General features: G+C 71.9%; 53 protein-coding genes, 1 pseudogene and 1 riboswitch (1 of these 55 only partly in view). Of the genes and pseudogenes, 46 read left to right on the top strand and 8 right to left on the bottom strand.

What is annotated here, in order from left to right:
- Nucleotides 1-159 precede the first annotated feature (159 nt).
- Nucleotides 160-1122: a thiamine-phosphate kinase gene (locus tag ACGF5U_RS06520; protein ID WP_392710844.1), complete on the top strand. Its 963-nt coding sequence runs from the start codon at nt 160-162 to the stop codon at nt 1120-1122.
- A complete protein-coding gene (gene thiD, locus ACGF5U_RS06515; protein WP_392710843.1) occupies nt 1119-1919 on the top strand; it encodes a bifunctional hydroxymethylpyrimidine kinase/phosphomethylpyrimidine kinase in 801 nt (266 codons plus the stop codon). The genes ACGF5U_RS06520 and thiD overlap by 4 nt, the downstream gene beginning before the upstream one ends.
- 179 nt (nt 1920-2098) lie before the next feature.
- Here the strand turns inward: thiD and rpmB are convergent, their stop codons facing one another.
- Complete coding sequence (gene rpmB, locus ACGF5U_RS06510) at nt 2099-2284, bottom strand: 50S ribosomal protein L28 (RefSeq protein WP_003957616.1); 186 nt, start codon at nt 2282-2284, stop codon at nt 2099-2101.
- A 240-nt stretch (nt 2285-2524) separates the two neighbouring features.
- On the opposite strand from rpmB, the gene ACGF5U_RS06505 reads away from it, so the two are divergent.
- From ACGF5U_RS06505 to mutM, 9 genes are all read left to right on the top strand, one after another.
- On the top strand, nt 2525-4285 hold the full coding sequence (locus ACGF5U_RS06505; protein WP_392710841.1) for a DAK2 domain-containing protein: 1761 nt from the start codon (nt 2525-2527) through the stop codon (nt 4283-4285).
- 27 nt (nt 4286-4312) lie between these two features.
- The gene (gene recG, locus ACGF5U_RS06500) at nt 4313-6619 is read left to right on the top strand and encodes an ATP-dependent DNA helicase RecG (protein WP_392710840.1); all 2307 of its coding nucleotides are present in this window, start codon (nt 4313-4315) and stop codon (nt 6617-6619) included.
- A 71-nt stretch (nt 6620-6690) separates the two neighbouring features.
- Complete coding sequence (gene rsmD / locus ACGF5U_RS06495; RefSeq protein ID WP_392710839.1) at nt 6691-7275, top strand: 16S rRNA (guanine(966)-N(2))-methyltransferase RsmD; 585 nt, start codon at nt 6691-6693, stop codon at nt 7273-7275.
- On the top strand, nt 7272-7781 hold the full coding sequence (gene coaD / locus ACGF5U_RS06490) for a pantetheine-phosphate adenylyltransferase (protein WP_392710838.1): 510 nt from the start codon (nt 7272-7274) through the stop codon (nt 7779-7781). Before rsmD ends, coaD begins: the two co-directional genes overlap by 4 nt.
- Before the next feature lie 125 nt (nt 7782-7906).
- The gene (locus ACGF5U_RS06485) at nt 7907-8995 is read left to right on the top strand and encodes an ATP synthase F0 subunit B (protein ID WP_392710837.1); all 1089 of its coding nucleotides are present in this window, start codon (nt 7907-7909) and stop codon (nt 8993-8995) included.
- A gap of 193 nt (nt 8996-9188) precedes the next feature.
- Nucleotides 9189-9803 carry a YceD family protein gene (locus ACGF5U_RS06480; protein WP_392710836.1) on the top strand — a complete coding sequence of 205 codons (615 nt, stop codon included), beginning with the start codon at nt 9189-9191 and terminating at the stop codon, nt 9801-9803.
- 2 nt (nt 9804-9805) lie between these two features.
- Complete coding sequence (gene rpmF, locus ACGF5U_RS06475) at nt 9806-9979, top strand: 50S ribosomal protein L32 (RefSeq protein ID WP_026165248.1); 174 nt, start codon at nt 9806-9808, stop codon at nt 9977-9979.
- A gap of 7 nt (nt 9980-9986) precedes the next feature.
- The gene (gene rnc / locus ACGF5U_RS06470) at nt 9987-10850 is read left to right on the top strand and encodes a ribonuclease III (RefSeq protein ID WP_392710834.1); all 864 of its coding nucleotides are present in this window, start codon (nt 9987-9989) and stop codon (nt 10848-10850) included.
- Between the two features lie 75 nt (nt 10851-10925).
- Nucleotides 10926-11807: a bifunctional DNA-formamidopyrimidine glycosylase/DNA-(apurinic or apyrimidinic site) lyase gene (gene mutM / locus ACGF5U_RS06465; protein WP_392710833.1), complete on the top strand. Its 882-nt coding sequence runs from the start codon at nt 10926-10928 to the stop codon at nt 11805-11807.
- Here the strand turns inward: mutM and ACGF5U_RS06460 are convergent.
- Nucleotides 11759-12187: a winged helix-turn-helix transcriptional regulator gene (locus tag ACGF5U_RS06460; RefSeq protein ID WP_392710832.1), complete on the bottom strand. Its 429-nt coding sequence runs from the start codon at nt 12185-12187 to the stop codon at nt 11759-11761. The genes mutM and ACGF5U_RS06460 overlap by 49 nt on opposite strands.
- Before the next feature lie 188 nt (nt 12188-12375).
- On the opposite strand from ACGF5U_RS06460, the gene ACGF5U_RS06455 reads away from it, so the two are divergent.
- Entirely contained in the window at nt 12376-12960 is a 585-nt protein-coding gene (locus ACGF5U_RS06455) for a flavodoxin family protein (protein WP_392710831.1), read from the top strand.
- Between the two features lie 170 nt (nt 12961-13130).
- Here the strand turns inward: ACGF5U_RS06455 and ACGF5U_RS06450 are convergent, their stop codons facing one another.
- Entirely contained in the window at nt 13131-14024 is an 894-nt protein-coding gene (locus ACGF5U_RS06450) for a CAP domain-containing protein (protein ID WP_392710830.1), read from the bottom strand.
- Nucleotides 14025-14224: 200 nt separating this feature from the next.
- On the opposite strand from ACGF5U_RS06450, the gene ACGF5U_RS06445 reads away from it, so the two are divergent.
- The 4 genes from ACGF5U_RS06445 (at nt 14225) to ACGF5U_RS06430 (ending at nt 21178) form a co-directional block, all read left to right on the top strand.
- Nucleotides 14225-14506 (top strand): acylphosphatase, encoded by a 282-nt coding sequence (locus ACGF5U_RS06445; RefSeq protein WP_392710829.1) that lies wholly within the window; start codon nt 14225-14227, stop codon nt 14504-14506.
- Nucleotides 14507-14909: 403 nt separating this feature from the next.
- A complete protein-coding gene (locus tag ACGF5U_RS06440; protein WP_392710828.1) occupies nt 14910-15122 on the top strand; it encodes a hypothetical protein in 213 nt (70 codons plus the stop codon).
- Between the two features lie 235 nt (nt 15123-15357).
- On the top strand, nt 15358-19446 hold the full coding sequence (locus ACGF5U_RS06435) for an AAA family ATPase (protein WP_392710827.1): 4089 nt from the start codon (nt 15358-15360) through the stop codon (nt 19444-19446).
- Between the two features lie 313 nt (nt 19447-19759).
- Nucleotides 19760-21178: a sugar porter family MFS transporter gene (locus tag ACGF5U_RS06430; RefSeq protein WP_392710826.1), complete on the top strand. Its 1419-nt coding sequence runs from the start codon at nt 19760-19762 to the stop codon at nt 21176-21178.
- Between the two features lie 40 nt (nt 21179-21218).
- Here ACGF5U_RS06430 and ACGF5U_RS06425 read toward each other — a convergent pair whose 3' ends face one another.
- Together ACGF5U_RS06425 and ACGF5U_RS06420 are read right to left on the bottom strand one after the other, a co-directional pair.
- Nucleotides 21219-22268 (bottom strand): LLM class flavin-dependent oxidoreductase, encoded by a 1050-nt coding sequence (locus ACGF5U_RS06425; RefSeq protein WP_392710825.1) that lies wholly within the window; start codon nt 22266-22268, stop codon nt 21219-21221.
- A 60-nt stretch (nt 22269-22328) separates the two neighbouring features.
- Nucleotides 22329-23936 carry a cytosine permease gene (locus ACGF5U_RS06420; protein WP_392710824.1) on the bottom strand — a complete coding sequence of 536 codons (1608 nt, stop codon included), beginning with the start codon at nt 23934-23936 and terminating at the stop codon, nt 22329-22331.
- A 137-nt stretch (nt 23937-24073) separates the two neighbouring features.
- Here ACGF5U_RS06420 and ftsY point away from each other — a divergent pair, with 137 nt between their 5' ends.
- Complete coding sequence (gene ftsY, locus ACGF5U_RS06415) at nt 24074-25306, top strand: signal recognition particle-docking protein FtsY (RefSeq protein ID WP_392710822.1); 1233 nt, start codon at nt 24074-24076, stop codon at nt 25304-25306.
- A gap of 112 nt (nt 25307-25418) precedes the next feature.
- Here ftsY and ACGF5U_RS06410 read toward each other — a convergent pair whose 3' ends face one another.
- Entirely contained in the window at nt 25419-26126 is a 708-nt protein-coding gene (locus ACGF5U_RS06410) for a bifunctional DNA primase/polymerase (protein WP_392710821.1), read from the bottom strand.
- Between the two features lie 430 nt (nt 26127-26556).
- Here ACGF5U_RS06410 and ACGF5U_RS06405 point away from each other — a divergent pair, with 430 nt between their 5' ends.
- The 5 genes from ACGF5U_RS06405 to ffh all read left to right on the top strand — a co-directional run bounded on the left by ACGF5U_RS06405 (nt 26557) and on the right by ffh (nt 34245).
- Nucleotides 26557-28032, top strand: coding sequence for a hypothetical protein (locus ACGF5U_RS06405; protein ID WP_392710820.1), 1476 nt, complete (start codon nt 26557-26559; stop codon nt 28030-28032).
- Between the two features lie 367 nt (nt 28033-28399).
- On the top strand, nt 28400-29755 hold the full coding sequence (locus ACGF5U_RS06400; RefSeq protein ID WP_392710819.1) for an ammonium transporter: 1356 nt from the start codon (nt 28400-28402) through the stop codon (nt 29753-29755).
- Nucleotides 29752-30090 (top strand): P-II family nitrogen regulator, encoded by a 339-nt coding sequence (locus ACGF5U_RS06395; RefSeq protein ID WP_392710818.1) that lies wholly within the window; start codon nt 29752-29754, stop codon nt 30088-30090. The genes ACGF5U_RS06400 and ACGF5U_RS06395 overlap by 4 nt, the downstream gene beginning before the upstream one ends.
- Nucleotides 30091-30101: 11 nt before the next feature.
- Nucleotides 30102-32552 (top strand): [protein-PII] uridylyltransferase, encoded by a 2451-nt coding sequence (locus ACGF5U_RS06390; RefSeq protein WP_392710817.1) that lies wholly within the window; start codon nt 30102-30104, stop codon nt 32550-32552.
- 139 nt (nt 32553-32691) lie between these two features.
- On the top strand, nt 32692-34245 hold the full coding sequence (ffh, locus tag ACGF5U_RS06385) for a signal recognition particle protein (RefSeq protein ID WP_392710816.1): 1554 nt from the start codon (nt 32692-32694) through the stop codon (nt 34243-34245).
- Between the two features lie 299 nt (nt 34246-34544).
- On the opposite strand, the gene ACGF5U_RS06380 is transcribed toward ffh, so the two are convergent.
- Nucleotides 34545-35444 carry a methyltransferase domain-containing protein gene (locus ACGF5U_RS06380; protein WP_392710815.1) on the bottom strand — a complete coding sequence of 300 codons (900 nt, stop codon included), beginning with the start codon at nt 35442-35444 and terminating at the stop codon, nt 34545-34547.
- Nucleotides 35445-35937: 493 nt separating this feature from the next.
- Here ACGF5U_RS06380 and ACGF5U_RS06375 point away from each other — a divergent pair, with 493 nt between their 5' ends.
- The 17 genes and pseudogenes from ACGF5U_RS06375 to ACGF5U_RS06295 all read left to right on the top strand — a co-directional run bounded on the left by ACGF5U_RS06375 (nt 35938) and on the right by ACGF5U_RS06295 (nt 49353).
- Nucleotides 35938-36531, top strand: a complete 594-nt coding sequence (locus tag ACGF5U_RS06375; protein WP_392710814.1) for a hypothetical protein — start codon at nt 35938-35940, stop codon at nt 36529-36531.
- 155 nt (nt 36532-36686) lie between these two features.
- A complete protein-coding gene (gene rpsP, locus ACGF5U_RS06370) occupies nt 36687-37142 on the top strand; it encodes a 30S ribosomal protein S16 (protein WP_392710813.1) in 456 nt (151 codons plus the stop codon).
- Between the two features lie 2 nt (nt 37143-37144).
- Complete coding sequence (locus tag ACGF5U_RS06365) at nt 37145-37384, top strand: RNA-binding protein (protein WP_005311361.1); 240 nt, start codon at nt 37145-37147, stop codon at nt 37382-37384.
- A gap of 95 nt (nt 37385-37479) precedes the next feature.
- A complete protein-coding gene (rimM, locus tag ACGF5U_RS06360) occupies nt 37480-38142 on the top strand; it encodes a ribosome maturation factor RimM (protein WP_392710812.1) in 663 nt (220 codons plus the stop codon).
- Entirely contained in the window at nt 38142-38963 is an 822-nt protein-coding gene (trmD, locus tag ACGF5U_RS06355) for a tRNA (guanosine(37)-N1)-methyltransferase TrmD (RefSeq protein WP_392710811.1), read from the top strand. The genes rimM and trmD overlap by 1 nt, the downstream gene beginning before the upstream one ends.
- 130 nt (nt 38964-39093) lie before the next feature.
- The gene (rplS, locus tag ACGF5U_RS06350; protein ID WP_149178920.1) at nt 39094-39444 is read left to right on the top strand and encodes a 50S ribosomal protein L19; all 351 of its coding nucleotides are present in this window, start codon (nt 39094-39096) and stop codon (nt 39442-39444) included.
- A 71-nt stretch (nt 39445-39515) separates the two neighbouring features.
- Nucleotides 39516-40280, top strand: a pseudogene (lepB, locus tag ACGF5U_RS06345) (signal peptidase I); the annotation flags it as partial.
- A 148-nt stretch (nt 40281-40428) separates the two neighbouring features.
- Entirely contained in the window at nt 40429-41529 is a 1101-nt protein-coding gene (gene lepB, locus ACGF5U_RS06340) for a signal peptidase I (RefSeq protein ID WP_392710810.1), read from the top strand.
- Nucleotides 41414-42415 carry a signal peptidase I gene (gene lepB / locus ACGF5U_RS06335; RefSeq protein ID WP_392710809.1) on the top strand — a complete coding sequence of 334 codons (1002 nt, stop codon included), beginning with the start codon at nt 41414-41416 and terminating at the stop codon, nt 42413-42415. Before lepB (ACGF5U_RS06340) ends, lepB (ACGF5U_RS06335) begins: the two co-directional genes overlap by 116 nt.
- Before the next feature lie 57 nt (nt 42416-42472).
- Nucleotides 42473-43213, top strand: coding sequence for a signal peptidase I (lepB, locus tag ACGF5U_RS06330; RefSeq protein ID WP_392710808.1), 741 nt, complete (start codon nt 42473-42475; stop codon nt 43211-43213).
- Between the two features lie 196 nt (nt 43214-43409).
- On the top strand, nt 43410-43886 hold the full coding sequence (locus ACGF5U_RS06325; RefSeq protein ID WP_392711277.1) for an NUDIX hydrolase: 477 nt from the start codon (nt 43410-43412) through the stop codon (nt 43884-43886).
- A 55-nt stretch (nt 43887-43941) separates the two neighbouring features.
- Nucleotides 43942-44250 carry a DUF2469 domain-containing protein gene (locus ACGF5U_RS06320; protein WP_055510545.1) on the top strand — a complete coding sequence of 103 codons (309 nt, stop codon included), beginning with the start codon at nt 43942-43944 and terminating at the stop codon, nt 44248-44250.
- Between the two features lie 125 nt (nt 44251-44375).
- Nucleotides 44376-44738, top strand: a complete 363-nt coding sequence (locus tag ACGF5U_RS06315; protein WP_392710807.1) for a YraN family protein — start codon at nt 44376-44378, stop codon at nt 44736-44738.
- A complete protein-coding gene (locus ACGF5U_RS06310) occupies nt 44738-46348 on the top strand; it encodes a YifB family Mg chelatase-like AAA ATPase (protein WP_392710806.1) in 1611 nt (536 codons plus the stop codon). The genes ACGF5U_RS06315 and ACGF5U_RS06310 overlap by 1 nt, the downstream gene beginning before the upstream one ends.
- Nucleotides 46349-46490: 142 nt before the next feature.
- Nucleotides 46491-47660: a DNA-processing protein DprA gene (gene dprA, locus ACGF5U_RS06305; RefSeq protein WP_392710805.1), complete on the top strand. Its 1170-nt coding sequence runs from the start codon at nt 46491-46493 to the stop codon at nt 47658-47660.
- Nucleotides 47661-47902: 242 nt separating this feature from the next.
- Entirely contained in the window at nt 47903-48739 is an 837-nt protein-coding gene (gene whiG, locus ACGF5U_RS06300; RefSeq protein WP_392710804.1) for an RNA polymerase sigma factor WhiG, read from the top strand.
- A 53-nt stretch (nt 48740-48792) separates the two neighbouring features.
- Nucleotides 48793-49353 (top strand): TetR/AcrR family transcriptional regulator, encoded by a 561-nt coding sequence (locus ACGF5U_RS06295; RefSeq protein ID WP_392711276.1) that lies wholly within the window; start codon nt 48793-48795, stop codon nt 49351-49353.
- A 155-nt stretch (nt 49354-49508) separates the two neighbouring features.
- Here ACGF5U_RS06295 and ACGF5U_RS06290 read toward each other — a convergent pair whose 3' ends face one another.
- Nucleotides 49509-50012, bottom strand: a complete 504-nt coding sequence (locus tag ACGF5U_RS06290) for a peptidoglycan DD-metalloendopeptidase family protein (protein ID WP_392710803.1) — start codon at nt 50010-50012, stop codon at nt 49509-49511.
- 255 nt (nt 50013-50267) lie between these two features.
- On the opposite strand from ACGF5U_RS06290, the gene rpsB reads away from it, so the two are divergent.
- The 7 genes from rpsB to ACGF5U_RS06255 all read left to right on the top strand — a co-directional run.
- On the top strand, nt 50268-51170 hold the full coding sequence (rpsB, locus tag ACGF5U_RS06285; RefSeq protein WP_392710802.1) for a 30S ribosomal protein S2: 903 nt from the start codon (nt 50268-50270) through the stop codon (nt 51168-51170).
- A 150-nt stretch (nt 51171-51320) separates the two neighbouring features.
- Nucleotides 51321-52157 (top strand): translation elongation factor Ts, encoded by an 837-nt coding sequence (tsf, locus tag ACGF5U_RS06280; protein WP_392710800.1) that lies wholly within the window; start codon nt 51321-51323, stop codon nt 52155-52157.
- 160 nt (nt 52158-52317) lie between these two features.
- Nucleotides 52318-53082, top strand: coding sequence for a UMP kinase (gene pyrH, locus ACGF5U_RS06275; RefSeq protein ID WP_392710799.1), 765 nt, complete (start codon nt 52318-52320; stop codon nt 53080-53082).
- 166 nt (nt 53083-53248) lie between these two features.
- On the top strand, nt 53249-53806 hold the full coding sequence (gene frr / locus ACGF5U_RS06270; RefSeq protein ID WP_392710798.1) for a ribosome recycling factor: 558 nt from the start codon (nt 53249-53251) through the stop codon (nt 53804-53806).
- On the top strand, nt 53806-54948 hold the full coding sequence (locus tag ACGF5U_RS06265; RefSeq protein WP_392710797.1) for a phosphatidate cytidylyltransferase: 1143 nt from the start codon (nt 53806-53808) through the stop codon (nt 54946-54948). Before frr ends, ACGF5U_RS06265 begins: the two co-directional genes overlap by 1 nt.
- A gap of 129 nt (nt 54949-55077) precedes the next feature.
- Nucleotides 55078-56184, top strand: coding sequence for a 23S rRNA (adenine(2503)-C(2))-methyltransferase RlmN (gene rlmN / locus ACGF5U_RS06260; protein WP_392710795.1), 1107 nt, complete (start codon nt 55078-55080; stop codon nt 56182-56184).
- Between the two features lie 231 nt (nt 56185-56415).
- Nucleotides 56416-56525, top strand: a riboswitch (TPP riboswitch).
- A gap of 76 nt (nt 56526-56601) precedes the next feature.
- On the top strand, nt 56602-57175 hold the 5' portion of the coding sequence (locus ACGF5U_RS06255; RefSeq protein ID WP_392710794.1) for a thiamine ABC transporter substrate binding subunit. 518 nt of this gene lie beyond the right edge of the window; the window shows 574 of its 1092 coding nt (coding positions 1-574); the start codon lies at nt 56602-56604; the stop codon falls past the right edge of the window.

Here is a 57175-nt window from a genome sequence, read left to right as displayed (position 1 = left end):
CTCGACGGTACCCACAGCAGTGACCGCTCGCGACCGCAACCACACGGGGGCAGAAGGGGCACGGACCGGCCCCGGCCAGCTGACGCGCACCCCAGGGGTGTCCGCCGGCGGGCGCGGGCCGTACGGTGCCTCCACGACGACATGGAGAGGTGAACCTCGGTGAAGGGCACTGTCGGCGAGCTGGGGGAGTTCGGGCTCATCAGGGAGCTCACCTCCCGGCTGACCACGACCCCGGCGGTACGGATCGGGCCGGGCGACGACGCGGCGGTCGTGGCCGCGCCCGACCGGCGCGTGGTCGCCAGCACGGACATCCTGCTGGAGGGCCGCCACTTCCGCCGCGACTGGTCCACCGCGTACGACGTCGGCCGCAAGGCCGCCGCGCAGAACCTCGCGGACATCGCCGCCATGGGCGCCGTCCCCACCGCGCTGCTGCTCGGCCTGGTCGTCCCCGCCGAACTGCCCGCGACCTGGCCCAGCGAACTCATGGACGGCCTGCGCGACGAGTGCCAGGTCGCCGGCGCGGCCGTCGTCGGCGGTGACGTCGTACGCGGCGAGACCATCACCGTCGCGATCACCGCGCTCGGCGACCTGCGCAACCACGAGCCCGTCACCCGGGGCGGCGCCCAGCCGGGCGACGTCGTCGCCTACACCGGCTGGCTCGGCTGGTCCGCCGCCGGATACGCCGTACTGTCCCGTGGCTTCCGCTCGCCGCGCGCCTTCGTGGAGGCGCACCGCCGGCCCGAACCGCCGTACCACGCGGGCCCCGCGGCGGCCGGGCTCGGCGCCACCGCCATGTGCGACGTCAGCGACGGCCTGATCGCCGACCTCCGCCACATCGCCGAGGCCAGCAAGGTCCGTATCGACCTGCGCTCCGGGCTGATCGACATCCCCACGCAGATGAACGACATCGGCCAGGCCGTCGGCGTCGACCCGCTGCAGTGGGTGCTCACCGGGGGAGAGGACCACGCGATCGTGGCGACCTTCCCGCCCGATGTGAAGCTGCCCGCCCGCTGGAAGGTCATCGGCGAGGTCCTCAACCCCTCGGCGCTGCCCCAGGTGACCGTCGACGGCGCCCCCTGGACCAGCACCGGCGGCTGGGACCACTTCGGAGGACATGAGTGACCGCGCCACACGCGGCCCCGCCCCGGGTGCTGACCGTCGCCGGATCCGACTCGGGCGGCGGCGCCGGCATCCAGGCCGACCTGAAGACCATGCTCGCCCTCGGCGTGCACGGCATGAGCGTGATCACCGCCGTCACCGCGCAGAACTCCCAGGGCGTCCAGGGCGCCTGGGAACTGCCCGGAGAAGCGGTGCGCGCCCAGTTCCGCAGCGTCGTGGACGACATCGGCGTGCAGGCCGTGAAGACCGGGATGCTGGCGTCGGCGCCGCTCGTCGAGACGGTGGCGGACCTGCTGTCCGGCATGGACGCCCCCGTGGTGGTCGACCCCGTCGGGGTGTCCAAGCACGGGGACGATCTGCTCGCGGCGTCCGCGCTGGACTCGGTCCGCACCCGGCTGCTGCCCGCCGCGACCGTCGCCACCCCGAACCTGGACGAAGTGGCACGGCTGACCGGAGTGATCGTGCGGTCGGAGGACGATCTGCGGACGGCCGCCCACGCGATCCTGGAGTTCGGGCCCCGCTGGGCCCTCGTCAAGGGCGGTCACCTGGCGGGCGACGCGGTCGATCTGCTGACCGACGGGCGGCAGGAGCACTGGCTGCGCGCCCCGCGCCACGACAACCGGCACACCCACGGCACCGGCTGCACCCTCGCCTCGGCCGTGGCCGCCGGGCTGGCCCGGGGCATGGACGTGCCGGACGCGGTCCGCGCGGCGAAGGAGTACGTGACCGGCGCCATCGCGGCCGGGTTCGCGCTCGGTGCCGGCATCGGCCCGGTCGACCACGGCTGGCGGCTGCGCTGACCCGCACCGGAAGAGCCCCCGGCCACGCCGGGGGCTCTTCCGGGTTCCGGGTACGGCGGTCGGCGGCTCTCCCGGTGTCGCGGCTCTCCCGGTGTCCGGGTACGGCGAAAAGCCGGCCCACCGAGGTGGACCGGCTTTCAAGGCAACCGCAGAGGCTGCGCTACGACGAAACGTCGCGGTTAGCGCGAGACCTTGCCGGCCTTGATGCACGAGGTGCAGACGTTGAGCCGCTTCGGCGTCCGACCGACCACGGCACGCACGCGCTGGATGTTGGGGTTCCAGCGACGAGACGTACGGCGGTGCGAGTGCGAAATGTTGTTGCCGAAGCCCGGCCCCTTGCCGCAGACGTCGCAGTTGGCAGCCACGGGTCACTCCAAAGACTTCAGATGCACTTACAGTGAAATCCGGCGAGCCGGAATCAGGTCGTAGTGACTGAAGTGGCGTTGCCGGGGGAATGGCCCGACTTTCATCGGGCAACCGGAGCAGCATACAACGGCTGCCTCGGTAGAACGAAACTACCACGGTCCGCCCGCCCCCCGCCTCGGCCCCGGGCCCGCCCCGGGGTCTACCCTGCGGTGCAGCCCACGCGCGAGGAGGATCACCAGGTGCCGCAGTCCCTTGACTCCTCGGTGGTCCGCACGTGGTGCTCGCTGGCGCTCGACGCGCTCGGCCGGGAGCGCGAGGAGATCGACGCGATCAATGTCTATCCGGTCGCGGACGGTGACACCGGCACCAACCTGTACCTGACCGTGGAGTCCGCCCGCCAGGCCGTCGAGGCGCTGTTCGCCGACGACGAGGCCGGTCTCTCCTCGCCCGGTCGGGCCCCCGGCTCCGGCCCCCGCTCCGACCGGGATCCCGGCGCGGACTCCGATCCGACCTCCGGCGGGGACTCCGATCCGACCTCCGGCGGGGACTCCGCCCCGACCTCCGGCGCGGACTCCGACCGGGCCCCCGGCTCCGGCTCCGGCCAGGCTCCCGCGCCCGCCGACGCGGTACGCGCCATGGCGCACGGCGCCCTGATCGGCGCCCGGGGCAACTCCGGGACCATCCTGTCCCAGCTGCTGCGCGGCATGGCCGAGGTGCTCGCCGAAGGACAGCGGGCCGAACACCTCGCCAGGGCGCTGCGCAGGGCCTCCGACTCGGCCAGGGACGCCGTCGCCCACCCCGTCGAGGGCACCATCCTGAGCGTGGCCGCCGCTGCGGCGTCCCGGGCCCCCGAGGACGGCACCGACCTGGTGGCGGTCGCCCGCGCCGCGTACGAGGGCGCCCGCACCGCCCTGGAGGCCACTCCCGGGCAGCTCGCCGTCCTGGAGCGGGCCGGCGTCGTGGACGCGGGCGGGCGCGGCCTGGTCACCGTGCTGGGCGCGCTGGTCGAGGCGGTGTCGGGGGAGGCGCCGGTGCGCTCCCCGCGCCCGCAGCCCCACGTGGTGGCCCCGCACGAGGACCCGTGCGCGGCCCCGGGCGGACCGGCGTACGAGGTGATCTACCTCCTGGAGGCCGACGACACCGCCGTGGCCCGGCTGCGGGACCGGCTCGACGCGCTCGGCGACTCGCTCGTCGTCGTCGGCGGCGACGGCCTGTGGAACGTCCACGTCCACGTGGACGACGCGGGCGCGGCCGTCGAGGCGGGCGTCGAGGCGGGCCGCCCGTACCGGATCCGCATCACCCACTTCGCGACGGACACGGCCGCCCCCGCCGAGCCGACCCAGCGGGCCGTGGTGGCCGTCGTCCCCGGTGAGGGGCTCGCCGCGCTCTGCGAAGAGGCCGGCGCCACGACCGTGCTGGTCCGGCCCGGCCGGGCCCCGGCCAGCGGCGAACTGGTCGACGCGATCCGCCGCGCCCACGCGCGCGAGGTCGTCCTCCTGCCGAACGCCGCCGAGTGGCGGCACACCGCGGCGGCCGCCGCCGAACAGGCCCGCACCGAAGGCGTCCGCGTCGCGCTCATCCCCACCCGGGCCGCCGTCCAGGGCATCGCCGCGCTCGCCGTCCACGCGCCCGACCGGCGGTTCGACGAGGACGTCGTCGCCATGACCGCCGCCGCCGGCGCCACCCGCTACGGCGAACTGGCCGTGGCCGAACGCCAGTCGTTCACCTCGGCGGGCGTGTGCCAGGCGGGCGACGTCCTCGGTCTCATCGACGGCGACGTGGCCGTGATCGGCCAGGACCTCACGGACACCGCCGTCACGGTGCTCGACCGGATGCTCTCGGCGGGCGGCGAACTCGTCACCCTCGTCCTCGCCGACGACGCGCCCCCGGCCCTCGCCGGGCGCCTGGAGACCCACGTACGCGAACACCACCTGGCCGTCGACACCTGCGTCTACCACGGCGGCCGCCAGTCCGCCCCGCTCCTGATCGGCGTCGAATAGCGCCGACTGTCAGCGGCGTGGTGTGCAATGGCAGTGTCGACCGGGGACGCTCCCGGACCTGGACGCGCGAGGAGGGCCGCCCCTGTGCTGAGTGATCCGTTGAAGAAGGTCCTCGGACCCGCCACCGCCAAGGTGATGGCCGAGCACCTCGACCTCCACACGGTCGGCGACCTGCTCCACCACTACCCCCGGCGGTACGCGGAGCGTGGCGAGCTGACCGCGCTCGCCGACCTGCCGCTGGACGAGCACGTCACCGTCGTCGCGCAGGTCGCGGACGCCCGCGTGCACACGTTCAGCGGATCCAGGGGCCGGGGCCAGCGGCTCGAGGTGACGATCACCGACGGCAGCGGCCGCCTGCAACTGGTCTTCTTCGGCAAGGGCGTCCACAAGCCGCACAAGGACCTGCTGCCCGGCACCCGCGCGATGTTCGCCGGCAAGGTCTCCCTGTTCAACCGCAAGCTCCAGCTCGCGCACCCCGCCTACGAACTGCTCCGAGGCGACGGCGACCAGGCCGTGGACGCCTGGGCCGGAGCCCTCATCCCGATCTACCCGGCCACCACCAAACTGGAGTCCTGGAAGATCGCCAAAGCCGTCGACGCGGTCCTGCCCCTCGCCGTGGAGGCGGTCGACCCGCTGCCCCCCGCGCTGCGCGAGGGCCGGGGCCTCACCGACCTCCCGGACGCCCTGCGCAAGGTCCACAGGCCGCGCACCAAGGCCGAGATCGAGGACGCCCGCGAGCGGCTCAAGTGGGACGAGGCGTTCGTGCTCCAGGTCGCCCTGGCCCGCCGCCGGTACGCCGACACCCAGCTGCCCGCCGTCGCCCGGAAACCCGAGCCGGGCGGCCTGCTGGACGCCTTCGACGCCCGGCTGCCCTTCACCCTCACCGACGGACAGCGGGCGGTCTCCCAGGAGATTTTCGACGACCTCGCCACCGAACACCCCATGCACCGCCTCCTCCAGGGCGAGGTCGGCTCCGGCAAGACCATGGTCGCGCTGCGCGCCATGCTCGCCGTGGTCGACGCGGGCGGCCAGGCGGCCATGCTCGCCCCCACCGAGGTCCTCGCCCAGCAGCACCACCGGTCCATCACCGAGATGATGGGCGACCTCGCCGACGGCGGGATGCTCGGGGGCGCCGAACAGGCCACCAAGGTCGTGCTGCTCACCGGCTCCATGGGCGCGGCGGCCCGCCGTCAGGCGCTGCTCGACCTGGTCACCGGCGAGGCCGGCATCGTCATCGGCACGCACGCGCTGATCCAGGACAAGGTCACGTTCCACGACCTCGGACTGGTCGTCGTCGACGAACAGCACCGCTTCGGCGTCGAACAGCGCGACGCCCTCCGGGGCAAGGGCCACTCCCAGGGGGAGAGGCGGACCCCGCACCTGCTCGTCATGACCGCCACGCCCATCCCGCGCACGGTCGCCATGACCGTCTTCGGCGACCTGGAGACCTCCGTCCTGGACCAGCTCCCGGCCGGCCGGTCGCCGATCGCCAGCCATGTCGTCCCGGCCGCCGACAAGCCGCACTTCCTGTCCCGGGCCTGGCAGCGGGTCCGCGAGGAGGTCGAGAACGGCCACCAGGCGTATGTCGTCTGCCCCCGCATCGGCGACGGCGACGACGAGCCGGGGAAGAAGACCCCGAACACGCCGAACACGCCGAACACCCCGAAGGCCCCGAACAGCTCGAAGGCCCCTTCGTCCCCGGAGGACATGGCGGAGAAGCGCCCGCCGCTCGCCGTCCTCGACGTCGCCGACCAGCTCGCCAAGGGCCCGCTCGCCGGTCTGCGTGTCGAGGCGCTGCACGGCAGGATGCACCCCGACGACAAGGACGCCGTGATGCGCCGCTTCGCCGCAGGCGAGGCCGACGTGCTCGTCGCGACCACGGTCATCGAGGTCGGCGTCAACGTCCCGAACGCCACGGTCATGGTCATCATGGACGCGGACCGGTTCGGCGTGTCCCAACTCCACCAGCTGCGCGGCCGGGTCGGCCGGGGCTCCGCGCCCGGCCTGTGCCTGCTCGTCTCCGAGATGCCCGAGGCGAGCCCCGCCAGGCAGCGGCTCGCCGCCGTCGCCGCCACCCTCGACGGCTTCGAGCTGTCCCGTATCGACCTCGAACAGCGCCGCGAGGGCGACGTGCTCGGCCAGGCCCAGTCGGGCGCCCGCTCCTCGCTGCGGATGCTCGCCGTCATCGAGGACGAGGAGGTCATCGCCGCCGCCCGCGCCGAGGCCACCGCCGTCGTCGCCGCCGACCCGGACCTGGAGCACCTGCCCGAACTGCGCACGGCGCTGGACGCCCTGCTCGACAAGGAGCGGGAGGAGTTCCTGGACAAGGGCTGACACGCCGGGCCCGCCACCGGGCCATATCGTGGAGGCAAGCTCTCCCGCGAAGGACGAAGGACTCACCACAGATGACCCGCGTGATCGCCGGCACGGCCGGCGGGCGCCGCCTGGCCGTGCCGCCCGGCAACGGCACCCGCCCCACATCGGACCGCGCGCGCGAGGGCCTGTTCTCCACCTGGCAGGCGCTCATCGGCACACTCCACGGCATCCGGGTCGCCGACCTGTACGCCGGTTCCGGCGCCGTCGGCCTGGAGGCGCTCTCGCGCGGAGCCTCCCACGCCCTGCTGGTGGAGGCCGACGCCCGGGCCGCCCGCACGGTCCGCGAGAACGTCCGGGCGCTCGGCCTGCCGGGCGCGGAGGTCCGCACCGGCAAAGCGGAGCAGATCGTGACGGGTCCGGCGCCGACCGCCCCGTACGACGCGGTGTTCCTCGACCCGCCGTACGCCGTACCGGACGACGATCTTCGCGAGATCCTCCTCACACTCCGCTCTCAGGGCTGGCTCACGGACGACGCCCTCGTCACCGTGGAGCGCAGCACCAGAGGCGGAGAATTCGGCTGGCCGGAGGGATTCGAACCACTGCGGGCCCGTCGCTACGGCGAGGGAACGTTTTGGTACGGTCGCGCCGCCTCTACGTGCGAAGACGCACCATGACCGGACCGGAGAGCGAGGGACTTCAGTTGCGCCGAGCAGTCTGTCCGGGGTCGTTCGACCCCATCACCAACGGACATCTCGACATCATCGCCCGCGCCTCCAAGCTGTACGACGTCGTCCACGTCGCGGTGATGATCAACCAGTCAAAGAAGGGCCTGTTCACCGTCGAGGAGCGGATGGACATGATCCGCCGTGTGACGGCCGAGTACGACAACGTCGTGGTCGAGTCCCACCACGGGCTGCTGGTCGACTTCTGCAAGGAGCGCGAGATCCCCGCCATCGTCAAGGGGCTGCGCGCCGTCAGCGACTTCGACTACGAGCTCCAGATGGCCCAGATGAACAACGGCCTCACGGGCGTGGAGACCCTCTTCGTGCCCACCAACCCCACCTACAGCTTCCTGTCGTCCTCGCTGGTCAAGGAGGTCGCCGCCTGGGGCGGAGACGTCTCCCACCTGCTCCCGCCGATCGTCCACGAGGCGCTCTCCGCCCGCCTGCGCGAGAAGTGATCCCCCGCGATGACCCACCGGCGTGATCCACTGACGATCCGTCACTTGGTGTCGGGCGGGGGCCGACTGGCCGTACAGTCGTCCCGTCCGTCTCCAATCCGGCTGTAGAGAGTGACGAGCACACGGTGGACGTGCAGAAGAAGCTCGACGAGATCGTCGCGGTGGTCGAAAACGCCCGGTCCATGCCCATGTCGGCCTCCTGCGTGGTCAACCGCGCCGAGCTGCTCTCGCTGCTCGAAGAGGTACGCCAGGCCCTGCCCGACTCGCTGGCCGAGGCCCAGGAGCTGATCGGCGGCCGCCGGCAGCTGGTCGAGCAGGCCCGCCACGAGGCCGAGCGGATCATCGAGGCCGCCCACGCCGAGCGCGGCTCACTGATCTCCGACACCCAGGTCGCCCGGCAGTCCCAGGAGGAGGCCGACCGGATCCTCGCCGTCGCCCGCCAGGAGGCCGAGGAGATCCGCGCGGAGGCCGACGAGTACGTCGACTCCAAGCTCGCCAACTTCGAGGTCGTCCTCACCAAGACCATCGGCTCCGTGGACCGGGGCCGCGAGAAGCTGCTCGGCCGGGGCCCCGGGCTCGACGAGCACGGCTACGCCGACGAGGACGCCCCCGAGTACAGCGCCGACCCGCAGACGCTCATCCAGCGCGCCGACGAGTACGTCGACGCCAAGCTCGGCGCCTTCGAGGCGGTCCTCAGCAAGACCCTGGACGCGGTCGGCCGGGGCCGGCAGAAGCTGCACGGCCGGATCGCCACCGACGCCCTCGGTGAGCACATGGCGGCCCAGGACGCCGCCGGCGACCCGCGGCAGCACACCAGCGACGCCGACTACCTGGCCGGCCTCGCCGAGCTCGCCGACCCCGACCCGCAGCCCCAGCAGCAGCCCGTGCCGCAGGAGCCCGACCCGTACGCCGCCTACCCGCAGCCGCAGCAGCCGCCCCAGCCGCAGCACCAGCCGCAGGACGCCTACGCGTACCAGCAGGACCCCTACGCCGCATACCAGCAGCAGGGCTACGACCAGGGGTACGAGCAGACCTACGACCAGGGCTACGCCCAGCAGGCCGACCCCTACGCCGCCTACGGGCAGCCGCAGGCCCAGCACCCCGGCCAGCCGGTGCCGCAGCCCCAGCAGGGCGCGGCCCTGGACGAGACCAGCTTCTTCGACACCAGCATGATCGACATGGAGGAGCTGCGCCGCTACGAGCAGGGCCGCTGACCCGCCGCCCCCGGCCGCCCACCGGCCCGGATTGGGCTGTGGGCGAAGCGTCCAGTATCCTGGCTCTTCGGTCGCGAGTACGTCCGCGATCCCGGCTGCCCGCTTCGGCCCCCGATGCGAACGGGGCGGCCCCCCACACGATCCGAAAGCAGGAAAAGCCCTGAGTACGCGCCTCGACCACCGCAACCCCCTCGTGTTCGACACGCACGAGCTGGGGCGGCGTCCCGGTGCTCTCCAGCGGCTGTCCCGCTCCGTCGACGCCCCCGCCGATCTCGGTGTCGAAGGGGTCATCGGCGTACCGGAGGGCTCGCCCGTCGAGCTGGAGCTCCGCCTCGAGTCCGTCATGGAAGGGGTGCTTGTCACAGGCACCGCCCGTGCGGCCGCCGAGGGGGAGTGCGTAAGGTGTCTGGAGCCGCTGCGCCAAGAGGTCGCGGCGGACTTCCAGGAGATGTTCTCGTACCCCGACGCCGACGACCGGGGCCGCAGCAGGCAGGCGGCCCCCGACAAAGAGGTCGTCGACGCCGAGGACGAGGACATGATCCCCCTCGAGGACGGCATGTTCGACCTCGAACCCGTGCTGCGCGATGCGGTGGTGCTCGCACTGCCGATGCAGCCGGTGTGCCGGGAGGACTGCGCCGGACTGTGTCCCGAATGCGGGGCCGGTCTGAACGACGACCCGGACCACCACCATGACGCCGTCGACATTCGTTGGGCGGCACTGCAGGGACTCGCCGATTCACTCGGAACCGGCGAGAAGGACAACATGAGCGGCGCCGAAGCGGGCGTCGACGAGAAGCAGGAGAAGTAGCCGTGGCTGTTCCGAAGCGGAAGATGTCGCGCAGCAACACGCGCCACCGCCGGTCGCAGTGGAAGGCTGCGGTCCCCACCCTGGTTTCGTGTGAGCGTTGCCAGGAGCCGAAGCAGCAGCACATCGCGTGCCCGAGCTGCGGCACGTACAACAAGCGCCAGGTCCTCGAGGTCTGAGCGGCTGGTGAGAGGCACCGTGTCTGGCCAGAAAATGGCGGATGACGCCAAGAAGCAGGCGGAGAACACGGCCTCGTCCCACACGCTTCTGGAAGGGCGGCTCGGCTACCAGCTCGAGTCCGCCCTTCTGGTGCGTGCGCTGACCCACCGTTCCTACGCGTACGAGAACGGCGGCCTGCCCACCAACGAGCGCCTGGAGTTCCTCGGGGACTCCGTGCTCGGCCTGGTGGTCACGGACACGCTGTACCGCAACCACCCGGACCTGCCGGAAGGCCAGCTCGCCAAGCTGCGGGCCGCGGTGGTCAACTCACGTGCGCTGGCGGAGGTCGGCCGTGGCCTCGATCTGGGCTCCTTCATCCGGCTTGGCCGGGGCGAAGAGGGCACCGGAGGCCGGGACAAGGCTTCCATCCTCGCCGACACCCTTGAAGCGGTGATCGGTGCGGTCTATCTCGACCAGGGCCTCGAAGCGGCGTCCGAGCTGGTGCACCGGCTCTTCGACCCGCTGATCGAGCAGTCCTCGAACCTCGGCGCCGGCCTGGACTGGAAGACCAGCCTCCAGGAGCTGACCGCGGCCGAGGGCCTCGGCGTTCCGGAGTACCTGGTCACCGAGACAGGACCGGACCACGAGAAGACCTTCACTGCTGCTGCCCGCGTCGGTGGTGTCTCGTACGGCACCGGCACCGGCCGCAGCAAGAAGGAAGCGGAGCAGCAGGCAGCGGAGTCCGCGTGGCGGGCCATCCGCGCCGCCGCGGACGAGCGGGAGGCAGCGGCGAAGGCCGCGGCCGAGGCGGGGGAAGAGGCCGCCGACATCTCTTCCGCCCCTGTGGCTCCCGAGCCCGCCCAGGCTCCGGCGGACACGGCCTCGGCCTGACCGCTCACGCTTCCGACCCCGTCGCACATCCGGTGCGGCGGGGTTTTCCCACCCCGTGCGCCAACGAGGAGTCCCGTGCCCGAGCTGCCCGAGGTCGAAGTCGTACGGCGGGGCCTGGAGCGCTGGGTGAGCGGCCGGACCGTCGCCGACGTCGAGGTGCTCCACCCCCGGGCCGTACGGCGGCACGTGGCGGGCGCCGAGGACTTCGCGGCCCGGCTGAAGGGCCACCGCTTCGGGCCGGCCCACCGGCGCGGCAAGTACCTGTGGCTGCCGCTGGAGGACGCCGACGCGTCCGTACTCGGCCACCTCGGCATGAGCGGCCAGCTCCTCGTACAGCCGGAGTCCGCGCCCGACGAGAAGCACCTGCGGATCCGCGTCCGCTTCGCCGACACGCTCGGCACCGAGCTCCGCTTCGTCGACCAGCGCACCTTCGGCGGGCTCTCGCTGCACGACAACACCCCCGATGGGCTGCCGGACGTCATCGCGCACATCGCCCGCGACCCGCTGGACCCCGCCTTCGACGAGGCGGCCTTCCACGCCGCCCTGCGGCTGCGGCGTACGACGATCAAGCGGGCCCTGCTCGACCAGTCGCTGATCAGCGGCGTCGGCAACATCTACGCGGACGAGGCGCTGTGGCGCGCCCGGCTGCACTACGACCGGCCCACGGCGAGCCTCACCCGCCCCCGCTCCGCCGAACTGCTCGGCCACGTCCGGGACGTGATGACGGCCGCCCTCGCCGTCGGCGGGACCAGCTTCGACAGCCTGTACGTGAACGTGAACGGCGAGTCCGGCTACTTCGACCGGTCCCTGGACGCCTACGGGCGGGAGGGCGAGCCGTGCCGCCGCTGCGGCACACCGATGCGCCGCCGCGCCTGGATGAACAGGTCCAGCTACTTCTGCCCGCGCTGTCAGCGGGCGCCGAGGGTCTCCGCGGTCGCCCCGCGCTCCTCGTCGTAACGCTCGCGGGCCGCCAGCACCTCCGGCATGCGGCCCTCCACGAGGTGGATCAGGCCGAGCAGCCGTTCGGCGACGTCCCGGCCGAGCGGTGTGAGTTCGTAGTCCACGCGCGGCGGGTTCGTCGGCTGTGCCTCGCGGTGCACCAGGCCGTCGCGCTCCAGCGCGTGCAGCGTCTGGGAGAGCATCTTCTCGCTCACCCCGTCGACCCGGCGCCGCAGCTCGTTGAAGCGGAGGCTGCCCTCGTAGAGCGCTCCCAGTGTGAGCCCGCCCCAGCGCCCCGTCACATGCTCCAGCGTGCCGCGCGACGGGCACCGCTTGGCGAACACGTCGAAGGGGAGTTCGTCGTCGTCCACGGTCACCTCTGCCGCCGCTGCTTCCATACCTCCACCATACGCCGCCACAGCGCTAACGCGAGGGTTGCGCTTTCCAAAAGTTAGTGCTTTTCTTCTGGTGTCCGCCGGCGGTCGACCACGGCCCGCCGGAGCCGTCGCCGTATCCGCGCACTCACGTCGTCACGCGGTCGACGCGGTCGCGTACGAGCGCACTCGCCGAACCAGGAGACCTCCCCATGACCACGCCCGTCATCTCGATCGCCTACCACTCCGGCTACGGCCACACCGCCGTCCTCGCCGAGGCCGTCCGCGCGGGCGCCGCCGCCGCCGGTGCGACCGTCCACCTGGTCAGCGTCGACGCGCTCACCGACAGCGAGTGGGAACTCCTCGACGGCTCCGACGCGATCGTCTTCGGGTCGCCCACCTACATGGGCACCGCCTCCGGCGCCTTCCACGCCTTCGCCGAGGCCAGCTCCAAGCGCTGGCTCAGCGACGCCTGGCGGGACAAGCTCGCCGCCGGCTTCACCAACTCCGCCTCCAAGAACGGCGACAAGCTGCACACCCTGCAGTTCTTCCAGATCCTCGCCGGCCAGCACGGCATGCACTGGGTGAACCTCGGCCTGAAGCCCGGCTGGAACAGCAGCACGGCGTCCGAGAACGACCTCAACCGCCTCGGCGTCTTCGCCGGCGCCGCCGCCCAGACCAACAACGACGAGGGCCCCGACGGCGTGCACAAGGCCGACATCGCGACCGCCGAGCACCTCGGCCGGCGCGTTGCCGAGACCGCCCGCACGTTCCGCGCAGGCCGCACCGCCGCCTGACGCCACCGCCCTCCGGCGCCCCGCCCGTCCGCCTCCACACGGGCGCGGACGCCGGACGCGCGGCGCGCGGTGCGCGGTGCCGACGCGGACGCAGGGCGCGCGGCGCGCAGTGCGAAGGGGCCCCGTCACCGAGTGGTGACGGGGCCCCTTCGTCTACGGGTGCGCCGGGGTCAGAAGCCGAAGTTCTGCGTCCACCACGGGCCGCCGTCGCCGTAGTGCACGCCGACGCCCAGCCGGGTGTAGTCGCAGTTCAGGATGTTCGCGCGGTGGCCGTCGCTGTTCATCCAGGACTCCATCACCGCGGCGGCGTCCGCCTGGCCGCGTGCGATGTTCTCGGCGCCAAGGCCCTCGACGCCCGCCTGCGCGGCCCGGTCCCACGGGCCGTCGCCGTCCGGGTCCGTGTGCGAGAAGAAGTCGCGGGCCGCCATGTCCTTGCTGAACGCCCCGGCGAGCGACGCCAGCGGGGACGAGGCCCGCACCGGGGAGCAGCCCACCTTGGCGCGCTCCGCGTTGACCAGCTGGAGCACCGCCGCCTCGGCGGCCTCCTCACGGCTGAGCGCGGCCTCGACCGTCTGCACGGGGGCCGGGGCGGTCGTACGGGGCGGGGCCGGCGTCGGAGTGGCGCTCTTCGTCCGGGGGGCCGCCGGGGCCTTGGACGGTGTGGCCGGCGCCGACGACGGGGGAGTCGGCTTCGGCGACGGCGACTTCGACGGAGCGGCGGGGCTCTTGGCGGTGCGGCTCGGAGAGGTGGAGGGCAGTGCGGTGGGCGTGGGGCTCGCGTCGCCCTGCGTGTTCAGCTCCGGGCCGCCGGTGCGTATCCGCTCGCCGGAGGAGTTGCCGCCCACCGTGTAGGTGTCGCCGCCCGGCAGCAGCCCGGAGGCGACCGCCACGGCGCCCATCGCCATCGCGGCGGACGCGCCGAGCAGCCCCGTGCGCACGGGAACCGAGCCGCGCTTCCTGCGGCGGGCGCCGCTCCGGCGCTCTGTCGCCGCCGAACCGGCCGCGTACTCGTCGGCGGCGGGCGCGGCCGCGGGTGTGGCGCCGGTGCGTCGGTGGCGTCCCATCTCCTCTGCCTTCCTGCTTCCTGTCGCGCGTTCCGCGCGGCCGTCGCGGTGTGCCGCTGGGTTTCGCTGGGTCCTGTGGGGCTCGGCCGAACGGGTGAGCCTCATTGCGTCGGGACTGTACGCCATGACGGGTGGGGCACAAGCGGCTCAGGAGTAATCGGTCGCTCAGCGGGCGGACGGGAACCGGTTAGCGTGCAGCCATGAACGACGACGCACGGCTCACCGCGTGGGTACGCGGCCGCGTACAGGGAGTGGGATTCCGCTGGTTCACCAGGGCAAACGCTCTGGAGATCGGAAGCCTCACCGGCTTCGCCCTCAATCTTGACGACGGGCGGGTGCAGGTGGTCGCCGAAGGGCCGAGTGAGAATTGCCACCGTTTGCTGGAGTGGCTTCGCTCGGACGACACACCCGGGCGTGTCGACGGTGTCACTGAGATCTGGGACACGCCGCGCGGCGGTTACGACGGATTCGAAGTCCGCTGACGATCTTGAATGCGGCTCGGGGCGGACCGCGCGCGCCCCTCCCGTCATGCGCGGGCGCGCGCCCCTCTCGTTACCCCCGGTCGGAGAAATGACCTGGTGATTACCGAGAAGGGGTTGTCGTGCGAGGCTGCGCGAGTAAGGATGATCTCCACGCCCCTCGGAGCACCGCGTGCGAGGCGCCGCCGCATATTCAGCGGCCGCGAACCCCCCCGGTCGCCCCTTGATGCAGGGCGTGATCGTGTTGACCGTCAAACTTTTTGGTGAGACTCTGGAAGCCCCGCGCACCTTAGCTGTTCGGCAGTAAGAACCGCAGCGGCACCATGTACTGCCGAGCACCGCGGGTGCGAATCCCTCACGACCCACACCGCTTCGGTCGGTCACTCAGTGTGGAGGACCATCCATCATGGCAAAGGCGCTTCTCGGTTATGTCGGCGGTTCCGACCCGCGACTTCTCGCCGAGATGCGACGGCTTCAGCAGCGCGTCCAGGACCTCGAGTCCGAGCTGGTCCGGATTCAGTCCGAGAACGACGCGCTCAACGCTGCCGCCGCACACGGCGAGTCGCTGCTCGACGGCATCGACATCGACGTACCCAAGGGCGAGCCTGCGCTCACCTGATCCCAACCCGCAAGGCTGGTAACCACCCCGTAGGGCAAGCCCCGCCGGGACAGGGTGAGAAACACTCTCGCGATAGAGATATGCAAGGGACGCTCCGGCGTCCCTTCTTTCTTGTGCCCCCGTGTTCACCCGCTGTACGCGTCCCCCCTACGCGCCGTTCCCTTCCCCGGCTTACCGACTCATTGCCCTGCACGTTCACCGATCAAACGAAACCCGCCGGGTAGAGTCCGGGGGCGTGCACCTCAAGGCCCTGACCCTCCGCGGTTTCAAGTCGTTCGCCTCCGCCACCACGCTGAGGTTCGAACCGGGCATCACCTGTGTCGTCGGCCCCAACGGCTCCGGCAAGTCCAATGTGGTCGACGCGCTCTCGTGGGTCATGGGTGAACAGGGCGCGAAATCGCTGCGCGGCGGCAAGATGGAGGACGTCATCTTCGCCGGGACGACCGGCCGCCCGCCGCTCGGCCGGGCCGAGGTCTCCCTCACCATCGACAACTCCGACGGCGCCCTGCCCATCGACTACGCCGAGGTCACCATCACGCGGATCATGTTCCGCAACGGCGGCAGCGAGTACCAGATCAACGGCGACACCTGCCGGCTGCTCGACATCCAGGACCTGCTGAGCGACTCCGGCATCGGCCGGGAGATGCACGTCATCGTCGGCCAGGGCCAGCTGGACTCCGTCCTCCACGCGGACCCCATGGGCCGCCGCGCCTTCATCGAGGAGGCGGCGGGCGTACTCAAGCACCGCAAGCGCAAGGAGAAGGCGCTGCGGAAGCTCGACGCGATGCAGGCCAACCTGGCCAGGGTGCAGGACCTCACCGACGAGCTGCGCCGCCAGCTCAAGCCCCTCGGACGCCAGGCCGCCGTCGCCCGGCGCGCCGCCGTCATCCAGGCCGACCTGCGCGACGCCCGGCTGCGGCTCCTCGCGGACGATCTCGTACGGCTCAAGGCGGCGCTCGCGGCCGAGGTCGCCGACGAGGCGGCCCTGAAGGAACGCAAGGAACACGCCGAGACCGAACTGCGGACCGCCCTCGCCATGGAGGCGGCGCTGGAGGACGAGGTCCGGCGCCTGGCACCACGCCTCCAGAGCGCCCAGCAGACCTGGTACGAGCTGTCCCAGCTCGCCGAGCGGGTACGCGGCACGATCTCGCTGGCCGACGCGCGCGTGAAGAGCGCCACCACCCAGCCCGACGACGAGCGGCGCGGCCGCGACCCCGAGGACATGGAGCGCGAGGCGGCCCGCATCCGCGAACAGGAGGCCGAGCTCCAAGCCGCGCTGGAGGCCGCCGAGCGCGCCCTGGAGGACACCGTCGCGCACCGCGCCGAACTGGAACGGCAGCTCGTGGCCGAAGAGCGCCGCCTCAAGGACGCGGCCCGCGCCATCGCCGACCGCCGTGAGGGCCTGGCCCGGCTGAGCGGCCAGGTGGGCGCGGCCCGTTCCCGCGCCGCGTCGGCACAGGCGGAGATCGAGCGGCTGGCCGCCGCCCGCGACGAGGCGGCGGAGCGCGCCGTCGCGGCGCAGGAGGAGTACGAGCAGCTCAAGGCCGAGGTCGACGGCCTCGACGCGGACGACACCGCACTCGCCGACGCCCACGAGACCGCCAGGCGGGAGCTCGCCGACGCCGAGACCGCGCTCGCCGCCGCCCGCGAGGCGGCCACCGCCGCTGAACGCGACCGGGCCGCGACCCGCGCCCGCCACGACGCGCTCGCGCTCGGCCTGCGCCGCAAGGACGGCACGGGCACGCTGCTCGCCGCCGGTGAACGCCTCGCCGGCCTGCTGGGCCCGGCGGCCGAACTGCTGACCGTGACGCCCGGCTACGAGATCCCGGTCGCCGCGGCCCTGGGCGCCGCCGCCGACGCCGTGGCGGTCCAGGACCCGGCGACGGCCGCGGAGGCGATCCGCCTGCTCCGCAAACAGGACGCGGGCCGGGCCACGCTCCTCCTGGACACGGAGTGGGAGCTGCCGGGCCCACGCACGGGGCAGCCACCCGGCGGTGCGGGGGCGGCGGATGGCGCTGGTGGTGCCGGTGGTCCGGGGGGTCCTGGGGGTCCGGGGGGTCCTGGGGGTCCTGGGGGTCCTGGGGGTCCTGGGGGTGCTGGTGGTCCGGGTGGTGCCTGTGGTGCTGGGGTGGCCGGTGGTGCTGGGGTGGCCGGTGGTGCTGGGGTGCCGGAGCAGTCGGCCTGTGGCGCCGATGGTGGCGTTGGTGGGGTGCCGGAGCAGTCGGCCGGGGTGGCCGGTGGTGCCGAGGTGGCCGGTGGGGTGCCTGGGTCGTCGACCGGTGGTGCCGGTGGGGTGCCTGGGCAGTCGCCAGGCGGTGCCGGTGGTGCCGGTGGTGCCGGTGGCGCCGGGGTGGTCGGCGGCGGGCCCGTGCCGTCCGGCGGCGGCGCCGACGAGGCCGTCGCCGTGCCCGGCCGGGTGCCGGGGCAGGCCGTCCCCGAAACCGGGGCCGACGGGCACGCGGCGGGTGCCGCGCGGCGACGGGCGGGTCTCCTCACCGGGGCCGCCCGGCCCGGCGGCGGGCGCCGTCCCCCCGTCGCCGACCTGGTGACCGGGCCCGCCGGGCTGGTGGCGGCGGTACGCAGGCTCGTACGGGACATGGTCGTCGTCGCCACCCTGGAGGACGCCGAGGACCTGGTCGCCGCCCGCCCCGAGCTCGTCGCCGTCACCGGGGATGGCGACGTGCTGGGCGCGCACTTCGCGTACGGCGGCTCCGCTGGGGCGCCCAGCCTCCTGGAGGTCCAGGCGTCGGTGGACGAGGCCGCCGGGGACCTGGCCGAGCTGGCCGTACGGTGCGAGGAGCTGACGGCCGCGCAGCAGGCGGCGGCCGAGCGCAGGCAGCTGTGCGCCGCCCGCGTCGAGGAGCTGGCCGAGCGGCGCAGGTCCGCCGACCGGGAGAAGTCCTCGGTCGCGCAGGCTCTCGGACGGCTCGCCGGGCAGGCCCGGGGCGCCGCCGGTGAGGCGGAGCGGACCGGCGCGGCCGTGGCCCGCGCTCAGGAGGCCCTGGAGCGGGCCACCGAGGAGGCCGAGGAGCTGGCCGAACGGCTGCTCGTCGCGGAGGAGGCCCCCGCCGACGAGGAACCCGACACGTCGGTGCGCGACCGGCTCGCCGCCGACGGCGCCAACGCCCGCCAGACCGAGATGGAGGCGCGCCTCCAGGCCCGTACCCACGAGGAACGCGTCAAGGCCCTGGCCGGCCGCGCCGACGCGCTGGACCGCGGCGCACGCGCCGAGCGCGAGGCCCGCGCCCGCGCCGAGCGGCGCCGCGCCCGGCTGCGCCACGAGGCCGAGGTCGCCGCGGCGGTCGCGGCGGGCGCCCGCCAGCTGTCGGCGCACGTCGAGGTGTCCCTCGTACGGGCCGAGCAGGAACGGTCCGCCGCCGAGGCGGCGAAGGCGGTCAGGGAGCAGGAGCTGACGGGCGCCCGCGCGCGGGGCCGGGACCTCAAGGCCGAGCTGGACAAGCTGACCGATTCGGTCCACCGGGGCGAGGTGCTCGGCGCGGAGAAGCGGCTGAGGATCGAACAACTGGAGACCAGGGCTCTGGAGGAGCTGGGCGTGGAGCCGGCCGGTCTCGTCGCCGACTACGGCCCCGACCAGCCGGTGCCGCCTTCTCCTCCCGCCGACGGCGAGGTCCTCCCGGAAGACCCGGAGGATCCGCGCAACCAGCCCCGGCCCTTCGTCCGCGCGGAGCAGGAGAAGCGCCTGAAGGCCGCCGAACGGGCGTACCAGCAGCTCGGCAAGGTGAATCCGCTGGCCCTTGAGGAGTTCTCGGCGCTGGAGGAGCGCCACCAGTTCCTCTCCGAGCAGCTGGAGGACCTGAAGAAGACACGCGCCGACCTCCTTCAGGTGGTGAAGGAGGTCGACGAGCGGGTCGAGCAGGTCTTCACGGAGGCGTTCCGGGACACCGCCCGGGAGTTCGAAGGGGTCTTCTCGCGGCTGTTCCCGGGCGGTGAGGGGCGGCTCGTGCTGACCGACCCCGCCAACATGCTCACCACCGGCGTGGACGTGGAGGCGCGCCCGCCGGGCAAGAAGGTCAAGCGGCTGTCCCTGCTCTCCGGCGGGGAGCGCTCGCTGACGGCCGTCGCCATGCTCGTCTCGATCTTCAAGGCGCGGCCGAGCCCGTTCTACGTGATGGACGAGGTGGAGGCGGCGCTGGACGACACCAACCTCCAGCGGCTGATCCGGATCATGCAGGAGCTCCAGGAGAGTTCGCAGCTGATCGTGATCACGCACCAGAAGCGGACCATGGAGGTCGCGGACGCCCTCTACGGCGTGTCCATGCAGGGTGACGGCGTCTCCAAGGTCATCAGCCAGCGGTTGCGCTGAGCCGTCTCCAGGGTCACCAGTCGGCGGTTGCGCCAGCCGTCTCCTCTTCCGGCTCTGCCGTCTCGCAAGATCACCTTCAGGTGTTGAAGTCAACGGCACCGCTGAGGGTCGGGTGGGGCCCCATCGAGCCCAACCGCGCACCTCACAGAAGCCCTGCCGGACCGACCCTCCCCGACCCCTTGACTTCAAAACTTGAACGAATAGTCTCTCCAGCGTTGCATTTACCTTCAAGTGGTGGGCGGCGTCATGTTGTGCGCCACTGGAAGGGTTCGCCTTCCATGCCCGGCGACGAGGCCGGACACCAGGAGTACACGTGACCAGCACCGCGCAGCCGCCGGCATCGGGAGCCCGAGAGGCCCATCCGGACCATCTCAGCCATGTCGTCTTCATCGCGGCGGCCGCCGCGATGGGCGGCTTCCTGTTCGGTTACGACAGTGCCGTCATCAACGGCGCCGTCGAGGCGATCCGGGACCGCTACGACGTCGGCTCCGGCACGCTCGCCCAGGTCATCGCCATCGCCCTCATCGGCTGCGCGGTCGGCGCCGCGACGGCCGGCCGGCTCGCCGACCGCATCGGACGCATCCGCGTCATGCGGATCGCCGCCGTCCTCTTCACCGTCAGCGCCATCGGCTCCGCCCTGCCGTTCTCCCTCTGGGACCTGGCCTTCTGGCGGGTCGTCGGCGGGCTCGGCATCGGTATGGCGTCGGTGATCGGCCCCGCGTACATCGCCGAGGTCGCCCCCGCCGCCTACCGCGGCCGCCTCGGCTCCTTCCAGCAGGCCGCCATCGTCATCGGCATCGCCGTCTCCCAGCTGGTCAACTACGCCGTCCTCAACATCGCCGACGGCCGGCAGCGCGGTGAGATCGCCGGCCTGGAGGCGTGGCAGTGGATGCTCGGCGTCGAGGTGCTGCCCGCGCTGCTGTACGGCCTGCTGTCCTTCGCCATCCCCGAGTCGCCGCGCTTCCTGATCTCCGTCGGCCGCAAGGACCGCGCCCGCGAGGTGCTCGGCGAGGTCGAGGGCCACACCGTCGACCTCGACGCCCGTGTCGCCGAGATCGAGGAGGCGATGCACCGCGAGCACAAGTCCACCTTCAGGGACCTGCTCGGCAACCGCTTCGGCCTGCTGCCGATCGTCTGGGTCGGTATCGGACTCTCCGTCTTCCAGCAGCTCGTCGGCATCAACGTCGCCTTCTACTACTCCTCGACCCTGTGGCAGTCCGTGGGCGTCGACCCGTCCAGCTCGTTCCTGTACTCGTTCACCACGTCGATCATCAACATCGTCGGCACCGTGATCGCGATGGTCCTGGTCGACCGGGTGGGCCGCAAGCCGCTCGCCCTCGTCGGCTCCGCCGGTATGGCGCTCGCCCTCGCCGTCGAGGCCTGGGCCTTCTCCGCCGACCTGGTGGACGGCAGGCTGCCCGGCATCCAGGGTGTCGTCGCCCTGATCGCCGCCCACGCCTTCGTCCTCTTCTTCGCCCTCTCCTGGGGCGTGGTCGTCTGGGTCCTGCTCGGCGAGATGTTCCCCAACCGGATCCGCGCGGCCGCGCTCGGCGTCGCCGCCTCCGCGCAGTGGGTCGCCAACTGGGTCATCACCGCGAGCTTCCCGTCCCTGGCGGACTGGAACCTCTCCGGTACGTACGTGATCTACACGATCTTCGCCGTGCTCTCCATCCCCTTCGTGCTCAAATTCGTGAAGGAGACCAAGGGCAAGGCGTTGGAGGAGATGGGCTAATCCCCGCTGCCCCTCTCCTCGTCCGTCGGTCTGCCCCGGCTCAGCAAGAGAGCCGGGGCAGTACCTGTTCCAGCCCTTGAGCCGGGGCGGCAGCCGCTCCAGGCTCGAGCCGGGGCAGTACCCGCTCCCCGAGCAGACGCAGCGAGCGCCAGCCCTCGTCGAGCGGCATCCCTCCACACAGCGGATGCAGGACGAGACTCTCCCGGCCCTCCCCGGCCCGGCCCGCCGCCCACGCCACGCACTCCTCCGGGGTCACCACGCGGTACACCCCCTCCGCGCGCAGCTCATCGACCGTCGCCGCCCGCGACCGCACTGCGGAGCGCACGCCCCCCGTCTGCCACGACGCGTACGTCCGCGCCTCGTGCAGGAAGTGCTCCCCGTACAGCGCCCACGTGCGCTCCGGGTCCTCCGACAGGTGCAGCAGCGGCGTCCGCGCCGCAGGCATCACGCAGAACCCCCGGGTGCCGTGGGCGGCCAGCCGCTCGTGGTAGTACGCCGCCAGCTCGGGCAGACGGGCGCTCGGGAAGAACGGCAGGCCGAGGCGTGCGGCCCGCCGCGCCGCCGCCCGCGACGAGCCGCCGACCAGCAGCGGCGGCCCCGGCCTGCTGTACGGGCGCGGCGTCACCCGCACCGTACGGCCGCGATAGGCGAACTCCTCACCCGTCCACGCCCGGAGCAGCGTCTCCAGCAGCAGGTCCTGGAGCTCACCGCGACGGTGCCAGTCCACCCCGTGCGCCGCGTACTCCTCACGCCGGTACCCGATGCCCGCCACGGTGACCAGCCGCCCCCGGCTCAGCAGGTCCAGTACGGCGATGTCCTCGGCCAGCCGCAGCGGATCGTGCAGCGGCCCGATCGCCGCCGAGACCGTGACACCGATCCGCCGCGTCGCCCCGAACACGGCGCCCGCGAAGGTGAAGGGGGAGGGCAGCCAGTTGTTCGCGGCCCCGTGGTGCTCCTCCGTCTGGACCGTGTCGACACCCCGGTCGTCGGCGTACGCGGCCATCTCCAGCGCCGCCCGGTAGCGGTCGGAGAGCTCCGACGGGTTCGCCCCCGGCGCGACGAGATTGAACCGGACCACTGTGAAGGCCATGGGACGTCCCCCTCCGCCGGACGGTGAGCACCGCGCGGAGCGACGGTAGCTGACGCCACGTCAGTTGGGAACGGTGCTGCTCGCGCCGCGCGCCCCGGACTCCCGCCCCGTGGCGGCCGCCGGCGGGAGGACGGTGTACAGCCCGGCCGCCACCAGGGTCGTCACCGCCCAGCCCAGGCCGTGCTCCCCGATCCACGTCCCGGCCAGCGGCCCCGCGAACCACTGCACCCGGGTGAACAGCAGCCCCACCACCAGCGCGGCGCCCCACGCCGTCATCGCCGGCCACGCGAAACCGCCCCGGTACCAGTAGGCGCTGGTACGCGAGGTGTCCAGCAGCGCCCTGCCGTCGTACGACCTCCGCCGCAGCATGTCGACGCCGAAGACACCGATCCACGCCGAGAACGCCACCGCCAGCAGCGTCAGGAAGGAGAGGAACGGACCGAGGAAACCGGTCACCACCACCATCAGCAGAAACCCCAGCACCAGGCTGATCACCGCGTTCACCGCCACCGCCCACGCCCGGGGCAGCCGGATCCCCAGCGTCTGCGCCGTGAACCCCGCCGAGTACATCGACAGCGCGTTGATCAGCAGCGTTCCGACCAGCGCGATCAGCAGATACGGCACCGACAGCCACAGGGGCAGCAACGCGCCGATGAACGACACCGGGTCCCGCGTCGCCGCCAGACCGGGCGTCGACACCGCCATCACCGCACCCATCGACACCATCGGCACCGTCACCACCACGGCCCCGGCGACCGTCGCGCCGACCATCGCCCGACCGGACGCCTCCCGCGGCAGGTACCGCGTGAAGTCCGGCGCCGACGGCACCCAGCTGATCCCGCCCGCCGCGAGCATGCCGATACCGGCGATCATCATGGGCGTCGGACCGGCCGGCTCACCGAAGACCGAGGACCACTCCGTCTCGGCGATCAGATACACCAGGACCAGCACCGAGAACACCCCGAAGAGGTACGCGGACCAGCGGCTGCACACCCGCAGCGCCCCGATCCCCAGGCCCGACACCAGAAACGTCCCGGCGACGAAGAGCAGCAGCGTGACCGTGATCAGCGGGGTGCCGCCACTGACGCCGAACAGCAGGTCCGCCACCGTGAGCAGGGCGTACGCACCCGTCACCGCGTTGATCGTCTCCCAGCCCCAGCGCGCCACCCAGATCAGCACCCCCGGGCCGAGGTTGCCGCGCTGGCCGAAAACCGCGCGCGACAGCGCCATCCCGGGCGAGCCGCCACGCTTGCCCGCGATGGAGACAAGACCGACGATCCCGTACGACACGAGGGGCGCGACCACCGCCACGACCAGCACCTGCCAGAAGTTCAGCCCGCTGTAGACCACCAGCCCGGCGCCGACCGTGAGCAGCAGCACGCTGATGTTCGCCGCGACCCACGTCGGGAACAGCTCGCGGACACGGCCGGAGCGCTCCGCGTCCGGAACCGGTTCCAGCCCCCGGGTTTCCAGAGCGCCGTCGGACTCGTGGACGGGGTCGGGGGCTCGACGGTCGGTATCGAGGGCGCGACGGCCGGAGCCGGGGCCGGGGGCGTGGCGGTCGGGGTCGGGGGCTCGACGGCCGGGGCCGGGGGCGTGGCGGCCGGGGTCGGGGCCGGGCGTGCGGTCGGCGTCCGGGTCGGGCTCGCGCTCGGAGGCGTGGGGCATGGCTCAGCTCCGGGGGCCGGGGTGCGGGCTCGCGTATCGTACATTCCTCGCATACGGGCCAAATGGTGGCCTAAAGGTCCGGCGGATCCTTTCGCCACCACTCGGTCCGACCGGTCGTGGCCGATACTGGACGCGTTATGGAATTCGTCATCCTTGCTGTAGTCATCGCCCTGGTCGCGGTCGGACTGACCGGCTACCTCGTGGTGAGCGGCCGTAAGCAGAAGCAGCTGCCGCCGCCCGAGGCCCCGTCGGCCACGCCGACCATCACCGCTCCGCCCGCCGAGCCGCACGTCGGCGACGAGGCGGAGACACCACGTGAAGAGCCGCGCCGCACGATCGAGGAGGTCGACCTCCCCACCGCCGAAGAGGCGGTCGAGACGCCCGTCGCGATCGAGGACCCGGTCGTCGCCCCGCCGCACGCCCCGGAGATCGAGGTTCCCGAGCCGACCGCCGGCCGGCTCGTCCGGCTGCGCGCGCGGCTCGCGCGTTCACAGAACTCGCTCGGCAGGGGGCTGCTGACGCTGCTGTCCCGCGAGCACCTCGACGAGGACACCTGGGAGGAGATCGAGGAGACCCTCCTCACCGCCGACGTCGGTGTCGCCCCCACCCAGGAGCTCGTGGAGCGGCTGCGCGAGCGGGTGAAGGTGCTCGGTACGCGCAGTCCGGCGGAGCTGCGCGCACTGCTGCGCGAGGAGCTCATCGCCCTTCTCGGCACGGACTTCGACCGCGCCGTGAAGACCGAGAGCGGCATGGACACGCCCGGCGTCGTCATGGTCGTCGGCGTGAACGGCACCGGCAAGACCACGACGACCGGCAAGCTCGCGCGCGTGCTCGTCGCCGACGGGCGCTCGGTCGTCCTCGGCGCGGCGGACACGTTCCGCGCGGCGGCCGCGGACCAGCTGCAGACCTGGGGCGAGCGCGTCGGCGCCCGCACCGTGCGCGGGCCCGAGGGCGGCGACCCGGCGTCGATCGCGTTCGACGCGGTCAAGGAGGGCATCGCGGAGGGCGCCGACGTGGTGCTCATCGACACCGCGGGCCGGCTGCACACCAAGACGGGCCTGATGGACGAGCTCGGCAAGGTCAAGCGCGTCGTGGAGAAGCACGGGCCGCTGGACGAGGTGCTGCTGGTGCTGGACGCCACGACCGGGCAGAACGGCCTGGTCCAGGCGCGGGTCTTCGCGGAGGTCGTGGACATCACCGGCATCGTGCTCACCAAGCTGGACGGCACCGCCAAGGGCGGCATCGTGATCGCGGTCCAGCGTGAGCTGGGCGTCCCGGTGAAGCTGGTCGGCCTGGGCGAGGGCCCGGACGACCTGGCCCCCTTCGAGCCGGAGGCCTTCGTCGACGCCCTGATCGGCGAGTCCGCCTGACCCCGGCCCCCTGGCCCGTCTGGCCCGTCTGGCCCGTCTGACTCGTCCACGGGTTGCCGCCTCGCGCCGGTGGGGGAGGGAGCGTTCTGGACGCTCCCGCCCCCACCGGGCGTTACGCGGGGGAGCGGTGGCTGATGTACGCCAGGGTGCCCAGCAGTAGGCGGGCCTGGGGCGGGGTGTGCGTGGCGTCCAGCGACGGGGGCCGCAGCCAGCGGGACGGGCCGAGGCCCGCGTGGTCCGACGGCGGAGCCGTGATGTGGTCGCCCGGACCCAGACAGTGCAGGTCGAGATCCGCGTCGTCCCAGCCCATGCGGTAGAGGAGCCGGGGCAGTTCGGCGGCAGCGCCGGGCGCCACGAAGAACTGGGCGCGGCCCGACGGGGTGACGCAGACCGGGCCCAGCGGCAGCCCCATCCGTTCGAGGCGTACGAGGGCGCGGCGGCCCGCCGCCTCGGCCACCTCCAGAACATCGAACGTCCGCCCGACCGGCAGCATCAGCGCCGCGCCCGGGAACCGCGACCACGCGTCGGCGACCGTGTCGAGCGTGGCGCCCGCCGGGACCTCCGGGGCGAAGCCCAGCGGGTGCGCGCCCGGCGCCGCGCAGCCGGCGTCGCCGCAGGAGCACCGGCCGGACGCGGCACGCGCGCCCGGCACCACGTCCCAGCCCCACAGGCCGGTGTACTCGGCCACCACGGTGCACTCGGCCGTACGGGTGCCGCGGCGACGGGAGCCGGGCAGTCCCGTCAACCCCGCGAAGCCGGACAACCCCGTCCATCCGGACCGCATGTCGCGGATGCGTGTGCCGCCGATCGTGAAGCCCATGCCCCCTCCAACGGGTGTGACTCGCCGGTGGTTACGACTCGGAGTGTCACCGTGACCGTGCGTCGCGCCCTGCCCCGAACGGGTGGCGCGCGGAGGTGCATGCGGTGGTGCGAGACGTCGCACGCGCCTCCTCGTACATCGGTCCGCCCGGCTCCTGATCGTCGTCTGTCAAGTGAATCGCGCCCCGCGCCAGGCGCGTTCATTCGAAGGGGTGGCGAATGGTGGCGTTTATGGAATCCGCCTCGCGCGACCGGTGATCGTAGGATTACTTTCGGTGCACGAACCCCGGGGGTATCGGGCGCGTTCGCGGGTATGCCGCAGGCAAGACGGCTCCCCTGCGGAGGGCGCGACCCGGGGACGGCGAGCCACAACTGACGGCATTCTGGTAAGGGTTCGCGTAACAGGCTATTCAGCGGATGGGGGCGTTCCAGTGGGCGGCAGCGGCGCAGACGGTACGAATGCCGGCAAGCGCCCGAACGGGCAACTGAGCTCGTGGTTCGTGCGCAGCGGCTGGTCCAAGGGCGAGCTCGCGCGGCAAGTGAACCGTCGGGCGCGCCAGATGGGCGCACACCACATCAGCACCGACACCTCGCGCGTGCGGCGCTGGCTCGACGGCGAACAGCCGCGCGAGCCGATCCCGCGCATCCTGTCCGAGTTGTTCTCCGAGCGGTTCGGCACCGTGGTCGCCGTCGAGGACCTGGGTCTGCGCACGGCGCACCAGTCACCCTCGGTGTCCGGCGTCGACCTCCCCTGGGCGGGCCCCCAGACCGTCTCCCTCCTCAGCGAGTTCTCCCGCAGCGACCTGATGCTGGCCCGGCGCGGCTTCCTCGGGACCTCGCTCGCCCTGGCCGCGGGACCCACCCTCATCGAGCCCATGCAGCGCTGGCTGGTGCCCACCCCGGCCGCCGAACCCGGCCGCACCGAAGCGCCCGCGACCGGCCGCCGCTCCACCCGGCTCTCCCAGCCGGAGCTGGAACTCCTGGAATCCACCACCGCCATGTTCCGCCAGTGGGACGCCCAGTGCGGCGGCGGCCTGCGCCGCAAGGCCGTCGTCGGCCAGCTCCACGAGGTCACCGACCTGCTGCAGGAGACCCACCCGGCCGCCACGACGCAGCGGCTCTTCCGGTGCGCGGCCGAACTCGCCGAACTGGCCGGCTGGATGAGCTACGACGTGGGGCTCCAGCCCACCGCCCAGAAGTACTTCGTGCTCGCCCTGCACGCCGCCAAGGAGGCGGGCGACAAGCCGCTCGGCTCGTACATCCTCTCCTCGATGAGCCGCCAGATGATCCACCTCGGACGGCCCGACGACGCCCTCGAACTCATCCACCTCGCCCAGTACGGCAGCCGAGACTGCGCCACCGCCCGCACCCAGGCCATGCTGTATGCGATGGAGGCCCGCGCGTACGCCAACATGGGCCAGCCCAGCAAGTGCAAGCGGGCCGTGCGCATGGCCGAGGACACCTTCGCCGACGTCGGCCTCGACGGCGAGCCCGAGCCCGACTGGATCCGCTTCTTCTCCGAGGCCGAACTCAACGGCGAGAACTCCCACTCGTACCGGGACCTCGCCTATGTCGCCGGCCGCAGCCCCACCTACGCCTCGCTCGCCGAACCCGTGATGATGCGGGCCGTCCAGCTCTTCGAGCAGGACACCGAGCACCAGCGGTCGTACGCGCTCAACCTCGTCGGCATGGCCACCGTCCACCTCCTCAAGCGGGAACCCGAGCAGGCCACCGCGTACGCGCAGCAGGCCCTCGGGGTCGCCAAGAAGGTCCGCTCCGAGCGGGTCAACAACCGGCTCCGCAAGACCGTCGACACCGCCGCCCGCGACTTCCGCGACGTCCCCCAGGTCGTCCAGATCACCGACGTCCTCTCCGCCGAACTTCCCCAGGTCGCCGAGGCCGTCTGACGCCCCGAGGCTCCGGCAGGTCGCCGAGGCCGTCCGAGGCCCGAAGACTCCGGCCGCGACAGCACCCCGTACAGCCCGACTCGGTTCCCCCACCGCCAGGTCAACGGGTGCTGTCGCGGCCGGTCCGCGTCCCGGGGCCCCCGCGCGCGACACGTGCGCAGAGGGTACGCCCGTTACTCATCCGTGATCCGGCAGTTCATGGTGACGTAACACACCACCCCCGTTCGTCACTGCGGCGAAACACGGTGCGGCATCGACGGAAACGGCGCTGCGCCAACCTCTGGCGCATAACCGGCCACCCCTCAAGCCGCGCAGCACCCCCGGCTCCGCGCCCCGCACAGGCCGTACCGACGACGAGGAGACGCCGATGCCCCCAGGCATCCTGACGCTTGCCGCAGAGGAAGCACCCACCCTCTCTGCCGCCAACACCGGCTTCATGCTCATCTGCTCCGCCATGGTGATGCTCATGACACCGGGCCTGGCCTTCTTCTACGGAGGCATGGTCCGCGTCAAAAGCACCCTCAACATGCTGATGATGAGCTTCATCAGCCTCGGGATCGTCACGATCCTGTGGGTGCTCTACGGATTCAGCATCGCCTTCGGCACCGACAGCGGATCGGTCATCGGCTGGTCCTCCGAGTTCGTCGGGCTGAGCGGCATCGGACGTGACGAGCTGTGGGGCGCCACGACCATCCCGGTCTTCGTGTTCGCCGTCTTCCAGCTGATGTTCGCCGTCATCACCCCCGCCCTGATCAGCGGCGCCCTCGCCGACCGCGTCAAGTTCGGCGCCTGGGCCCTCTTCATCGCCCTCTGGGTCACCGTCGTCTACTTCCCCGTCGCCCACTGGGTCTGGGGCGAGGGCGGCTGGCTCTTCGACATGGGCGTCATCGACTTCGCGGGCGGTACCGCCGTCCACATCAACGCGGGTGCCGCCGCCCTCGGCGTCATCCTCGTCATCGGCAAGCGCGTCGGCTTCAAGAAGGACCCGATGCGCCCGCACAGCCTGCCGCTGGTCATGCTCGGCGCCGGACTGCTGTGGTTCGGCTGGTTCGGCTTCAACGCCGGCTCCTGGCTCGGCAACGACGACGGCGTCGGCGCCGTGATGTTCGTCAACACCCAGGTCGCCACCGCCGCCGCCATGCTCGCCTGGCTCGGCTACGAGAAGGTCCGCCACGGCGCCTGCACCACCCTCGGCGCCGCCTCCGGCGCCGTCGCCGGCCTCGTCGCCATCACGCCCGCCGGCGGTGCCGTCAGCCCGCTCGGCGCGATCGCCGTCGGCGCCATCGCCGGTCTGCTCTGCGCCATGGCCGTCGGCCTGAAGTACAGGTTCGGCTACGACGACTCCCTCGACGTCATCGGCGTCCACCTCGTCGGCGGTGTCATCGGCTCCGTCCTCGTCGGCTTCTTCGCCACCGGCGGCGTCCAGTCCGACGCCAAGGGCCTCTTCTACGGAGGCGGCGTCGACCAGCTGATCAAGCAGATCATCGGTGTCGCGGCCGTCCTCGCCTACTCTCTGGTCGTCTCCGCCGTCCTCGCCCTGATCATCCACAAGACGATCGGCATGCGGGTCAGCGAGGACGACGAGGTCTCCGGCATCGACCAGGTCGAGCACGCCGAGACCGCGTACGACTTCAGCGGGGCCGGTGGCGGCGCCGCCCCCCGCAAGGCCGTACCGGCCCCGAGCGAGACCGTGGCAGCAGCGCAGAAGAAGGTGGACGCATGAAGCTCATCACCGCGATCGTCAAGCCGCACCGGCTGGACGAGATCAAGGAGGCCCTCCAGGCCTTCGGAGTCCAGGGCCTGACCGTCACCGAGGCCAGCGGATACGGACGCCAGCGCGGCCACACCGAGGTCTACCGGGGCGCCGAGTACACCGTCGACCTCGTCCCCAAGATCCGCATCGAGGTGCTGGTCGAGGACGACGACGCCGAACAGCTCATCGAGGTCGTCGTCAAGGCCGCCCGCACCGGCAAGATCGGTGACGGCAAGGTCTGGAGCGTCCCGGTGGAAACGGCGGTACGAGTCCGTACCGGCGAGCGCGGACCCGACGCACTGTAAGGAGCTGCCGGGTGACGAGCCTTGAGCTGAACGACACGACCGAAGACTCGGGACCCGGCGGCTACGCGGCGGCCCGGCTGCGCCTCCTCCAGGAGGAGGCGCGGTCCGGGCCGCCGCGCCGTGCCGCCCTGGCCCGGATCACCGACGAATGGCTCGCCGCGCTCTTCACCGCGGCGGCCCCGCCACGCGGCACCGCCCTCGTCGCCGTCGGCGGCTACGGACGCGGCGAGCTCTCCCCGCGCAGCGACCTCGACCTGCTCCTCCTCCACGACGGCAGCGCCGACCCCGGCGCCATCGCCTCCCTCGCCGACCGCGTCTGGTACCCGGTCTGGGACCTCGGCCTCGCCCTCGACCACTCCGTCCGCACACCCGCCGAAGCCCGCAGGACGGCCGGCGACGACCTCAAGGTCCAGCTCGGCCTGCTCGACGCCCGCCACGTCGCCGGAGACCTCGGACTGGTCACCACCCTGCGCTCCGCCGTCCTCGCCGACTGGCGCAACCAGGCACCCAAGCGCCTGCCGGAACTCGACGAGCTGTGCCGCGAACGCGCCGAACGCAACGGCGAACTCCAGTTCCTCCTGGAGCCCGACCTCAAGGAGGCCCGCGGCGGACTCCGCGACGCCACCGCCCTGCGCGCCGTCGCCGCGTCCTGGCTCGCCGACGCCCCCCGCGAAGGTCTCGCCGACGCCCGCCGCCGCCTCCTCGACACCCGCGACGCCCTCCACCTCACCACCGGCCGCGCCACCGACCGCCTCGCCCTCCAGGAACAGGACCAGGTCGCCGGCGCCCTCGGCCTCCTCGACGCCGACACCCTGCTCCGCGAGGTGTACGAAGCGGCGCGCGTCATCTCGTACGCCACCGACGTCACCTGGCGCGAGGTCAACCGCGTCCTCAAGGCCCGGTCCGTACGGCCCCGGCTGCGCGCCATGCTCGGCGGCGGCCGCGGCAAGCCCCAGCCCGAACGCACCCCCCTCGCCGAAGGCGTGGTCGAGATGGACGGCGAAGTCGTCCTCGCCCGCACCGCGCGCCCCGAACGCGACCCCGTGCTCCCCCTGCGCGCCGCCGCCGCTGCCGCCCAGTCCGGCCTCCCCCTCTCCCTGCACGCCGTCCGCCGCCTCGCCGGGACCGCGAAGCCGCTGCCCGTGCCCTGGCCCGCCGAGGCACGCGAGGAACTCGTCACCCTCCTCGGGGCCGGCGAACCGACCGTCGCCGTCTGGGAGGCCCTGGAAGCCGAAGGGCTCATCACCCGGCTCATCCCCGACTGGGAACGCGTACGGTGCAGGCCCCAGCGCAACCCCGTCCACACCTGGACCGTCGACCGCCACCTGGTCGAAGCCGCCGTACGGGCCGCCTCCCTGACCCGCCGCGTCGGCCGCCCCGACCTCCTGCTCGTCGCCGCCCTCCTGCACGACATCGGCAAGGGCTGGCCCGGCGACCACTCCGTCGCGGGCGAGACCATCGCGAGGGACGTCGCCGTACGCGTCGGCTTCGACCGGACCGACGCCGACGTCCTCGCCACACTCGTCCGCCACCACCTGCTGCTCATCGACACCGCCACCCGGCGGGACCTGGACGACCCGGCGACCGTCCAGTCCGTCGCCGACGCCGTCGGCTCCCTGTCCACCCTCGAACTCCTCCACGCCCTCACCGAAGCCGACGCCCTCGCCACGGGACCCGCCGCCTGGTCCACCTGGCGCGGCTCCCTCGTCGCCGACCTCGTCAAACGCGTCGCCGGCCGCCTCGCGGGCGACGCACCCGCCGCACCCGAACCCGCAGCGCCCAGCGCCGAACAGGAACGGCACGCCGTCGAGGCCCTGCGCACCGGTGAACCCGTGCTCACCCTGCACGCCCAGCCCGCCGCCCCGCCCGAGACCGGCGAACCCGAGCCGGTCGGCGTCGAACTGCTCATCGCCCTGCCCGACCAGCCGGGCGTGCTGCCCGCCGTCGCCGGCGTCCTCGCCCTGCACCGGCTCACCGTCCGCTCCGCCGACCTGCGAGCGGTCGAACTGCCCACGGAGCTCGGCTCCGCCGCCGTCCTCGTACTGAACTGGCGCGTCGCCGCCGAATACGGCTCCCTCCCGCAGCCCACCCGGCTCCGCGCCGACCTCGTCCGCGCCCTGGACGGCTCCCTCGACATCCGGTCCCGGCTGGCCGAGCGCGAGGCCGCCTACCCCAGAAGGCGCGGCCTCACGGCGCCCCCGCCCCGGGTGACCGTCGCCCCGGCCGGGTCGAGCCTCGCGACGGTCATCGAGGTGCGCGCCCAGGACGCCCCCGGGCTGCTGCACCGCATCGGCAGGGCACTGGAGGGCGCGGACGTGCGGGTGCGGAGCGCACACGTGTCGACGCTGGGCTCGAACGCGGTGGACGCCTTCTACGTGACCGACGCCAAGGGAGCGCCACTGCCGCCGGCGGACGCCCTCACCGTGGCCAAGGACCTGGAGCAGGCGCTGTCCGCGCCGTGACCGTGCCCGCCCGGCGACAGCGGAACGTCCATGCCCTCGGCCGCGAGTTCCCACGGCCGAGGGCATGGACGTCGCACGGCCGGATACCCTTGAGTCCGACTGTCCGCCCGCTCCCTAGACCCGAGGATCCGCGACCGCCGTGTTCGATACGCTCTCCGACCGCCTCAGCGCGACTTTCAAGAACCTCAGGGGCAAGGGCCGCCTCAGTGAGGCCGACATCGACGCCACGGCACGTGAGATCCGTATCGCGCTGCTCGAGGCGGACGTCGCCCTGCCCGTCGTCCGGACCTTCATCAAGCAGGTCAAGGAGCGGGCGCTCGGCGCCGAGGTCTCCAAGGCCCTGAACCCCGCCCAGCAGTTCATCAAGATCGTCAACGACGAGCTGGTCGGCATCCTCGGCGGCGAGACCCGCCGCCTGCGGTTCGCCAAGACCGCGCCGACCGTGATCATGCTCGCCGGTCTCCAGGGTGCCGGTAAGACGACCCTCGCCGGAAAGCTCGGCCGCTGGCTGAAGAGCCAGGGGCACTCGCCCCTCCTCGTCGCCTGCGACCTGCAGCGGCCCAACGCCGTCAACCAGCTCTCCGTGGTCGCCGAGCGCGCCGGTGTCGGCGTCTACGCCCCGCAGCCGGGCAACGGCGTGGGCGACCCGGTCCAGGTCGCCAAGGACTCCCTCGAGTACGCGCGGACCAAGCAGTTCGACATCGTCATCGTCGACACCGCGGGTCGCCTGGGCATCGACCAGGAGATGATGGAGCAGGCCGCGGACATCCGTGACGCCGTGCAGCCGCAGGAGATCCTCTTCGTCGTCGACGCGATGATCGGTCAGGACGCCGTCAACACCGCCGAGGCGTTCCGCGACGGCGTCGGCTTCGACGGTGTCGTCCTGTCCAAGCTCGACGGCGACGCCCGAGGCGGTGCGGCGCTCTCGATCGCGCACGTCACCGGCCGCCAGATCATGTTCGCCTCCAACGGCGAGAAGCTGGACGACTTCGACGCGTTCCACCCGGACCGCATGGCGTCCCGCATCCTGGGCATGGGTGACGTCCTCTCGCTGATCGAGAAGGTCGAGCAGACCTACAGCCAGGAAGAGGCCGCCAAGATGGCCTCCAAGCTGGCGAGCAGCAAGGGCAAGGACTTCACGCTCGACGACTTCCTGGCCCAGATGGAGCAGGTCCGGAAGATGGGCTCCCTCTCGAAGCTGCTGGGCATGCTGCCCGGCATGGCCCAGATGAAGGACCAGATCAACAACATCGACGAGCGTGACGTCGACCGTACGGCCGCGATCATCAAGTCGATGACGCCGGGCGAGCGCCAGGACCCGACGATCATCAACGGCTCCCGCCGGGCGCGTATCGCCAGGGGTTCCGGTGTCGAGGTCAGCGCCGTCAAGTCGCTGGTCGAGCGGTTCTTCGACGCCCGCAAGATGATGTCGCGCATGGCGCAGGGCGGCGGCATGCCCGGCATGCCCGGCATCCCGGGCATGGGCGGCGGTCCCGGCCGGCAGAAGAAGCAGCAGAAGCAGGCCAAGGGCAAGCGCAAGAGCGGCAACCCGATGAAGCGGAAGGCCGAGGAGCAGGCCGCGGCGGCGCGCCGCGAGCAGGCGGCCCAGCAGGGCGGGGCGTTCGGGCTGCCCGCCGGGGAGCCGGGCAAGGACTTCGAGCTGCCCGACGAGTTCAAGAAGTTCATGGGCTGACGCCGACCACGGCGGACCGCCGGCGCGACCGCGAGCGGTCGACGGACGCGTCCCGCGTGGACGCACAGCGGTCATGTAAGGGGCACCCGCCTTCGCGGGTGCCCGTTACCCATGCGTGGTGTTCTCGCCAATCAGCGGAGGCCGCCCCCGCCGCACCGGCCGTGCCGCGACGGCCGGCCGTGCTGCGACGGTCCGTGCCGCGACGGCCGGTGCCGTGAGGCCCGTGCCGCGACGGCCGGTCCGTGCCGTCACGGCCGGTGCCGTGAGGCCGTGCCGCGACGGCCCGTGGCGTGACGGTCCTACGGAATCCGGGCCACGAGGTACCGGAACACGTTCGGCATCCACACCGTGCCGTCCTGCCGTACGTGCGGATGGAGGGCCTCGGTGATCTCCTTCTCGACGGTCGCCTGGTCCGACGCCTCGACCGCCGCGTCGAACAGACCGGTCGACAGCAGACCGCGTACGGCGCTGTCCGTGTCGGCGTATCCGAAGGGGCACGCCACCCGCCCCGAACCGTCGGGGCGCAGCCCGGCCCGTTCCGCCACCTCCTCCAGATCGTCCCGGAGGGCGGGGCGCCACCCGGCGCCGCTCCGCAGCCGCTCGCTCAGCCGCCCGGCCACCCGGAACACGGCGGACGCGGCGCACCGCTCGGGCGGGCCCCAGCCGGCCAGGACGACGGCGCCGCCCCGCTCCGCGAGGGGAACGGCCGACAGGAGCGCGGGGACGAGGTCCTCGGAGTCGCCCGAGGCGCAGCCGATCGGGTGAAACGCCGTGATGAGGTTGTACGCCGGACGGGTGGGGTCACCGGCGTCCGACGGCTCGCCGTACAGCAGCCTGGTCCCGGGAGCCGCGCCGTGGCCCTGGCCGGTGCCGCGTGACGCCCCGCCGCTGCGGCTCCTGGTGGGGCCCGGATCCGGCAGGAGCCGCTCCCGCGCCAGGTCCACGCGCGCGTGGTCCGTGTCGACGCCCGTGACCCGCGCGCCGCGCGCCGCGGCCATCAGCAGGGCGAGTCCGGAGCCGCATCCGAGACCGAGCAGCCGCGTTCCGGTACCGACCTCCAGGTGCTCGTACACCGCCTCGTACAGCGGCACGAGCATCCGCTCCTGGATCTCCGCCCAGTCGCGGGCGCGGCCGGGCGCGTCCGATACCGGAGGGGCCGAGGCCGGGTGGGGGTGGTGCTGGACGAGCATAGGTGTCATCGAAAGCGCCCCAATCCGCCGAGAGGTCCATCTGTGCGTCTCTGCCCTGATTGACAGCCCCCGTGTGCGTGCGCTCGCACTCCCCGTATGCCAGGGAACTGCGCATCCGCCGCCGCGTCCAGGGGTTGGGCCGCAATGCTTGCGTGCCCCGGTCGTGCGCCCCCGAGCCGGCACGAACCTCCTCCCATAGTGGAGGCGGCGTGCGAATCCCGCCATGGCAGCGGGGGCGGTGCCGTACGCCGGCGACTCCCCGGGTACTGTCGCCACCGCGTCACGCCCCGGGCGGCCCGCCCGGACCGTGGTCGCACGACCTGGCGTACGCGCCGGGGCGTACGAGCCGCTACGTACCACCTTGGTGCGAGCTGAGCGGCTTCTCCGCAGATCAACGCACTGGCCCTCGTGAGGACGCATCAATGGCAACTGACGGGTACGTGCAAAATATTTGGGATGCCCCGGAATGGAACCCGACAGCACTCCGGCTCGTTGTCACGACGTGAGCACGACACCACCTGTTCTCGCCGCAGAGCTGGCACAGGCGTGGGCCGACATTCAGCGGTACCACCCCGAGTTGCCCGATCTCGCCGCGCCCGAGTCCCTGATCGGAGAGTCGTCGTCCGCCTGCGGCGCCGAACTCTCCTTCGAGCGACTGCTCCATGAGGCAGTCCATGGCATCGCCGCCGCGAGAGGAGTCCGGGACACCTCACGCGCCGGCCGCTACCACAACCGTCGATTCCTGGCGATCGCCGAGGAGATGGGCCTCGACCACTCCGACGAGCCGCATCCCAGCAGCGGCTTCTCCCTGGTCACGCTCAACCCCGAGGCGAAGCGCCGCTACCGGCAGACCATCGAGCGGCTGCAGCGCGCCCTGAAGGCGCACACGGTCGCGACGGCCGCCGACACCAAGCGCTCCTTCCGGGGACCGGCCGCCCGGCACGGTTCGTCGGGCGGCGGCGTACGGGTCAAGGCGGTCTGCGACTGCGGCCGCAACGTCCGCGTCGTCCCCTCGGTCCTGGCGCAGGCGCCGATCGTCTGCGGAGGCTGCGGGAAGCCCTTCCGTATCCCGGAAACGGTGGGCGCGGCAGGCTGACCGGCCGGGGTGTGGCAGAATGGCTGGCTGTACTCGACAGTCGACCAGGACCCCTCTCTCCTCCGGCTGACGCGTCCATCGGGCACTCGGGTACCGCAACCCCACGTGGCATCTCGTTGTGCCCAACCACGTCAAGACCAGGAGACACCACACCCGTGGCAGTCAAGATCAAGCTGAAGCGTCTGGGCAAGATCCGTTCGCCTCACTACCGCATCGTCGTCGCCGACTCCCGTACCCGCCGTGACGGCCGGGCCATCGAGGAGATCGGTCTGTACCACCCGGTGCAGAACCCCTCGCGCATCGAGGTCGACTCGGAGCGCGCGCAGTACTGGCTCTCCGTCGGCGCCCAGCCGACCGAGCCGGTTCTCGCCATCCTGAAGCTCACCGGCGACTGGCAGAAGCACAAGGGTCTGCCCGCCCCGGAGAAGCCGCTGCTGGCCCCGGCGACCAAGGAGGACAGGCGTGCCTCCTTCGACGCCTTCGCCAAGGCGCTCGAGGGCGACGAGTCCAAGGGTGAGGCCATCACCCCGAAGGCGAAGAAGGCCGACAAGAAGGCGGACGAGGCCGAGACTGAGTCTGCGGCCGCGTCCACCGAGTCGACCGAGGCCTGAGCATGCTCGAGGAGGCTCTCGAGCACCTCGTGAAGGGCATCGTCGACAACCCCGACGACGTACAGGTCGCCTCGCGCAACCTGCGCCGGGGACGCGTACTCGAGGTCCGGGTCCACCCCGACGACCTCGGCAAGGTGATCGGCCGCAACGGCCGCACCGCACGCGCCCTCCGGACCGTCGTCGGTGCCATCGGCGGACGTGGTATCCGCGTCGACCTCGTCGACGTCGATCAGGTCCGCTGACCAGAGTTGGCCAGTTTTTCTTAGATGCACCGGCACGGGCCGGGGAGGGCTACGGCCCTCCCCGGCCCGTCGTCGTACGACAGGAGAGTTCTCACGTGCAGCTGGTAGTCGCACGGATCGGCCGCGCCCACGGCATCAAGGGCGAGGTCACCGTCGAGGTACGTACGGACGAGCCCGAGCTGCGGCTCGGCCCCGGCGCCGTACTGGCCACCGACCCGCCCACCGCCGGGCCGCTGACCATCGAGTCGGGCCGCGTCCACAGCGGCCGGCTGCTGCTCCGCTTCGCGGGCGTACGGGACCGCAACGCCGCCGAGGCGCTGCGCAACACCCTGCTGATCGCCGAGGTCGACCCGGACGAGCGTCCGGAGGAGCCCGACGAGTACTACGACCACCAGCTCATGGACCTGGACGTCGTCCTCGCCGACGGCACCGAGGTGGGGCGGATCACCGAGATCTCCCACCTGCCGTCCCAGGACCTGTTCGTGGTCGAGCGGCCCGACGGCAGCGAGGTGATGATCCCGTTCGTGGAGGAGATCGTCACCGAGATCGACCTCGCGGCGCAGCGGGCCGTCATCACACCGCCCCCGGGCCTCATCGACGACCGCGCGGTGATCGCGTCGTCCCGCGCGTCCGACGACGGCTCCGGCGAGTCCCCGGAGGGCTCCGCCGAGGTCCCGGAGGGCTCCGGGAAGGCATCGGAGGGCTCCGGCGAGGGCTCCGGCGCCCGTGGCGGGGCCTTCGGCGAGGACGAGCGCTGATGCGGCTCGACGTCGTCACGATCTTCCCCGAGTACCTGGAGCCGCTGAACGTCTCGCTCGTCGGCAAGGCCCGGGCGCGCGGCCGGCTGGACGTGCACGTCCACGACCTGCGGAACTGGACGTACGACCGGCACAACACCGTGGACGACACGCCCTACGGCGGCGGGCCCGGCATGGTCATGAAGACCGACCCGTGGGGCGACGCCCTGGACGACGTCCTGGCCTCCGGATACGAGGCGGGCGCCGCCGGCCCCGTCCTCGTCGTCCCCACACCCAGCGGGCGGCCCTTCACCCAGGAGCTCGCCGTCGAGCTGTCGGACCGCCCCTGGCTGATCTTCACACCCGCCCGGTACGAGGGCATCGACCGGCGGGTGATGGACGAGTACGCGACACGTATGCCCGTGTACGAGGTCTCCATCGGCGACTACGTCCTCGCCGGCGGCGAGGCCGCCGTCCTCGTGGTCACCGAGGCCGTCGCGCGGCTCCTGCCGGGCGTCCTCGGCAACGCCGAGTCCCACCGGGACGACTCCTTCGCCCCCGGGGCCATGGCCAACCTCCTCGAAGGGCCCGTCTACACCAAGCCGCCCCAGTGGCGCGGACGGGGCATCCCGGACGTGCTGCTCAGCGGGCATCACGGGAAGATCGCCCGCTGGCGCAGGGACGAGGCGCTGCGGCGCACCGCCCGCAACCGGCCCGACCTGATCGAGCGCTGCGACCCCGCCGCGTTCGACAAGAAGGACCGTGAGACCCTCTCCATACTGGGCTGGGCCCCCGAACCCGGCGGCCGATTTTGGCGCAGGCCAGAGGCCGTGGAAGAATAGGGCGCTGCTGTACGTCCGGCCGGCGCCCCTGCCACAGGGGGACACGACGCCGAACCCGACGGCACGGCCCCGAACCCCATTCTCTAGTCGCCGCTGATGACCTGTGGCATCAGTGAGGAAGCAGACGAACATGTCTCATGTGCTCGACACCGTCAACGCCGCATCCCTGCGGACCGACGTCCCGGCGTTCCGTCCCGGTGACACCGTGAACGTCCACGTTCGCGTCATCGAGGGCAACCGCTCCCGTATCCAGCAGTTCAAGGGCGTCGTCATCCGCCGCCAGGGCTCGGGCGTCTCCGAGACCTTCACGGTCCGCAAGGTCTCCTTCTCCGTCGGCGTCGAGCGCACCTTCCCGGTGCACAGCCCGATCTTCGAGAAGATCGAGCTCGTGACCCGCGGTGACGTCCGTCGCGCCAAGCTGTACTACCTGCGCGAGCTGCGCGGCAAGGCCGCGAAGATCAAGGAGAAGCGCGACAACTGAGCCCCCGGCTCGCTGTCACGCCCCACCTTCGGAACAGACGTTCACAGGGCGGCCGGATAGGCTCTCGCCCGATGGACACCGAAGCACAGCACACGGAGCGCGACCTCACCTCCGACCCGCAGGCCCCCGACACAGGGGAGCCGACCGGTACGGGGGCGAGGCCGCGCTTCGCGCTTTCCTGGCGCGCCCTGGGGCTGATCGGACTGCTCTGCGCGGTGCTGCTGCTGCTCTTCAGCCACTTCGTGGTGCAGCCCTTCCAGATCCCCAGCGGCTCCATGGAGCCCACCCTCCGGGTGGGGGACCGGGTGCTGGTCAACAAGCAGGCGTACCGTTTCGGCGCCGAGCCGCGGCGCGGCGACGTCCTCGTCTTCGACGGCACCGGCTCCTTCGTGCGCGAGGCCCCGGAGGAGAATCCCGTCAGCGGCGCCCTGAGGGCGGTCGCCGCGGCCGTCGGCCTGGCCGAGCCGGCCGACACGGATTTCGTGAAGCGTGTCGTGGGGGTCGGAGGAGACCGCGTGAAGTGCTGTGACAAGTCGGGCCGGGTCGAGGTGAACGGCTTCCCCGTCGACGAGGGCGGCTATCTGTACCCGGGCGACGTCCCGTCCCGGGTGCCGTTCGACATCGTGGTGCCCCAGGGCACCCTCTGGGTCATGGGCGACCACCGCGGCCACTCCCGTGACTCCCGCGACCACCTGGGCAAGCCGGGCGGCGGCATGGTGCCCGTGGACAAGGTCATCGGCCGGGTCGACTGGATCGGCTGGCCCTTCGGCCGCTGGTCGGCACTCGACCCGACCACGGCCTTCGACGCCGTACCGCAGCCGTCCGCCGCACACGGGGCGGGCGCGGCAGAGCCGGACGTACACCGCGCGGGAGCAGCCGGGCGGGACGTACACCGCGCGGGAGCAGCCGGGCGGGACGTACACGGCACGGGACCGGGCCGGCCGGCAGCGGGCGAGCCGGCCGCCGTGGGCGGGGGAGCGGGCCATGGGTAGCCGCGGCAGGCGCGCCGGCCACCGCGCGGACACCCGGCTGCCCACCGGCTCCCGCCCGACCGACGGGGAACGGCCACTGCCCGGCCGGGCCGAGCGGCGCAGGCTGGCGCGGAAGGTCAAGCGCCGCAGGCGCCGGTCGGCGATCAAGGAGGTGCCCCTCCTCATAGGCGTGGCCCTGCTGATAGCGCTGGTCCTGAAGACGTTCCTGGTGCAGGCGTTCGTCATTCCGTCCGGCTCCATGGAGCAGACGATCCGGGTCGACGACCGGGTGCTGGTGGACAAGCTCACCCCCTGGTTCGGCTCGCGGCCGCAGCGCGGCGACGTCGTCGTCTTCAAGGACCCCGGCGGCTGGCTCCAGCAGGAGCGCAAGCCCGAGAAGGACGACCCGGTCGGCGTCAAACAGGTCAAGGAGGCGCTGACCTTCATCGGTCTGCTGCCGTCCGACGACGAGCAGGACCTGATCAAACGCGTCGTCGCGGTCGGCGGTGACACCGTCAGATGCTGCGACGAGGACGGCAGGGTCACGGTCAACGGCGTACCGCTGAACGAGCCGTACCTGCACCCCGGCAACGCGCCCTCGGAGATCAAGTTCGACGTGACCGTGCCGCCGGGGCGGCTGTTCGTGCTCGGCGACCACCGTGCCAGCTCGGCGGACTCCCGGTTCCACCTCGACGAGGAGTTCCAGGGCACCGTCTCGGAGGAGGGGGTGGTCGGACGGGCCGTCGTCATCGCCTGGCCCTTCGACCACTGGCGCCGCCTGGAAGAGCAGGAGACCTTCGCCTCGGTGCCGGACGCGCCGACCGGAACCACGACGGCACGCGGTGTGTCGCATAGTGTGTCCTCTCGGAATCCCGATGGAATCATCGGATTCATCCGGCTCCCGACCCCTGCGGAACTCCCGCTCGTTATGGGAGTGGTGGGCCTTCCCCTGCTGTGGGGCGGGCAAGTGCATGGAGTGAGGAGTGAATGTGGGGGACGTGGCGGTCGGCGCACGATCCGGGCACGACGGGCCGGAGAAGAAGCCGGAAGGGTTCGCCGAGGCTTCCCCCGGCTCTTCCGGGCAGCCCCCCGCAGAGGCGACCGAGCACCCTGAGGGCGATGACATGCCGGACGATGCCACCGGTGACCGGGAGCCCAGGAAACAGCGCTCCTTCTGGAAGGAACTGCCGCTGCTGATCGGTATCGCGCTGGTGCTGGCGCTGCTGATCAAGACGTTCCTGGTGCAGGCGTTCTCGATTCCGTCGGACTCGATGATGAACACCCTGCAGCGCGGGGACCGGGTCCTGGTGGACAAGCTGACCCCGTGGTTCGGCTCCGAGCCGGAGCGCGGCGAGGTCGTCGTCTTCCACGACCCGGGCGGCTGGCTGGAGGGCGAGACGGCCCCCGAGCCCAACGTGCTGCAGAAGTTCCTCAGCTTCATCGGCCTGATGCCCTCATCGGAGGACAAGGACCTGATCAAGCGGGTCATCGCGGTCGGCGGCGACACGGTCCAGTGCAAGAAGGGCGGCAAGGTCGTCCTCAACGGCAAGGAACTGGACGAGACCGCCTACATCTACCCCGGTTCGACACCCTGCGACGACGAGCCGTTCGGGCCGATCAAGGTGCCCCAGGGCAGCATCTGGGTGATGGGCGACAACCGCCAGAACTCGCTGGACTCCCGCTACCACCAGGAGCTCCCCGGCAACGGCACGGTCTCCAACGAGCAGGTCGTGGGCCGGGCCGTCGTGGTGGCCTGGCCGGTCACCCGCTGGTCCACGCTGCCGGTGCCCGGGACGTTCGACCGGCCCGGCCTGAGCGCCGCCGTCGCGGCCGCAGGACCCGGGGCCCTGGGCCTCGCCGGAGCGCTGCCCCTCGTCCTGTGGCGCCGCAATCGGCTGGCCGCACGGGCGGACTCCGTCGGGGCCCGCGCACAGACCGTCCCGACGGACGCGGTGGCCGCGGCCGGCGAAGGACGCGCCGCGGGGCATACCGCCCGGTAGCGACCCGCGGGTAGGGTGCCGTCCCGGATCGGACCTCCGACGACGGGGAGCACTGGGATGAGCGAAACGGTACGTACGGGCGGCCACGGCCGCCTCGGCAGCACGCTGTCGGGGCTGGCCGTGGCCGTCGGCTGTGTGCTCTTCCTCGGCGGCTTCGTCTGGGGCGCCCTGCTGTACCAGCCGTACACCGTCCCCACCGACTCGATGACCCCGACGATCACAGCCGGGGACCGGGTCCTGGCGCAGCGCGTCGACGGCGGTGACGTACGGCGCGGTGACGTCGTGATCTTCAAGGACCCGCAGTGGGGCGACGTGCCCATGCTGAAGCGGGTCGTCGCCCTGGACGGCGACAAGGTCGCCTGCTGCGACACCGACGGGCGGCTCACCGTGAACGGCACCGGGATCGACGAACCGTATCTGCGGGACCAGGACGCCGCGTCCCCGACGCGGTTCAGCGCCACGGTGCCCGACGGGCAGCTGTTCCTCCTCGGCGACCAGCGCATGAGCTCCCAGGACTCGCGCGTCCACCTCCAGGACCCCGGCCAGGGCTCCGTCCCGCGCTCGGCCGTGACCGGACGCGTGGACGCCGTGGTGTGGCCGCTCGGCGACATGGTCGAACGCCCCCAGGGCTTCGCCGCGCTCCCGGGCGGGCTGTCAGGACCGGGGCCGGTACGAGAACTGGGCCTGGCCGTGGTCGCGGGCGCCGCCCTGATCCTCGGCGGGGCGGCGTACGGGCCGGTCGCCCGGTCCCTGTCCCGGAAGCCCGGCACGGGACGGAAGGCGGCCGCGGGTGCCTGACCTGCCCGCCCCGGAGCTTCCGCCTTCGCCGGAGCTTCCGCCCGCCTCCGAGCCGCCGCCCTCGCCGGAGCTTCCGCCCGCCTCCGAGCCGCCGCCCTCGCCGGAGCTTCCGCCCGCCTCCGAGCCGCCGCCCTCGCCGGAGCTTCCCCCCGCCTCCGAGCTTCCGCCCTCGCCGGAGCTTCCGCCCGCCGACGAGCTGCGCAGGGTCGCGCGCGTCGTCCTGCTCGACCCCGACGACCGGATCCTCCTCCTGCACGGCTACGAGCCGGACGACCCCTCCGACAGCTGGTGGTTCACCCCCGGCGGCGGCCTGGAGGGCGACGAGACCCGCGAGCAGGCCGCGCTGCGGGAGCTCGCCGAGGAGACCGGCGTCACGGACGTGGAGCTCGGCCCGGTCCTGTGGCGGCGCATGTGCTCCTTCCCGTTCGCCGGGCGGCGCTGGAACCAGGACGAGTGGTACTACCTGGCACGTACGGCACAGACCGCGGTGGCGCTCGGCGAGCTGACCGAGCTGGAGACCCGCAGTGTCGGAGGGCTGAGGTGGTGGACTTACGCCGAACTGTCGGCGGCCCGTGAGACGGTGTACCCGACACGCCTCGCCGAGCTGCTGCGCACGCTGCTCGCCGAGGGCCCACCGCGTACGCCGGTGGTCCTCGCCCCGGAAATCGTCTAGGGGCGCCGGACGCTGGCGCACAATGGGGGGACGCACGGCTGAAGGGGAACATGCCATGAGCGCCGAGGACCTCGAGAAGTACGAGACCGAGATGGAGCTGAAGCTCTACCGGGAGTACCGCGATGTCGTCGGGCTGTTCAAATACGTGATCGAGACCGAGCGTCGCTTCTACCTCACCAACGACTACGAGATGCAGGTCCACTCGGTACAGGGTGAGGTGTTCTTCGAGGTCTCGATGGCGGACGCCTGGGTCTGGGACATGTACCGGCCCGCCAGGTTCGTCAAGCAGGTCCGCGTCCTCACGTTCAAGGACGTGAATATCGAGGAGCTCAACAAGAGCGACCTGGAACTCCCCAGCAGCTGACCCCCTCCCTCGGCAACCCGCCTCCCCCTCACGGGTGACCGGGTTTTCCACAACGGACCCGTTGTCCACCAAGATCCACCCATGGGCGCCCGAACCGTCACAGTCAGTGACGGAGGTGGTGCCGAATGAACGCGACCGGGGCACTCGGACAGTACGGCGAAAGGCTGGCGGCACGCCGGCTCGGCGAAGCCGGCATGGCCGTACTCGCAAGGAACTGGCGCTGCGGACGCGCCGGAGAGATCGACATCGTCGCCCGCGACGGCGACACCGTCGTCGTCTGCGAGGTCAAGACCCGCAGAGCGGGCGGCTTCGAACAACCCGCGGCCGCCGTCACACCCGGAAAGGCCGACAGGCTCCGACGGCTCGCCGCATGCTGGCTCGACCGCCACGGCGGCCCGCCACCCGGCGGCGTCCGCATCGACCTCGTCGGCGTCGTCCTGCCCCGCCGGGGCGCACCCCGCGTCGAGCACGTACGAGGGGTGGCCTGATGGGATTCGCCCGAACCTGCTCGGTCACCCTCGTCGGAGTCGAAGGCGTGGTCGTCGAAGTCCAAGCCGACCTCGAACCCGGCGTCGCCGCGTTCACCCTCGTCGGACTCCCCGACAAGAGCCTCTCCGAGAGCCGCGACCGGGTCCGCGCCGCCGTCGTCAACTCCGACGCCGAATGGCCCCAGAAGAAACTCACCGTCGGCCTCAGCCCAGCCTCCGTCCCCAAAGGCGGATCCAGCTTCGACCTGGCCGTCGCCTGCGCCGTACTCGGCGCCGCCGAACGCATCGACCCACGCACCATCGCCGACCTCGTCCTCATCGGCGAACTCGGACTCGACGGCCGCGTCAGACCCGTACGCGGAGTCCTCCCCGCCGTCCTCGCCGCCGCCGAAGCGGGATACGAACAGGTCGTCGTCCCCGAACAGAACGCGGGCGAAGCCGCCCTCGTCCCCGGCATCTCCGTCCTCGGCGTCCGCAGCCTGCGCCAGCTCATCGCCGTCCTCACCGACGACGCCGTGCCCGCCGAGGAACCGGCCGAGGAAGGCCGCCCCGACGCCATGCTCGCCGGACTCCTCGTACCCGGCGCCGGAGTCGGCACCGGACTGGCCGCCGACCCGGCCGACGGCCCCGACCTCGCCGACGTCGCCGGCCAGCGCTCCGCCCGACTAGCCCTGGAGGTCACCGCCGCCGGCGGCCACCACCTGCTGCTCTCCGGACCGCCCGGCGCCGGCAAGACCATGCTCGCCGAGCGCCTCCCCGGAATCCTTCCGACACTCACCCGACAGGACTCCCTCGAGGTCACCGCCGTGCACTCGGTCGCCGGCATCCTGCCGCCAGGACAACCCCTCGTCAGCCGCCCGCCCTACTGCGCACCCCACCACTCCGCCACCATGCAGTCCCTCGTCGGCGGCGGCAACGGACTCCCACGCCCAGGAGCCGTCTCCCTCGCCCACCGCGGCGTGCTCTTCCTCGACGAGGCCCCGGAGTTCTCCGGCAAAGCCCTCGACGCACTACGCCAACCCCTGGAGTCGGGACATGTCGTCATCGCCCGCAGCGCCGGCGTCGTCCGACTGCCCGCCCGCTTCCTCATGGTGCTCGCCGCCAACCCCTGCCCCTGCGGACGGCACAGCCTGCACGGCGCCGGATGCGAATGTCCCGCCTCCGTGATCCGCCGCTACCAGGCCCGCCTCTCCGGCCCCCTCCTCGACCGGGTCGACCTGCGCGTCGAGGTCGAACCCGTCAGCCGCTCCGAACTCATGACCCAGGGCACCGGCGAGTCCACCGCCGAGGTCGCCGCCCGCGTCCACACCGCCAGGGAACGCGCCGCCGCCCGACTCGACGGCACGCCCTGGAGACTCAACTCCGAAGTGCCCGGACACGAACTGCGCACCCGCTGGCAGCTCGCCCCCGGCGCGCTCGCCGCCGCCGAACGCGACATCGAGCGCGGACTGCTCACCGCACGCGGCCTCGACCGTGTCCTCCGCGTCGCCTGGACACTCGCCGACCTCGCGGGCCGCGACCGCCCCGAGGCCCGCGACGTGAACCTCGCCCTGGAACTCCGCACCGGCATCAGCCGAGGCGTACCGGTCACCACAGGAGGAAACCGATGACCCGGCAGGAGCGGCGTCAGCCGACACGCCCCGCCACCACCCCCACCGCCGCGCCCCGACCGGGCGACGCCGCTCTCCGCACCGCCACCCCGACTGCCGCCCCCGTCACCGCCCCGGTCGCCCCCCGCCCCCTGAGGGCGTCATGACCAGGCCCGTGACCGACGAGGAGCGCCTCGCGCGGGCCGCCCTCACCCGCGTCATCGAACCCGGCGACGAACACGGCGGGCGCTGGCTGCGCGAACACGGCCCCGCCGAACTCCTCGCACGCCTCACCGCCGACCCCTACCGCCCCGGCTCGCTCACCGGAGCAGGGGAGCGGCGCGTCGAGGGCCTGCGCACCCGCACCGCACACCTCCGGCCGCACGAGGACCTCGCGGCGGCCGAGGCGGCCGGAGCCAGATTCCTCGTACCCGGCGACCCCGAGTGGCCCGCCCCGCTCGACGACCTGGGGGACGCCCGCCCCATCGGCCTCTGGGTCCGCGGCCACCCCCATCTGCGCACCTGGGCCCTGCGGTCCGTCGCCGTCGTCGGCGCCCGCGCCTGCACGCCCTACGGGGCCCACATGGCGGGAGGCCTCGCCGCCGACCTCGCCGAACGCGGCTGGGTCGTCGTCTCCGGAGCGGCCTTCGGGATCGACGGCGCCGCCCACCGAGGCGCCCTCGGCAACGGCGGCGCCACCATCGCCGTCCTCGCCTGCGGCGTCGACACCGCCTACCCCCGTGGTCACGCCGGGCTCATCGGACGCATCGCCGAACAAGGGCTCGTCATCGGTGAACTGCCGCCCGGCGACCACCCGACACCCAGCCGGTTCATCCTCCGCAACCGCGTCATCGCCGCCCTCACACGAGGCACCGTCGTCGTGGAGGCCGAGTACCGCAGTGGCTCCCTCGTCACCGCCCGCGCCGCACAACAACTCGGCCGGCACACCATGGGCGTCCCGGGACCCGCCACCAGCGGCCTCTCCGCCGGTGTGCACGAACTGCTCCGCGGTGACGCCGCCCTCGTCACCGACGCCGACGAGATCATCGAACTCATCGGGGACATCGGCGACCTCGCACCCGCCCGACGCGGCCCCATCCTCCCCAGGGACCTCCTCGATCCCCTGGCCTCACGCGTGATCGAAGCCCTCCCGCCCCCCGGCACGACCGTCACACCACCCGATGTCGCGAGAGGCGCCGGAGCCACCGTTGACGAGGCACTCGGCAAGCTGTACGAACTCCACGCCCTCGGACACGTCGAACGCCACGGCGACGGCTGGCGACTGGCACCCGGTGCGGTGCACCGCCCGAACGCCCGGCGAGGCGGTGCTTGACCTGGCGCATTCGGGTGAAAAGGTGATTCCGATGACCTTCGCAGCTCTCCCGGCGACGCCGGAGGGGCCGGCATGCGCACCGTCGGCCCCCTTTCGAAGATGCGGCCGACCACCCGCCCGCACAGGGGGCACGATCGGGCGGCCTTCGCTCAACGCGACACCACAGTCACGCTACGCTCACCAGAATTACGCCCCTCACCCCGAACCGGCTCACCCCACAGCAGAACGGCTCAAGGCGACGCATGCCCCAGCACACCTCCGGGTCCGACCGCGCAGCGGTGCCCCCCGCAGCCCGGGGCACCGCGCGGCCGCCCGCTCCCTCGTCACTCGACGAGTTGTGGCGGTCGTACAAGGACACCGGCGACGAGCGGCTGCGAGAGCAGCTGATCCTGCACTACTCCCCGCTGGTGAAGTACGTCGCGGGCCGGGTGAGCGTGGGCCTCCCGTCCAACGTGGAGCAGGCCGACTTCGTCTCGTCCGGGGTCTTCGGACTCATCGACGCCATCGAGAAGTTCGACATCGACCGGTCCATCAAGTTCGAGACGTACGCGATCACCCGCATCCGCGGCGCCATGATCGACGAACTGCGCGCCCTCGACTGGATCCCCCGCTCCGTCCGACAGAAGGCCCGGGCCGTGGAACGGGCCTACGCCACCCTCGAAGCACAGTTGCGGCGCACCCCGTCGGAGAGCGAGGTCGCCGGCGAGATGGGCATCGCCCTCGAAGAACTCCACGCCGTCTTCAGCCAGTTGTCCCTGGCGAACGTCGTCGCCCTGGAGGAGCTGCTGCACGTCGGCGGTGAGGGCGGCGACCGGCTCAGCCTCATGGACACCCTGGAGGACACGGCGGCCGACGACCCCGTCGAGGTCGCCGAAGGCCGGGAACTGCGCCGACTGCTCGCCCGCGCCATCAACACCCTGCCCGAGCGCGAGAAGACCGTCGTCACGCTCTACTACTACGAGGGCCTCACCCTCGCCGAGATCGGCAACGTCCTCGGCGTCACCGAGAGCCGCGTCAGCCAGATCCACACCAAATCCGTCCTCCAGCTGAGAGCCAAGCTGGCCGACGTAGGGCGCTGACCGCGCGCGGGCCGCCGTACAGTGGACCCGTGCCCAGGATTCGAGCGGCCTCCGTGGCCGAGCACCGGACCATGCAACGCGGCGCCCTGCTGGACGCCGCGCGTTCCCTGCTGTCCGAAGGCGGGACGGAAGCGCTGACCTTCCCCGCCCTCGCCGAGCGCACCGGCCTCGCCCGGTCCTCGGTATACGAGTACTTCCGCTCCCGTGCCGCCGTGGTCGAGGAACTCTGCGCGGTCGACTTCCCCGTGTGGGCCGCCGAGGTCGAGGCGGCGATGCAGGGGGCCGACACCCCCGAGGGCAAGGTCGAGGCGTATGTGCGCCGGCAGCTGGAACTCGTCGGGGACCGGCGCCACCGAGCCGTCGTCGCCATCTCCGCCAGCGAACTCGACGACGGCGCCCGCGAGAAGATCCGCGCCGCGCACGGCGGCCTCGTCGCCATGATCGTGGACGCGCTCGGCCAGTTCGGCCTGGAACAGCCGCGGCTCACCGCCATGCTGCTCCAGGGCGTCGTGGACGCGGCGGTCCGCCGGATCGAACTCGGCGCCGCCGAGGACCCGGCGGCGATCGCGGACACGGCGGTGGCGATGGCCCTGCACGGCGTGCGCGGCGCCTGACAGGAACGGCCCTTCCTCGGGTCCCTCCCCCCCCGCCCCCGCCCCCTCCCCCCACCCCACCCGCCTCCCCCTCCCCTCCCCTCCCACCCGCCTCCCCCTTCCCTCCCCTCCCCTCCCCTTCCCGTCCGGGCCTTCCTCCGGTTTGTGTCGTCGGTTTATGTCGTCGTCAGCGGCAGCAGGCGTGAGGGTGGGCGGCGCAGGAGTGAGGGCGGCAGGAGCAGCAGCGGGTCGAGGTAGGTGTCACCCCGGCGCAGTCCCCAGTGGAGGCAGGCGGCTGGTGCGGTGCAGTGGGATGTGCCGGTGGTCGTCGTCACCGCGACGAGGTCGCCGGCGCGTACGTCGGCGCCTTGCGGGACCAGGGGGCGTACCGGTTCGTAGGTGGTGCGCAGGGGGACGGTGCCCGTGGCGGCGGGGAGGGTGATGGACAGGACGCCCCGGCCGCCGACGGGGCCCGCGAACGTCACGCGGCCGTCGGCCGCGGCGTGCACGGGGGTGCCTGGCGGGGCGGCGAGGTCGACGCCGCGGTGGCCTGGGCCGTAGGGCGTGGCGGGAGGTTCCCAGCCGCGGACGACGGTGGGTCGTGGCGGTCCGACGGGCCAGGTAGCCGTGGCGGCCGGGGCCAGCAGGGTCAGGATGAGTGTGAGGGTGCCGAGGTGCATGAGGGGACTGTCCCGCGGACCCGGATCGGCGCGCTGATCATGGTGGGAATCTGTGGATGACCGGCAGGTTGTGGACAGCGCCGTCACCCGGCACCGCCGGGGTCCCGTACACTTCTTCTGGCGATCCGGGTCACCGGGTCGACTTCGCACGCCCCGCCACCACCGTCAAAGGTTCGTGGCAGCGCTTTTCGGTCCCTTGTGGCACAGCGCGCCGGGGCGTCAGGAAACAACCGAGAAAACCAAGGAGATACGGCCATGGCCGTCGTCACGATGCGGGAGCTGCTGGAGAGCGGCGTCCACTTCGGTCACCAGACCCGTCGCTGGAACCCGAAGATGAAGCGCTTCATCTTCACCGAGCGCAACGGCATCTACATCATCGACCTGCTCCAGTCGCTGTCGTACATCGACCGCGCCTACGAGTTCGTCAAGGAGACCGTCGCGCACGGCGGCTCCATCATGTTCGTCGGTACGAAGAAGCAGGCCCAGGAGGCCATCGCCGAGCAGGCGACGCGCGTCGGTATGCCGTACGTCAACCAGCGCTGGCTGGGCGGCATGCTCACCAACTTCTCCACCGTCTACAAGCGCCTTCAGCGTCTGAAGGAGCTTGAGGCGATCGACTTCGAGGACGTGGCCGCCTCCGGCCTCACCAAGAAGGAGCTCCTGGTCCTCTCCCGTGAGAAGGCCAAGCTGGAGAAGACCCTCGGTGGTATCCGCGAGATGCAGAAGGTGCCGAGCGCCGTCTGGATCGTCGACACCAAGAAGGAGCACATCGCCGTCGGTGAGGCGCGCAAGCTCCACATCCCGGTCGTCGCGATCCTCGACACCAACTGCGACCCCGACGAGGTCGACTACAAGATCCCGGGCAACGACGACGCGATCCGCTCCGTCACCCTGCTCACCCGTGTGATCGCCGACGCCGTCGCCGAGGGCCTCATCGCCCGTTCCGGTGCCGCGACCGGTGACTCGAAGCCGGGCGAGAAGGCCGCCGGCGAGCCGCTCGCCGAGTGGGAGCGCGACCTGCTCGAGGGTGAGAAGAAGGCGGACTCCGACGAGGCCGCCGAGAAGCCGGCCGAGGTCGCTGCCGAGGCCCCCGCCGCCGAGGCCGCTGCCGAGGCTCCGGCCGCTGAGGCTCCGGCCGCTGAGGCCGAGCAGGCCTGAGCAGGCAGGTCCTGACCCTCGCGGGCCGGGACCCGGGCGGGTAGCTGACCCGCACAGGTTCGGTTGTCGACGGCGGGGGCCCACGAAGCCCCCGCCGTCCACCCGTAGATCTTTGTAGATCTTCCAGACTTCGAGAGAGATTCACAGATCATGGCGAACTACACCGCCGCTGACGTCAAGAAGCTCCGCGAGCTCACCGGCGCCGGCATGATGGACTGCAAGAAGGCGCTGGACGAGTCCGACGGCAACGTCGACAAGGCCGTCGAGGCCCTGCGCATCAAGGGCCAGAAGGGCGTCGCCAAGCGCGAGGGCCGCTCCGCCGAGAACGGCGCCGTCGTCTCCCTGATCGCCGACGACAACACCTCCGGTGTCGTCGTCGAGCTGAAGTGCGAGACGGACTTCGTCGCCAAGGGCGAGAAGTTCCTCTCCGTCGCCAACGCGCTCGCCGAGCACGTCGCCAAGACGAAGCCCGCCGACATCGAGGCGCTGCTCGCGTCCGAGATCGAGGCCGGCAAGACCGTCCAGGCGTTCGTGGACGAGGCCAACGCCAACCTCGGCGAGAAGATCGTCCTGGACCGCTTCGCGCAGTTCTCCGGCGGTTACGTCACGGCCTACATGCACCGCACCATGCCGGACCTGCCCCCGCAGATCGGTGTCCTGGTCGAGCTCGACAAGGAGGCCGCCGACGTCGCCAAGGGTGTCGCCCAGCACATCGCCGCCTTCGCCCCGAAGTACCTCTCCAAGGACGACGTCCCGGCCGAGGTCGTCGAGGCCGAGCGTCGCGTCGCCGAGGAGACCACCCGCGCCGAGGGCAAGCCCGAGGCCGCGCTGCCGAAGATCGTCGAGGGCCGTCTGAACGGCTTCTTCAAGGACGCGACGCTGCTCGGCCAGCCGTACGCGCTCGACAACAAGAAGTCCGTCCAGCAGATCCTGGACGAGGCCGGTGTCACCCTGAAGCGCTTCGCGCGCATCAAGGTCGGTATCTGAGCCGGTACGCGATCGACACGGGAGCCCGCTAGGGTTTCCCTAGCGGACGTCGAGCGCGCACGCGCCGTACGACCGCAGATCTGACGAGGAGGCCATTGCCGCTAGGGAGAAACAGCACCCCCGGCAATGGCCTTCTTCGTATGTGCACGAGGAGATCTCCATGAATCAGGGCGCCGCACAGGGCGACGACAACACCGGCAAAAAGACCGGCCGCTTCATGCTGAAGCTGTCCGGCGAGGCGTTCGCCGGCGGCGGTGGCCTCGGCGTCGACCCCGACGTCGTACACGCCATCGCGCGTGAGATCGCCGCGGTCGTCCGCGACGGCGCGCAGATCGCGGTCGTGATCGGCGGCGGCAACTTCTTCCGTGGCGCCGAGCTCCAGGTCCGCGGCATGGACCGGGCCCGCTCGGACTACATGGGCATGCTCGGTACGGTCATGAACTGCCTCGCGCTCCAGGACTTCCTGGAGAAGGAGGGCATCGACTCCCGCGTCCAGACCGCCATCACCATGGGCCAGGTCGCGGAGCCGTACATCCCGCTGCGTGCCGTCCGGCACCTGGAGAAGGGCCGCGTCGTGATCTTCGGCGCCGGTATGGGCATGCCCTACTTCTCCACGGACACCACCGCCGCCCAGCGGGCCCTGGAGATCGACGCCGAGGCCCTGCTCATGGGCAAGAACGGGGTGGACGGCGTCTACGACTCCGACCCGAAGGCGAACCCCGACGCGGTGAAGTTCGACGCGCTGGAGTACGGCGAGGTGCTCGCCCGTGACCTCAAGGTCGCCGACGCGACCGCCATCACCCTCTGCCGGGACAACAACCTGCCGATCCTCGTCTTCGAACTGCTGGCGGCGGGCAATATCGCGCGCGCGGTGAAGGGTGAGAAGATCGGCACTCTCGTGAGCGACCAGGGCAGCCGGAGCTAGCCGGAGTGAGCGGCCGGAAGTCAGCGGCCGCGGCCGGGGGACCCCCGGCTGCCCCGCCCGGGGATGGACAAAGCCCTGCCGGTCGGACACCGTGCAGGAGAAGACGCGACGCAGGTTCCGCGGCCCTGAGCACGTCGGGCCTCACCAAGACACGCAGGAGCAAGTGGTGATCGAAGAGACCCTCCTCGAGGCCGAGGAGAAGATGGAGAAGGCCGTCCTGGTCGCCAAAGAGGACTTCGCCGCGATCCGCACCGGGCGTGCGCACCCGGCGATGTTCAACAAGATCGTGGCCGACTACTACGGCGCCACGACGCCGATCAACCAGCTGGCATCGTTCTCGGTGCCCGAGCCGCGCATGGCCGTGGTGACCCCGTTCGACAAGAGCGCCCTGCGCAACATCGAGCAGGCCATCCGCGACTCCGACCTCGGCGTCAACCCGACCAACGACGGCAACATCATCCGAGTGGTGTTCCCCGAGCTGACGGAGGAGCGCCGCCGCGAGTACATCAAGGTCGCCAAGGGCAAGGGCGAGGACGCGAAGATCTCGATCCGCTCCGTCCGCCGCAAGGCCAAGGAGACCATCGACAAGTTCGTCAAGGACGGCGAGGTCGGCGAGGACGAGGGCCGCCGTGCGGAGAAGGAGCTCGACGACACCACCGCGAAGTATGTCGCGCAGGTCGACGAGCTGCTCAAGCACAAGGAAGCCGAGCTGCTCGAGGTCTGATGAACGACGCTTCCTGGGGGGCACCGCCACGAGGCGGCCACTGGGGTCCGCCTGACCAGGGGCTCGCTCCGGCGGCCCCGGCGGGTCCCGCCTACGATGGGCATGACGCACCGCACACTCGGCCCATGCCCATCGTGCCCGACGTCCCCGCTGGTGGAGACCAGGACGACCGAGATCGGGGGACCGCTCGGCTGAGCGGTCCCCTGTTCCGTGACGAGATGCCGCAGGAGCCCATGCCCAGCCCGCCGCCGCCGGCACCGCAGCCCCAGGAGCGCCCGGAGCCCTCGGAGCCGCGCCCGCCGCGAGGGCGGAAGGCCCAGGGGAAGAAGCGGGCCGGTCGTGACCTGCGCGCCGCCATAGGGGTCGGGGTGGGACTCGGCGCGGTGATCATCGCGTCGCTGTTCATCCAGAAGTTCGTTTTCGTCGGCGTCATAGCGGTCGCCGTCGTGGTCGGCCTCTGGGAGCTCACCTCCCGGCTGGCGGAGCGCAAGGCCATCAAGGCGCCGCTCGTGCCGCTGGCCGTCGGCGGCGCGGCGATGGTCGTGGCCGGCTACGTCCGCGGCGCCGAGGGCGCATGGGTGGCGATGGCGCTCACCGCGCTGGCGGTACTCGTCTGGCGCATGACGGAGCCCCCCGAGGGCTATCTCAGGGATGTCACCGCGGGCGTGTTCGCCGCGTTCTACGTGCCGTTCCTGGCGACGTTCGTGGCACTGATGCTCGCGGCCGACGACGGGCCGTGGCGGGTGCTGACGTTCCTGGTGCTGACCGTGGTCAGCGACACCGGCGCGTACGCGGTGGGCTGGCGGTTCGGCAGACACAAGCTGGCCCCGCGCATCAGCCCCGGCAAGACCCGTGAGGGCCTGCTCGGGGCGGTGACGTTCGCGATGGTGGCGGGCGCCCTGTCCATGCAGTTCCTGATCGACGGCGGCACCTGGTGGCAGGGGCTCGTGCTGGGCTTCGCGGTCGCGGTGAGCGCGACACTCGGCGACCTCGGCGAGTCCATGATCAAGCGGGACCTGGGCATCAAGGACATGGGCACGCTCCTCCCAGGGCACGGGGGCATCATGGACCGGCTGGACTCGCTGCTGCCGACAGCGCCGGTGGTGTGGCTGCTGCTGGTCGTGTTCGTCGGGGCCGGCTGAACACGGGAGTCGGCCGAGCCGCCGTCGGATCGGCCACGGCTCACCGCTGACCTGGGCTTTTCCCGGGAAGGGCTCGTTGTCCACAGGGCGGCGGGCCCTTTTCCGTATCTCTGCGACACTGGTAGCACCATGCCCAAGCCCGGAGAACTCACTTTCGTCGCCCCGCGCGGAGCCAAGCAGCCCCCGCGGCACCTCGCCGACCTCACGCCCGCCGAGCGCAAGGAGGCTGTCGCCGCCATCGGCGAGAAGCCGTTCCGCGCCAAGCAGCTGTCCACGCACTACTTCGCGCGGTACGCCCACGACCCCGCCGAGTGGACCGACATCCCGGCCGCCTCGCGCGAGCGGCTCGCCGGGGAGCTGCTGCCCGATCTGATGTCCGTCGTCCGGCACATCTCGTGTGACGACGACACCACCCGTAAGACGCTGTGGCGGCTGCACGACGGCACGCTGGTCGAGTCCGTGCTCATGCGCTACCCGGACCGGGTGACGATGTGCATCTCCTCGCAGGCCGGCTGCGGGATGAACTGCCCGTTCTGCGCCACCGGCCAGGCCGGTCTCGACCGGAACCTGTCCACGGCCGAGATCGTGCACCAGATCGTCGACGGTATGCGGGCCCTGCGCGACGGCGAGGTGCCCGGGGGTCCCGCCCGGCTGTCGAACATCGTGTTCATGGGCATGGGCGAGCCCCTCGCCAACTACAAGCGGGTCGTCGGCGCGATCCGCCGCCTCACCGACCCGGAGCCGGACGGGCTCGGGCTGTCGCAGCGCGGGATCACCGTGTCCACCGTCGGGCTGGTTCCGGCGATGCTGCGGTTCGCCGACGAGGGCTTCAAGTGCCGTCTCGCCGTGTCGCTGCACGCCCCGGACGACGAGCTGCGGGACACCCTCGTCCCGGTGAACACCCGGTGGAAGGTCCGCGAGGTACTGGACGCGGCGTGGGAGTACGCGGAGAAGTCCGGGCGCCGGGTCTCCATCGAGTACGCGCTGATCAGGGACATCAACGACCAGGCCTGGCGCGGCGACCTGCTCGGCCGGCTGCTGAAGGGCAAGAGGGTCCATGTCAACCTGATTCCGCTGAACCCGACCCCGGGATCGAAGTGGACCGCCTCCCGTCCGGAGGACGAGAAGGCGTTCGTGGAGGCCATCGCGGCCCATGGGGTGCCGGTCACCGTCAGGGACACCCGTGGCCAGGAGATCGACGGGGCCTGCGGTCAGCTCGCCGCCGCCGAGCGCTGACCAGAGCGCCGCCCCGGGCCCTAAGGTCTGGGCGCCGAGGGGCTGTGCCTTGAGGTCTGGCTGTGGGGCGGCCTGGGCTCTGAGGTCGGCGCCGATCACCGGGCCGAGGGTGCCGACCGCCGGGCCGAGGGCGTCGATGCCCGGGCCTGGGGGGCGGGCGTCGAGAGGCCGGGCGACCGGCCGGGAAACGGCCGGAAATCGCCCCGTTGTAGTCTGAGCTCGAACATCTGCATATTCCGACAGGGGAGCGCCACAGCGCTGAGAGTGCGGTGCCGTCAGACCGCAGACCCTCTGAACCTCGCCCAGGTCATTCTGGGTAGGAAGTTCGGTCGTTACTCGAGCTGTTGCGCCCTGCCCACCCGCCCGACGGGTGGGCAGGGCCGCGTCTCTTCCTGGACACCCCCAGGAGGAATCTCAGTGAGCACCACCAAGAAGATCGCGGTCGGCACGCTGGCCGCCGCGCTGGGCGTCACGACGCTCACCGCCTGCGGTGACGACTCCGGCACATCGGCCGGCGACGGCACGAAGCCGAAGACCGTCACCCTCGTCAGCCACGACTCCTTCAACGCTTCCGAGGCCGTCCTGAAGGAGTTCACCCGGCAGACCGGCTACACGGTCAAGGTCCTCAAGAGCGGCGACGCCGGTGAGGCCGTCAACAAGGCCGTCCTCACCAAGGGCGCCCCGCAGGGCGACGTCTTCTTCGGCGTCGACAACACCCTGCTGTCCCGCGCCCTCGACAACGACCTGTTCCAGCCGTACGAGGCGAAGGGCCTCGACCGGATCCCGGACGCGGTCCGGCTCGACAAGGACAAGCACCGCGTCACGCCCGTCGACTCCGGCGACATCTGCGTCAACTACGACAAGAAGTACTTCGCCGACAAGAAGCTCGCGCCGCCGCAGACCTTCGACGACCTGGCGAAGCCCGCCTACAAGGACCTCCTCGTCGTGGAGAACCCCGAGCGGTCCTCGCCCGGACTCGGCTTCCTGCTCG

Origin of the sequence: Streptomyces sp. NPDC047886, assembly GCF_043204435.1 — a bacterium.
Classification (GTDB): Bacteria; Actinomycetota; Actinomycetes; order Streptomycetales; family Streptomycetaceae; genus Streptomyces.
The sequence above is the reverse complement of the archived record's forward strand: the minus strand, read 5'-3'. Positions and strand labels throughout refer to the sequence as shown.

Coding starts and splice junctions, on each gene's coding strand:
- recG (WP_392710840.1), top strand. CDS start 4,313: ATGGCAGTGTCGACCGGGGACGCTCCCGGACCTGGACGCGCGAGGAGG.
- rsmD (WP_392710839.1), top strand. CDS start 6,691: ATGACCCGCGTGATCGCCGGCACGGCCGGCGGGCGCCGCCTGGCCGTG.
- coaD (WP_392710838.1), top strand. CDS start 7,272: ATGACCGGACCGGAGAGCGAGGGACTTCAGTTGCGCCGAGCAGTCTGT.
- ACGF5U_RS06460 (WP_392710832.1), bottom strand. CDS start 12,187: ATGGAAGCAGCGGCGGCAGAGGTGACCGTGGACGACGACGAACTCCCC.
- ACGF5U_RS06455 (WP_392710831.1), top strand. CDS start 12,376: ATGACCACGCCCGTCATCTCGATCGCCTACCACTCCGGCTACGGCCAC.
- ACGF5U_RS06450 (WP_392710830.1), bottom strand. CDS start 14,024: ATGGGACGCCACCGACGCACCGGCGCCACACCCGCGGCCGCGCCCGCC.
- ACGF5U_RS06445 (WP_392710829.1), top strand. CDS start 14,225: ATGAACGACGACGCACGGCTCACCGCGTGGGTACGCGGCCGCGTACAG.
- ACGF5U_RS06440 (WP_392710828.1), top strand. CDS start 14,910: ATGGCAAAGGCGCTTCTCGGTTATGTCGGCGGTTCCGACCCGCGACTT.
- ACGF5U_RS06425 (WP_392710825.1), bottom strand. CDS start 22,268: ATGGCCTTCACAGTGGTCCGGTTCAATCTCGTCGCGCCGGGGGCGAAC.
- ACGF5U_RS06420 (WP_392710824.1), bottom strand. CDS start 23,936: ATGCCCCACGCCTCCGAGCGCGAGCCCGACCCGGACGCCGACCGCACG.
- ftsY (WP_392710822.1), top strand. CDS start 24,074: ATGGAATTCGTCATCCTTGCTGTAGTCATCGCCCTGGTCGCGGTCGGA.
- ACGF5U_RS06410 (WP_392710821.1), bottom strand. CDS start 26,126: ATGGGCTTCACGATCGGCGGCACACGCATCCGCGACATGCGGTCCGGA.
- ACGF5U_RS06400 (WP_392710819.1), top strand. CDS start 28,400: ATGCCCCCAGGCATCCTGACGCTTGCCGCAGAGGAAGCACCCACCCTC.
- ACGF5U_RS06395 (WP_392710818.1), top strand. CDS start 29,752: ATGAAGCTCATCACCGCGATCGTCAAGCCGCACCGGCTGGACGAGATC.
- ACGF5U_RS06380 (WP_392710815.1), bottom strand. CDS start 35,444: ATGACACCTATGCTCGTCCAGCACCACCCCCACCCGGCCTCGGCCCCT.
- ACGF5U_RS06365 (WP_005311361.1), top strand. CDS start 37,145: ATGCTCGAGGAGGCTCTCGAGCACCTCGTGAAGGGCATCGTCGACAAC.
- trmD (WP_392710811.1), top strand. CDS start 38,142: ATGCGGCTCGACGTCGTCACGATCTTCCCCGAGTACCTGGAGCCGCTG.
- rplS (WP_149178920.1), top strand. CDS start 39,094: ATGTCTCATGTGCTCGACACCGTCAACGCCGCATCCCTGCGGACCGAC.
- lepB (WP_392710810.1), top strand. CDS start 40,429: ATGGGTAGCCGCGGCAGGCGCGCCGGCCACCGCGCGGACACCCGGCTG.
- lepB (WP_392710808.1), top strand. CDS start 42,473: ATGAGCGAAACGGTACGTACGGGCGGCCACGGCCGCCTCGGCAGCACG.
- ACGF5U_RS06320 (WP_055510545.1), top strand. CDS start 43,942: ATGAGCGCCGAGGACCTCGAGAAGTACGAGACCGAGATGGAGCTGAAG.
- ACGF5U_RS06315 (WP_392710807.1), top strand. CDS start 44,376: ATGAACGCGACCGGGGCACTCGGACAGTACGGCGAAAGGCTGGCGGCA.
- ACGF5U_RS06310 (WP_392710806.1), top strand. CDS start 44,738: ATGGGATTCGCCCGAACCTGCTCGGTCACCCTCGTCGGAGTCGAAGGC.
- dprA (WP_392710805.1), top strand. CDS start 46,491: ATGACCAGGCCCGTGACCGACGAGGAGCGCCTCGCGCGGGCCGCCCTC.
- whiG (WP_392710804.1), top strand. CDS start 47,903: ATGCCCCAGCACACCTCCGGGTCCGACCGCGCAGCGGTGCCCCCCGCA.
- ACGF5U_RS06290 (WP_392710803.1), bottom strand. CDS start 50,012: ATGCACCTCGGCACCCTCACACTCATCCTGACCCTGCTGGCCCCGGCC.
- rpsB (WP_392710802.1), top strand. CDS start 50,268: ATGGCCGTCGTCACGATGCGGGAGCTGCTGGAGAGCGGCGTCCACTTC.
- tsf (WP_392710800.1), top strand. CDS start 51,321: ATGGCGAACTACACCGCCGCTGACGTCAAGAAGCTCCGCGAGCTCACC.
- pyrH (WP_392710799.1), top strand. CDS start 52,318: ATGAATCAGGGCGCCGCACAGGGCGACGACAACACCGGCAAAAAGACC.
- ACGF5U_RS06265 (WP_392710797.1), top strand. CDS start 53,806: ATGAACGACGCTTCCTGGGGGGCACCGCCACGAGGCGGCCACTGGGGT.
- rlmN (WP_392710795.1), top strand. CDS start 55,078: ATGCCCAAGCCCGGAGAACTCACTTTCGTCGCCCCGCGCGGAGCCAAG.